Raw genomic sequence first — 56,545 nt, forward strand, 5'->3', positions numbered from 1 at the left:
AGAGGTGCGCGATCTGCGCCGCTACACCGCGGCCAAGAACGGTATCTCGGTCGTTTTGCAGGGACGCGGTATCATCGGCAACCTGACGGTCGAGGAAAACCTCCTGCTCGGCACCGCGACGCGCCGGCGCGGCCCCTGGACGCTGGAGAGCGTCAAGGCACTCTTCCCCATCCTGGAGGAGCGCAAGGCCAGCCCCGGCCTCGCGCTCTCCGGCGGGCAGCAGCAGATGCTCGCCATCGGCCGAGCGCTGATGGCCAATCCGGACCTGCTCATCCTCGATGAGCCGAGCGAGGGGCTGGCGCCCGTCATTGTCGATGAACTCGCCGACTTGCTCGTCAGGCTCGGCGACCAGGGCATGGGCATCCTGTTGATCGAGCAAAGCGTTGGGCTGATCCGACGTGTCGCCGAACGCTTCTACGTCCTGTCGAAGGGAGCCGTCGCCGCCTCCGGTTCACTCGCCGAGATCGAGGCGGAGGACTTCCACAAGCACATCGCCATCTGATCAGCCCGCCGCAGAAGCGGGCAAACCATGCCGTAAAAGGCCAATCTCAGGGAGGAACGAAGAGATGTTCAAGGCAGTAATGATGACCGGCGTCGCGTTCGGCGCCATGCTCTCGGTCTCCGGCGCGGCGCTCGCCGCCGATCCACTAAAGATCGGCGTCGCGACCGACATGTCCGGCACCTATGCCTCGCTTGGCGAGGAGGTGATGCGTGCCAGTCGCTTCGCCATCGACGAGGCGAACGCGGCTGGCGGTGTCGACGGCCACAAGGTCGAGTTCAAGTCCTACGACACGGAGGCCAAGCCCGACGTCGCCCGCCGGCAGGTCGAGAAGCTCGTCATGGAAGGCTATCCGGTCATCACCGGCATGATCGCCTCCGGCGAAGGCCTCGCGATCGCGCCGCTGATGCAGCGCTGGGGCTCGCTCTACATCTCCGTCGTCAACAAGGCCGATGAATTGACCGGCGCGAACTGCGCGCCGCGCGTCTTCCGAGTCAACACCCAGTCGGCAATGGATGCCGCGACGGTGAAGCCATGGCTCAAGGAGCGCAAGGAGAAGAAATGGGCGGTGGTCGCGATCGACATCGCCTGGGGCCGCGGCTCGGCCGATCTGTTCTCGAAGGCTGTCAAGGAAACCGGCGGCAACATGGTCGCGGAGCTCTTCCCGCCGGCCAACACCAACGACTTCGCCCCCTATATCGAGCAGATCAAGAAGGCCGGCGCCGAAGGCGTCTGGGTCGTGCTCGCCGGGCGCGATGCCGTCAACTTCGCTCAGCAGTCAAAGCAATTCGGCCTGACGGACGCGATCACCGTCGCCGGCGTCAGCTTCACTACCGACGGCACGGTCAAGACGTTGGGCGATTCCGCCAAGGGCGTCTTCGGCATCATCAATTATTCCTCGACACTCGATACGCCGGAGAACAAGGCCTTCGTGAAGGCCTGGACCGACAAGTACAAGGTGCCGCCGACCAATTTCGAGGGTGAGGCCTATCTCGGCTACCAGGTGCTCTTCCAGGCGGTGAAGGACGCCAAGAGCGTCAAGACGGACGACATCGTCAAGGCGCTGCCGGGGAAGACCTACGACACGATCATGGGCAAGCTCGTGCTGCGCGCCGAGGACCGCCAGCTGCTGAAGCCGAACTATTTCGGCGTCGTCGAAGCGGTCAATGGCGAGCTGCGTCCGGTCGTGAAGACGACGGTTGCGGCGGCCGACGTGGCTCCTGAGGTGGTCTGCAAGGCCAAATAAGTTCTCACCTGCGAAAGCGAAGGCCGGGGCTCACGCCCCGGCCTTTTTGCATGTGAGCGGTCCACGTGGCCGTTGGGCCGGTGCCTCAGAACTCGTCCAGCCGCGTCAGCCCGGCGGTAGTGTTGAGGCTCGCTACGAAGGCGAGATTCTGGCGCGCCTTCGGCAATTCGGCCTCGTAGTGGTAGCGGCAGGCCCGCAGCTTGCCGCGGGCGAAGGCGTCCGGCTCGCCGCCTTTCGCGAGCAGCGCGCAAGCCTGGTCGAGCCAGAGCCAGCCGACGACGACATGGCCGAAACCGGTCAGAAAATTCGATGCGTTGAGCAGTGCGCCGGCCGGATCCCCGAGCGCCGACAATGCCTCGACGGTCTCGCCGACCGCATGCCAGCTTTCGTCGAGTAAACCGGCGAGATCGGCCAGTTGCGGCATCCGCCGGGCGCGCGCGATCGTGGCGTCGATCTCCTCGCCCAGCAAGGCGAGTGCCTGGCCGCGATCCCGCAGGATCTTGCGGCCGAGCAGGTCGATCGCCTGGATGCCGTGCGTGCCCTCATGGATCGGGTTGAGGCGGTTGTCGCGATAGAGTTGCTCGACGTCGAAATCGCGCGTGTAGCCGTAGCCGCCATGGATCTGGATCGCGAGATCATTGGCGGCGAGGCCGAATTCAGACGGCCAGCTTTTCGCAACGGGCGTCAGCAGGCCGAGCAGGGCCTCGGCATGGGCCTTGTTTTCCGGGTTCTCGGCTGTTTCCTCGCGGTCGATCAGCCGCGCGCAATAGAGGATCAGCGCCAGCGCTCCCTCGGCATAAGCCTTCTGGGCGAGGAGCATGCGCTTCACATCGGGGTGCTCGATGATCGGCCGTTGCTTCGCAGCAGGGTCCTTGGCGCCGAGCGGCCGGCCCTGCGGCCGTTCGCGTGCGTAGCTGAGGGACTGGCGGTAACCGCGCGCTGCCAGCGCCGCCGCGCCGAGGCCGACCGAGATACGGGCCTCGTTCATCATCTGGAACATCTGGGCGAGCCCGCTGCCGCCCTCGCCGACGCGGTAGCCGATCGCGCCGGCAGCGCCGCCGGGACGGTGGCGCGTGCCCTCGCCAAAATTGAGCAGGCAGTTGCTGGTGCCGCGATAACCCATCTTGTGGTTCAGCCCGGCGACGGCAATGTCGTTGCGGATGCCGTCCGGCAGCAGCTTCGGGACGATGAAGAGTGAGATGCCGCCGACTCCGGGCAGAAGCACACCGGATGCATCCGGGATCTTGGCCAGCACGAGATGTACGATATTCTCCGAGATGTCCTGGTCACCGCCCGATATCCACATCTTGGTGCCGGCCAGACGATAGCGCGAGCCGAGCCCGTCCTCGCCATCGGGGGCGGCGCGGGCGGTGATGTCGGCAAGCGAGGAGCCCGCCTGCGGCTCGGAGAGGCACATCGTGCCGAACCAGCGGCCCTCGATCTGAGGCAGTGCGAAGGCCTCGATCTGGGCCTCCGTGCCGAAATTGCAGATCAGCCGGGCATTCGCCTGAGTCAGCATGACATAGGCCGATGTCGCGATGTTCGCCGCCATGAAATGTGCCATCGAGGCGGTTTGGACGAGCTTTGGCAGTTGCAGCCCGCCGACCTCGCTGTCGAAATCAGCAGCGAAAAGGCCCATGTCCGCGGCCGCTTTCAGCGCCTGCCCGATCTCGGGCAGGACATGCACCGTCTCGCCATCGAGAGCTGGCTCGACGCGATCGGATTTCTTGTAGTGGGTCGCGAAATGTGAGGCGGCCAGCTTCGCGCTGAGGTCGAGCACAGCGTCGAAGGTCTCGCGCGAATGCTCAGCGAAGCGCGGCCCGCCTGTCAGTTGCTCGGCATCCAGCCAATCGTAGAGCCAGAAGGACAGGTCGCGTTCGTCGAGAAAGCTCATGCCGCCTCCGCACGCCGCTCGCGATCATGATCGGCGAAGCTCCGGCCGCTCTCGGCCAGTTCCTTCAGCAGTGGCGCCGGGCGCCAGTTCGCATCGCCGCCGGCTCCAAACGAGAGGATATCCGCGTAGATCGCCGCGAGCCCCACCGTATCGGCCCAGAACATCGGGCCGCCTCGCGCAGCCGGGAAGCCCATGCCCTGCGTATAGGCAACATCGATGTCGGAGGCGCGCTGCACCGTGCCGTCGGCCAGCGCGAAGGCGCCTTCATTGACGATGGCGTAGAGCGCCCGCTTGACGATCTCCTCTTCGGAGATGGCGCGTCGGGTGACGCCGAGCCGGTCGGATTCCTGAAGGATCATCGCTTCGATGGCCGGATCGGCCTCCTTCTGTCGGCCTGAATAGCGATACCAGCCCGCTCCGGTCTTCGAGCCGAGTCGCCCTTGCTCTACCAGAAGGTCGGCCAGGCGGGAGTAGCGCCTTGCCGGGCTCCAGTCCTTGAGCTGGCGCTGGCGGACCTGCCAGGCCACATCCTGACCGGCCATGTCGAGCATGGCACAGGGGCCCATGGCCAGGCCGAACGCATTGAGAGCGCCATCGATCTGCTCCGGCAGCGCTCCCTCCTCCAGCATCAGATCGGCCTGGCGCAGATAGGGATAGAGCAGGCGGTTGGCGAGAAAGCCGTCGCAGACGCCGACCACCACGGGCGTCTTGGCGGTCTTGCGGGCGAGCCGGATCACCGTCGCCAGCACGTCCGGCGCGGTTTCCCTGGCGCACACGATCTCGAGCAGCCGCATGACATGGGCCGGGCTGAAGAAATGCAGCCCGACGACATCGGCCGGACGCGAGGTCGCGGCGGCGATGACATCGACGTCGAGCGCCGAGGTGTTGGTGGCGAGAATCGCGCCGCGCTTTGCAACCTTGTCGAGCTCTCCGAAGATCGCGAGCTTGACCTGCATCTCCTCGAAAGCGGCCTCGATGACGAGATCGGCCTTGGACAGCGCCGCGATCTCCGTCTTCCCGGTGATCTGCTGCAACCGTCCTTGCGCGGCTTCAGCCGTGAGATCACCCTTGGCGACGGCGCGGCCATAGACGTCCCGGATACGCATGAGGCCGCGCTCCAGCCCCGCCGCATCACGCTCGATCAGCGTGACCGGCAGACCCGCATTGGCGAAGACCATGGCGATGCCGGCGCCCATCGTGCCGGCCCCGATGACGCCGACAGCCTCGACCGGGCGCGTCCGCGTACCCTTGCCGATGCCGGGCGTTCCGGCGGCGGCGCGCTCCGCGAAGAAGAGGTGGCGCAATGCGCGCGAGGTTGTCGATTCTATCAAGCCCAGGAAGAGCCGGCGCTCCGCGGCGAGCGCTTCCGGGAAGGAGCGGAGCAGGGCCTGTGCCACGGCGTCGAGCGCGGTGCGCGCAGCTTCCGCATGGGGGCTTTTGGCCGAGATGCCCGCGCGCGCGACCTCGATGGCCTCGGCGAGATCGGGCGGCAGAGCCCGGCTTGAGATGGCGGTCGGAGGGGCCGAACCGAGTTCCTCGATCAGGATCATCGCCTCTGCCACCGGGTCGTCCCCGATGCGATCAACGATCCCGGCTGCTTGTGCTTCCGCCGCGCCGAGGATGCGTCCACTGGCGATCATTCCGGCCGCGACGGCCGCTTTCGCAACGCGAGGCAAGCGTTGCGTTCCCCCACCGCCCGGCAGCAGCCCGAGCTTCACCTCGGGCAGGCCGATCCGGGCCTCCGGGCTGGCGACGCGGCCATGGCAGGCGAGAGCGAGTTCGAGTCCTCCGCCGAGCGCCGTGCCGCGAATGGCCACGACCACCGGCACCGGCGAGGCCTCGATCGCTGCGTGAAGATCATTCGGATCGGGCGCCGTCGGATCGAGCCCGTTGTCGAACTCCTGGATGTCGGCGCCGGCGGAGAAGTGCCCGCCATCGCCGAGGAGGACGACGCCGCTGACGCCGTTGATGACTGCGCGCGACAGCGCGACCGTTAGGTCACGCCGGACGGCGGCGGAGAGGCTGTTAACCGGGGGATTGGCGATGGTCAGCACCCCGACGGTGCCGTCCAGTGCGGTACGGACAAGGGATGGGAACGTCATGTCGGCGCCTTCACCAGCTCCAGAGCTCGGCCGGCTTGGCCAGTTCGAGACGGGCGATCTGGTCCATATGAACCTCGTCGGGACCGTCCGCGAGACGCAACGTGCGCGCCAGCGCCCAGCCTTCCGCTAGGCCAAAATCGCTGCTGACGCCGCCGCCGCCATGGATCTGGATCGCCCGGTCGAGCACCGCCTGCGCCATGCGAGGCGCGACAACCTTGATCATCGCGATCTCGGCGCGGGCCGCCTTGTTGCCGACGGTGTCCATCATATGAGCGGCCTTCAGCGTCAGCAGCCGCGCCTGCTCGATCTCCATGCGGCTTTCGGCGATGGCCTCGCGCAGCATGCCCTGCTCGGCGATCGGCTTGCCGAAGGCGACGCGGCTGCGAGCGCGTGCGACCATCGATTCCAATGCCCGCTCGGCTAGCCCGATCGCACGCATGCAGTGATGGATGCGGCCGGGGCCGAGCCGCCCCTGCGCGATCTCGAAACCGCGTCCCTCGCCGAGCAGCATGTTGGTGGCCGGCACGCGCACATCGGTGAATCGCATCTCGAAATGGCCGTGCGGCGCATGATCGTAGCCGAAGACCGTCAGCGGTCGGACGGCCTCGACGCCGGGCGCGTCCGTTGGAACCAGGATCATCGACTGGCGCCGGAAGGGCTCGGCTTCGGGGTCGCTCAGGCCCATGAAGATCAGAATCTTGCAGCGCCGGTCGCCGGCACCGGAGGTCCACCATTTGTGGCCGTTGATGACGTAGTCGTCGCCGTCGCGAACGATGCGCGAGGCGATGTTGCGCGCGTCGGAGGAGGCGACCTGCGGCTCCGTCATCGCAAAGCCGGAACGGATCTCGCCCGCCAGCAGCGGCTCAAGCCAGCGCTTCTTCTGCTCGGATGTGCCGTAGCGCGCGAGCACTTCCATGTTGCCGGTGTCGGGCGCGGAGCAGTTGAAGACCTCGGCGGCGATGGGAGAACGGCCCATGACCTCGCAGAGCGGCGCATATTCGAGATTGCTCAGGCCCGCGCCGCCATCATGATCGGGGAGGAACAGGTTCCACAGCCCGGCTGCGCGAGCTTTCGCCTTCATCTCTTCCATGATGGGCGGCGACACCCAGCGATCGGCACTGCCTGCGACCTGCTCGGAATAGACCCGCTCGTTCGGGTAGACGTGCTCGGCCATAAAGGCACCAAGTCGGGCGAGCAGGTCCCTGACCTTCGGTGAATGTTCGAAGTCCATCATCCTCCCCTTCGCTGCTATGGCGCGGACTTATCCCTAGCCGATGTTGCTTTGTCGGACAACACGACAAAAATGAATGATGCAAGCCATCGGAAGCTGAGGAGGTAATAGCAGATATTAATCGCGATATTTCAATATATTATGGGATTACGACTCGCCTTAAGCTGCAGCATTGAGGTTCCGGAAGGATCGCGGAACAGGGTTGTCAATTGTCCGGTTGTCGGGCAAAGATGTCGTCTTGGCTCCTCACGCGGGCCGTTGACAGGCGGCGAGGCGCTGGGCGCTTCCAGGCCCTTTCAGGCGAAGGCAAGAGATGGGAACCGCTCGCAGATCCGCTTATGCGCTAAAGGACAAGTACGCGATCGTCGGCATAGGCACGACGGACTACTCGGCCAATTCCGGCCGGACGGTCCGCGCGCTCGCCATCGAGGCTTCGGCCAACGCCATTGCCGATGCCGGCCTGAAACCCGCCGATATCGACGGCATCGTCAGCTACAACTTCAACGATTCCGCACCAGCGATCGCCGTTGCGACCGGGCTCGACATCCCCAATGCCGGCTATGCGGTCGACTTCCTGGCGGGTGGCAACGCCGCCAACCTGATCGTGCTCTCCGCCGTGGCCGCGATCGAGGCCGGGCTGGCCGATACCGTCGTCTGCTACCGCGCGATGAACGGCCGCTCCGGCTTCCGGCTCGGCGGCGGTCGCGAATTCCGGGCGCTGGGTCCGACGCAATACACCGCGCCCTTCGGCTGGATCACCTATCCGCAGGCCATGGCGATGTGGTGCCGTCGCTATCAGATCGAATATGGGCTGACGCCGGAACAGCTCGGCAATGTCGCGGTCACGCTGCGAGAGAACGCGGTTCTCAATCCCCGCGCGATGCAGCGCAAGCCGATGACCATGGACGACTATCTCGCCTCGCGCCCGATCGTCGACCCCTTCCGCATGTTCGACATCTGCCTGGAGACGGACGGCGCCTGCGCCGTGGTCGTGACCTCGGCAGAGCGGGCGAAAGACATGAAGCAGAAGCCCGTCTACATCATGGGCGGCGCCTATGGCGGTGGGCCGCAGCAGGGCGACGACCTGTTCGACTGCATCCGCTGGCCGGATCATTCGAAGAATTACAGCCACTACATCGCCGACGATCTCTGGCGCAGCGCCGGCGTGACGCCGAATGATGTCGATGTCGCCGAGATCTATGACTGCTTCACCTACAGCATCCTGATGCAGCTCGAAGGGCTCGGCTTCTGCGGGCTGGGCGAGGCCGGCAGCTATATCGCCGACGGCCATATCCGCCGCGACGGCAAGCTGCCGGTCAACACCCATGGCGGTCTGCTCTCCGAGGGCTACATCCATGGGTTCAACCATGTGATCGAGGCGGTGGAGCAATTGCGCGGCCAGTCCGGTCCGCGTCAGGTTCCCGATGCGGAGATCGCGCTCACCACCGCCGGAGCGATGACCTGCGGCAGCGCGATGATCCTGAGGAGGTAGGGCGATGTCGTCGCTAGAAGCATACGCCAAACCGATCCCGGTTCCCGATCCCGATTCCGCGCCGTTCTGGGCCGGCTGCCGCGAGCAGCGCCTGATGATCCAGCATTGCGACGATTGCAGCCGGCACCAGTTCCCGCCGAGCAATATCTGCGCGCATTGCGGCTCCGGGCACCTATCATGGAAGCAGGCCTCGGGAGCCGGCAAGGTCTTCAGCTGGATCGTCGTGCGCCATCCCGTGCCGAAGCCGGTCTATATCGACGATGTCCCTTATGTCGTCGCGCTGGTCGAGCTCGCCGAGGGCGTGCGGATGCCCTCCAATATCGTCGGCTGTGCGCCCGAGGATGTGGTGGCGGACATGCCGCTCAAGGTCGCGTTCAGGCAGGTCACCGAAGAAGTGGTGCTGCCGCTGTTCGAGCCGGCCTGAAGTCTACAGAAAATAGACGGCGGGGAGGGGGAGAGACGCGGGCCAACCGCGCGCCCTGCCCCACCGCGGAACTGGAAACGCCACAGGACGACGGCGATGCACGCTTCCTCCGCCATCATCGCCCAGATGGGCGCGCTCAGCTGCGACGAGATGCAGGCGCTCCAGCTCGCCAAGCTGAGGCGCCAGATCGAGCGGCTTCATGCCACGAGCGGCTTCTACCGGGAGCGCTGGAACAGGGCTGGGGTTCGTCTCGACGATATCCGTTCGCTGGCAGATCTCAGGCGCATTCCAACAATCACCAAGGCCGATTGCCTCGCCGACCAGAACGAGCACCAGCCCTTCGGCCAGCGTCTTGGCATCCCGCGCGAGGACGTCGCGCTGGTCTGCATGACCGGCGGGACCTCGGGACAGGGGCAGGAAGTCTATGGCCGCTCGCAACGCGATCTCGTCATGCAGGGCTATTTCCACCAGCTTCCCTGGCACATCGCCGGGCTGCGGCAGGGCGATATCGGCCTGAACTGCGTGCCGTCCGGCGGGCTCACGACCGGTGGTTGGGGGCCGACGGAAGGCTTTCGTGCCGCCGGCGCCCTGCCGCTGACGGTCGGCGGAACCATGAGCACCGACGCCAAGATCGACCTGATGTGCCGCTTCGGCGAGATTCACTTCATCTATGCCTCGACGAACTACCTGCACACGCTGACGGAGGCCCTGCGCCGGCGCGGCATCGATCCGCGCGAGCGCTTTCCGACGATGAAAAGCCTGTTCATCGCAGCCGAGGGCTATCCGGTCGAATGGGCGCAGACCATCCAGGAGGTCTGGGGCGCGACGCTGCACGAAGGCTATGGCAGCACGCAGGGTGCCGGCTTCATCTGCTCGACGAGCGAGCAGGGCGTGGTTTCGGCCGATGGCGGTCGCGCGCCGATGCAGTGCTTCGACTGGCACGTTATCGTCGAGGTGCTCGACCCGGATACGGACGAGCCGGTGAAGGAAGGGGAGTTCGGCGAAATCGTCCTGACCAATCTCGACATCGAAGGCTCGGCGGTCGTCCGCTTCCGCACGCGCGACCGCGTCCGGCTCTTGCCGCAGGTATCGGCGCATAACGGGCGCGCCTGGACCTGCATCGAGAGCGGCACGATCGGCCGCTATGACGACATGATGAAGATCCGCGGCAACAATGTCTGGCCATCGGCCGTCGATCTCGCCGTGTTCGCCCATCACGAAGTCGCAGAATATGTCGGCAGCGTCTACGTCGACGAGAAGGGCCGCACCGAGGTCATGGTCAAGGTCGGGCTCAAGCCCGAACACGCCGCCCGCGACGAGGCCGAGCGCGAGGCCGTTCTGCTGCGCGTCCAGACCGCCATCAAAGAACGGACAAACGTCCAGATGAAGGTGCGCGAGGTGCCGCGCGACGAGTTGCCGTTCTTCGAGAACAAGGCCCGCCGCTGGAAGGACGAGCGCCCCGCCGGCTACCAGTTCTCGGACAAGGTCTCGTGAGCGCCATGGCCGACAGCCCGATGCTCGCGACGGAGGAGCGCGCCTCCTTCACTGCCTCACTGCCCCGGCTCGAAGAGGTATTGCGAGAAGCGGGCGTAATCCGCCCGACCGAAACCATCGGGATCGAGCGTCAGTTCGAGGCGGGGCAATCGAACCCGACCTATCTTCTGGCCGCTGGGGAGCGCCGCTTCGTGCTGCGCAAGCAGCCCTACGGCCATCTGCTGCCCCGCGCCCATGACGTGGTGCGCGAGCATAATATCATCCAGGTGCTGGACGGCGCGGGCTTCACCGTGCCGCACCCGCTCTTCGCCGGCGAAGATCGGGGGATCATCGGCACGAGCTTTTTCGTGATGGACTATATCCCCGGCGCCGTTCACTCCGACCCGGCCCTTCCCAATGATGCGCCGGCTCAGCGGCGCGCGATCTATGAGGCGATGGCAGGGACGATGGCGCGGCTGCATCGCATCAAGCCTTCCGTTCTGGAAGCAGCGGGCGTCAAGCCGCGTGGCGACTTCATCGGTCGGCAGATCGGCGTCTGGCGCGGCGCCTATCTCGCGGCTGCGACGCAGGACGATCCGCGGATCGAGGCCGTGGGGCAATGGCTGCTCGAGCACAAGCCCGCAACCGAGAACATCGGCATCGTCCACGGTGACTACCGCATCGAGAACCTGATCTTCCAGGGCAGCGAGGTCGCGGCCGTGTTGGATTGGGAGCTGTGCACGGTAGGTGAGCCCCTGGCCGATCTGGCCTATTGCTGCATCTGGTACCACCTGCCGCAATCAGTGCTGAACGGCCTCGCCGATCAGGATCTCGGGGCGCTCGGGATACCCGACGAGACCGAGTTTCTCGACATCTATTCCCGCGAATCCGGGATCGATGCCGTCGCCACCCGCAACTACTTCCTCGCCTTCGCCTTCTACAGGCTCGCGGCCATCCTGCAGGGCGTCTACAAGCGCGCGCTCGACGGAAATGCCGCCTCACCACTAGCGCTGACGCGCGGTCGGGTCGCAGAGCTTTGCCTCACACAGGCCGCAGCCTTCGCCACCCGAGCCTAGAGCCTGCCGCGTTTCCTCGCAAGGTCAGCAGCATCTGGCGGCGGGCCGGCGGCGCGGCTCAAATCGCCGTATAGCCGCCGTCGACGGCGAGAATCTGCCCGCTGATATGGGCGCTCGCATCCGAGGCGAGGAGCAGCGCCGCACCCTTCAGATCCTGCGATCCGCCGAGTTCGCCGCGCGGCGTATGCGCGACTAGTTGCGCCTCGTGTTGATCCAGCATCGCTGCCGTCAGCTTCGAGTGAAAATAGCCGGGCGCCAGCGCATTCACGGTGATGCCGTGCGGTCCCCATTCTGCCGCCAGCGCCCGCGTGAAGTTCACCAGCCCACCCTTGGCGGTATTGTAGCCGATCGTGCCAACGAGGTCCGGGTGATGCCCGCGCAAGCCTTCGATCGAAGCGATATTCAGGATACGTCCGCGCCGTGCCGGCAGCATCCAGCGCTTGGCGACCGCCCGCGTCAGCAGGAAGATGCCGGTGAGGTTGATCGCCATGACCTTGTTCCAGCCGTCGAGCGGGTGGTCCTGCGTCGCTGCCCCCCAAGAGGTACCGGCATTGTTGACGAGGATGTCGACCTGCGGATAGCGCGCGCCGACCCAGTCGCAGAGCGCTTCGATCGCTTCCGGACGCGAGAGGTCGGCGGCGAAGCCCGCGGCGTCGATGCCCTGTGCCTTCAGGTTCTGCTCCGCCGCTTCGAGCTCTGCCGCCTTGCGGGCGACGAGCACGATGCGGGCGCCAAACTCGCCCAGCGCCTCCGCGATCTGCAGGCCGAGCCCGCGTGAGCCGCCGGTGACGATAGCGACACGGCCACTGAGATCGAGCAGGGCATGAAGCGGGCGTGCGGGCATGAGAAGGCGCTTCCTCGGCTGGCAGGGCTCTGCGGGGACAGGACAGCTCGGCTGGCGACGCCGGAGGCATCCATTGACCCGCTCGTTTTTCTGTTGGACAAGTCAATAACCCGACATAACTTGAAAGCAAGCCCTGCGACGCTCGCAGGCAGCGGTGAGAGGCCATGACGACAGCGGACATGGGACGAAGCACTGCGCCAGCAACCGGGCCACAGGAATGGCAGCCCCCTTTTGCAGTCGGGCAGGTGCTCGAAGCGCCGATCGGCTTCACGCCGGAATCGGTGCGCGCCTTCGCGACGCTGACCAACGACACCAACCCCCTCCATCATGACGCCGATTTCGCCGCTGCCACCCGTTTCGGCGGGTTGATCGCCAGCGGGACGCAGACGACGGGCCTCCTCCTCGGCAGCCTCGCCATCCACATCTTCCCGGAGAACGCCTCCCTCGGGCTCGGCTGCTCCTTCCGGCTGCGAAAGGCCGTACCGGCGGACGCCGCGCTCATCGCACGCTGGACGGTCCGCAGCATCGTGCCGAAGCCGTCCCTGTACGGCGTACTCGTCGAGTTGGACGGCGGTCTTGTCGATCCAAAGGGCACGGTCTTCGTCGAGGCGAGCGCCACCATCGCCGTGATGCCACACGAAGCGCTCAAGCAGACCCGGCCAACATGAGCGCCATACGCTCGCTTCGCCGGGGAAAATGTCGTTTCAACCCGACGCTTCCCGGGGGTGTCTACCCGGCCGCGCAGGACATGCTATGGCAAGAATGCGGCAACGATGCCGGACCTCTGCCCATTGATCTCACTGAAGCCCGCCCAGTGATGGTAACGCCGTGACGAAACAGACCTTCAAGAAGCTCGAGACTGCTCCCGTCTACCGGCTTGTCTATGACGCGATCGAACAGCAGATCGTTCGCGGCGAACTCAAGCCTGGCGTGCTGCTACCGACCGAGACTCATCTCGCGGAGCAGTTCGGCGTCAACCGCTCGACGGTGCGCGAAGGTATCCGGATGCTGGAAGAGAGTGGCCTCGTCCAGCGCAAATCGGGCAAGCGTCTGCAGGTAACCCTGCCCCATCTCAACGCCACCGCCGCGCGCACCAGCCGGCTGCTGCGGCTGCACGAGGTCACTTTCCGCGAGTTGTGGGAGGCGTCGATCGCCATCGAGCCGGTGGTGGCGCGCTATGCAGCCGAGCGGATCACGGCGGCGGAACTGGCTCAGCTCCAGCAGAACATTGCCGAAATGGAAAAGGCGATAAGCGACCATGTCGAGGTCGTCAGGCTCGACATCGAGTTCCACGATCTCATCGCCCATGCGGCCCGCAACCGGGCGCTCGGGCTTGCCCGCGAGCCGATCAGCCAGCTTTTCATGCCGGCCGGCAAGGCGATCCTGCCGCGCCTCAAGACGCAGAAGCGCATCCTCGACGCGCATCACGCCCTGCTTAAGGCGCTGAAAGAGCGGGACGCCGACGAAGCGGCAGCCTGGATGCATCGCCACATCGCCGACTTCAAGCGCGGCTTTGAACAGACGGGGCTCGATCTGGACAAGCCTCTGGAGAGCTTCTGATCGCGTTTCGACATCTGGGCGACGTCAACAACGGCCGCTCTCCCGATAGCCGGGCTGGGCTACATGGAAAGCCCGCGCTCCATCAGACGCAGGCGTCCATGTCGTTCGTCTTGGGCCACCTTCGGTCGCAATGCCAATCATCAATTTGACCGCCGGGAAGCCGACGTTCCGGATGTCCGGGATGGGCCAAAACGGCACATCCCGAGAGCCAAATCCGGGGGTATCGGCTGGGCTCCGTCCGATGAAAATCGCGGCATAGTGCTGCCGCGATTGTCGGCCTGATCTAGCTAGGCCAGCATCCTGGTGTCGCCGCAGACCGAGATTTCCTGGCCCGAGATCGTTTTTGCGAAGGGCGACGCCAGGAAGACGATCTGCTTGGCGATGTCGGCCGGATCGACGAACTGCTTGATCGAGACGCCGGCGAAGAGCCGCTGCGTCATCTCCTCATGCGAGACGTTGAAACTGCGCGCCTTGTTGGCGATGACGCTCTGGATGCGCGGCCCCTCGACGAGGCCGGGGCAGATCGCATTGGCGCGTATGCCGAACTCGCCGAGCTCCGCCGACAGCGCCTTGGTGAAGCCGATGACGCCCCACTTCGCCGCAGCATAGGGCGAGCGCAGCGGAAAGCCGTGCTTGCCGGCCTGGCTGGAGAGATTGACGATCGAGGCGTTGCTCGACTGCTTCAGGTGCTGGACCGCGAGCCTTGTGCAGTTGAACTGCCCGGTCAGATCGATGGCGACGCAGGAATCCCAATCGGCGGGATCGATCTCGTCGACGCGGCCGGTCGGTCCGGCGATGCCGGCATTGTTGACGAGGCAATCGAGCCCGCCCAGAGCAGCCAGCGTCTCTTCCATGAGCCGGTTGACCGCGCCGCGATCGGAGACATCGCAGACCGACTGCGTCATCCCGGGGTCGCTCTTCGCCATCTCCGCGAGTGCCGCATGGTCGACATCGCAGATATGGACCTTCGCCCCCTCCGCCGCGAAGGCACGCGCCGTCGCGCGGCCGATGCCATTGGCGCCGGCCGTCACTAGCACGCGCAAGCCCTTGATCTGCAAATCCATCCTTGCGTCTCCCGTCCAGATTGATCTCAGGCGCTGAGCTGGCCCGTTTCCTCGATATGCGCCGCGGCGGCCGTAATGTCGTCTTCCAGCGCGGCGCGCGCGGCGGCGGCGTCCTGCCTTCGCAACGCCTCCAGCATTCGCGTATGCGCCTGCATGGCGCTTCCACCCTTGAGGCGGCGCGGCTCGTCGCGCATGTCGATGTTGAGGATCGGCCCCGCCTTGAGCCAGAGCCGCTCGATCATCTCGATCAGGCTAGGCATCCCGGCCGCCTCGTAGAGCGCGAAATGCAGGTCGCGATTGGCCGAAACGGCGCCGGCGCTGTCGGGCGGATCGGCGCTCGCGGCCTTGCGGAAGGCGGCATCGAAGGCCTCGATCCGCGCGACATCGTCGGCCGTCGCCTTGCGCGCTGCTTCTTCGGCGGCAAAACCTTCGACGACAAGGCGCAGCCGCGTCAGCTCGCGGAACTGCGCGAGCGAGAGCACGGGAACGCGCACCGCCCTGCCCGGCAGCACTTCGAGCGCACGGTCCGCCGCAAGCCGGCTGACGGCCTCGCGCACCGGCATCATCGAAACGCCGAGCGCCTCGGCGACACGGCGCAAAGAAAGCTTCTCGCCCGGGGCGAGCCGCCCCGCCACCAGCAACGCACGCAGCTCGCCGGTGACGCGCTCGCCAAGCGTCTCGCGCTGCAGCGCGCCGATCTCATCGAGCGCGGAGCCGTCCTGCTCCGTCGAGGAAACAGTCCGCTCTGCGGCGACCGGCAAGGACTGGACACGGGCCATCATGTCTGCCAACCTAACTGTGATCACAGATCACGACAAGCGGCATCAGACCGCTGATCAAAATCAGCCGGCGCCAAAATGGCGCGGCGCTCGTTCTGGGAGGAACGCCAATGTCAGACCTGTTGAAGACGACCCGTCTCTCGCGCCGGCAGGCGCTGGCCGGGCTCGGCGCCGGTGCGGCGACCGGGCTGATCGCCAGCCCGTCGATCATCCTGGCACAGACGCCGGATGCGATCCGCTTCGGCCACCTGACCCCGCGCACCGGCTTTCTCGGCCCGCTCGGCGAATATGGGGTGATGGCCGTCGACCTCGCGGTCGAGGAGATCAACGCGGCTGGCGGGGTCAACGGCCGCAAGCTCGAGGCGCTGAAGGAGGACTCGGTCAATCCGCAGACCGCCTCGACCAAGGCCGAGCGCATGATCGAGCGCGACAAGGTCGCCTGCATCATCGGCGAGATCTCTTCAGCCTCGGCGCTGACGATCGCGCAGGTGGCCGGGCGCACCAAGACGCTCTTCGTGAATACGGGCGCCAATTCGGACGCGCTGCGCGGCGAAAGCTGCAACCGCTACATGTTCCATGTCGAGCACCAGAACTCGATGTATGTGAAGAGCTGCGGCCGCTCGCTGATGGCGCAGGGGCTGGTAAAGGGCAAGAAGTGGTTCTCGCTGACCGCCGACTACGCCTTCGGCCATGACCTGCTCAGGGTCGCCAAGCGCTTCATGGAAAGCAATGGCGGCCAGTTCGCCGCCGACAAGCTGGTGCCGACCGACGCGACCGACTTCTCGGCGCTGCTGCTCGAAATCCGCGCCGCCAAGCCCGATCTCGTGATCTCGAACCTCGCCGGCAACCAGATCACCAACTTCCTGAAGCAGTATTCCGAGTTCGGCCTGACCTTCCCGGTCGCGGGCTTCGGCTTCGATACCGCGCTTGCCTGGGCCGCCGGCAAGGACAATTTCGGCGGGACCTGGCCCTCGGTCTGGCACCACCTCATCGACACGCCCTCGACAAAGGCGTTCGTCGCCGCCTTCACGAAGAAATACGGCAAGCCGCCGGAGAACCAGGCCTGGGGCGACTACATCGCCGTGAAGATCATGGCGCAGTCGATGAACGAGCTGAAGAGCACGGATACGCCCAAGATCCTCGAGCATTGGGAAAAGGGCGCGAAGTTCGACGTGATGAAGCCGCGCCAGGGCTATTTCCGCGCCTCCGACCACCAGCTCATCAGCGAGATGTACACGATCACCGCCCTGCCCGCCGCGCAGGTAAAGAACCAATGGGACCTGTTCACCTCGTCGCCGCCCGTGCCCGGCCCCGACGAGAACATGGAGGTCATCGCCACCAGCGGCGACGAGGCCGTCTGCAAGATGAGCTAAGGCCGGTTCGCCTCATCAAACCCGCGCCGTCATCCCGGACAAGCCGCGAAGCGGCACCGATCCGGGATCCATGCCTGAACGGTTCCGGCATGGATCCCGGGTCTCCCTACGGTCGCCCGGGATGACGGCGCGGCGTCAGACCAAAGAACACGCAAAGGCTCACCCTTGCTCACCCTCTTCATCCAGCAGGTGCTGAACGGGCTGCTCGACGGGGTCTATTACCTCCTGATCGCGCTCGGCCTGTCGCTGATCTTTTCGCTGGGCGGCATCGTCAACCTGGCGCACGGCGCGTTCTATGCGATCGGCGCCTATCTCACGATCGTGCTCGCGCCCCATATCGGCTTCGGCGGCGCGATGGTCGCCTCGCCAGTACTGGTCGCGCTGATCGGCATCGTCGTCGAGCGCGGGCTCTTTCAGCGCTTCTATCGATCCGATCCGATCCTCTCGCTGCTCCTGACCTTCGGCCTCGCCATGGTCGCCGAGCAGTCGCTGCGGATGATCTTCGGCGCGCCGCCGCTCTCCTTCTCGATCCCGCCGGCCCTGCGCGGCCAGATCTTCATCGGCGACTTCATCTATTCGCGCTATCGGGCGATGCTGCTGTTGATCGCGGCCGGATGCGTGCTCGGCCTCTGGTTCCTGCTCCAGCGCACCGCCTTCGGCCGGGTCGTGCGGGCGGGCGTGCAGAACCCCGACATGGTCGGCGCCCTCGGTATCTCGCTCCAGCCCTATATGGTCGCGGTTGCCGGCATCGGCATCGGGCTGGCGGGACTCGCCGGCGTGCTGCTCGCGCCGATCTATTCGATCCATCCCGCCATGGGCCAGGAGATCATCACCCCGGCCTTCGTCGTCGTCGTCATCGGCGGGCTCGGCTCGTTCTGGGGCGTGGTCGTGGCCGCCCTGATGGTCGGCGTGGTCAAGGGCATCACCATCGGGCTCGGCTACACGCAATGGTCGACCGCCGTGATCTATCTGATGATGCTCCTCGTCCTGCTGTTCAGGCCGCGCGGCCTGTTCGGCGAACGCATCCAGCGCTTCGAGTGAGGACGCGATGACACCCGCCCAGCGCGATCATGCGCCCCTCCTCATCGCCGCAGCCGGCCTCGTCGGCCTGCCCTTCCTGATGCATGGCGTCGGGCTCGGCACGACCTCTGCCACCGAGATCGTCGTCTTCGCCATCGCCTGCATGGCGCTGAACATCCTGGTCGGCACGACGGGACTTGTCTCCTTTGGCCATGGCGCCTGGTTCGGGCTTGCCGCCTATGCAGCCGGCTTGATCCAGCGCCATTGGCTGCCCGGCCAGTTCGCCCTGCCGATCCTGCTCGGCGTAGTCTTCGTCGGGCTCATCGCCTTCGCCTTCGGCGCGCTGATCCTGCGTCGCAAGGGCGTCTATTTCTCGCTGCTGACGCTGGCGCTCGCCGCCATGACCTATTCGGTCGCGTTCCGCTGGACGGCGGTGACCGGCGGCGAGGACGGGCTCGGCGGCATCAGGCGCCCGCTCTTCCTCGGCATCGATTTCGAGCAGGCGTCGAACTTCTACATCCTCGTCGCCGTCATCGGCATGGCCGTCGTCTACGGGCTGTGGCGCTTCCATCGTTCGCCGGTCGGCACGGTGCTGGTCGCGATCCGCGAGAACGAGCAGCGGGCGCGTTTCCTCGGCTACGCGACCGATCGCTACAAGCTGATCGCCTTCACGCTCTCGGCAGCGCTGACGGGGCTCGCCGGCACGCTGCTGCTCTTCAACAACCGCATGACCTCGGCCGAACCGATCTCTGTCGCGTTCTCCGGCGAATTGCTGGCGATGGTCGTGATCGGCGGCATGCGTTCCTTCCTGGGGCCGGCGCTCGGCGCGCTCTTCTTCGTGATCTTCCGCGACTATCTCTCCAGCATCACGCCGAACTGGCTGTTCTGGTTCGGCCTGCTTTTCGTCGCCTTCATCGTGTTTTCCCCAACCGGCCTCGTCGGCGTCGGAGAGCGGATGCTGCGGCCCTTCCGCAAGCAGGTTGCGGGCGATGCGGCGATGTCCGAGCGCAAGGCCGGCAGCGTGACGCTGCCCGCCTTCATGAAACCCAACGATGCCGGAGACGGGCCGATCCTGACCGCGACCGGGCTCGCCAAGAGCTTCGGCGGCATCAAGGCTGTCGAGGGCGTCGATCTCACCATGGCCGACCGGCGGCTGCATGCGCTGATCGGCCCCAATGGTGCCGGCAAGACTACCGCCTTCAACCTGATCTCGGGGATGTTCGCGCCCGACCGGGGCGAGGTCCGCCTGCGCGACCGCCAGATCGGCGGGCTTTCCCCCGAAGCCATTACCCAGGCGGGTATCGGGCGCGCCTTCCAGATCACCAACCTGTTCCCGACGCTTTCGGTGGAGGAGAATGTCCGCTTGGCTGTCCAGGCGCGCGCCAGCGAGCGCTTCGGATTCTGGCGGCCCGCCGGTTCGCTCGACGAGGTCAACACGCAGACGACGACGGTCATCGACACGATGGGCTTGCGCGGGATCGAGACAGCGGAAGCCGGCTCGCTGAGCTATGGCGGCCAGCGCCTGCTCGACATGTCTCTGGCGCTCGCGACAAAGCCGCGCGTGCTGCTGCTCGACGAGCCGCTCGCCGGTCTGGCGGCGGCCGAGCGCGAGCGCGTCGGCAATCTGATCAAGTCGATCTCGACCGACTTGCCCGTGCTGCTGGTCGAGCACGACATCGACCGCGTCTTCGCCATCGCCGACCATGTCACGGTGATGAACGAGGGCTCGGTTCTGGTCGACGGCACGGTCGAGGATGCGCGCTCGTCGCCGCGCGTGCAGGAGGTCTATATCGGCTCGGGCGCCCATGCGCTGGCGGAGAAGCCACGCCAGAGCGCCGCGCGCCACGGCGTGCTGCTCGGCCTCGACAAGGTCGATACCTTCTACGGCAAGAGCCATATCCTGCGGCAGGTCTCTCTCGACGTGCACGAGAACGAGATCGTCGCACTGCTCGGCCGCAACGGCGCGGGCAAATCGACCCTGCTCAAGACGATCACCGGAATCGCCCCGCCGGCAGCCGGCACGATCACGCTGGCAGGCCAGGACATGTTGGCAGGCAGAAATTTGGCCGGCCAGCCGCCTGCCACGATCGCCCGCGCCGGCATCGCCTATGTGCCGCAGGGGCGCGGTCTCTTCGCCGGGATGAGCGTCAAGGACAACATGGAGCTCGGCCGGCTCAAGCGGATGACCGGCAACGGCTCGCGCTGGGAGGACGAGAAGATCTTCGCCTTCTTCCCACGCATCAAGCAGCGCTGGCATTCGCCGGCCGACTACCTCTCGGGCGGCGAACAGCAGATGGTGGCGGTGGCACGGGCGCTGTCGGGCGACACCCGCGTGCTGCTGCTGGACGAGCCCTTCGAGGGGCTGGCGCCGGCCGTCGTCGAGGAGTTGTTCGAGGCCTTCGACAAGCTCAGGCAGGAGATCGGCATCGTCATCGTCGACCACCATCTCGACCTGGCGCTGGCGCTGTCGGACCGCACCGTCGTGCTGGAGCGCGGCAGCGTCGTCCATACCGGCCCCTCGCGCGCGCTGAGCCAGGATCTGGCGCTCAGGCGGCAGGTGTTGTGGCTGTGACGTCGGTTCCGTTCCACCGTCATTCCGGGGCTTCGCGCAGCGAAGAGCCCGGAACCCATAAGCGCTGCCGGCTCCGAATGAATCGCGGCCATCGGCGCGCCTTGCCAACAACCACCAGCGGTTATGGGTTCCAGGCTCACGCCTGCGGCGTGCCCCGGAATGACGCGGTGGTTTCCGTACTTCCGAATCGGGATCGCCTCGCATGACCAACATCGCCATCGTCGGCTCCGGGCTCATCGGCCGTGCCTGGGCCACCGTCTTCGCCAGCCATGGCTTCGCCGTCGCGCTGCATGACGTCGCGCCGGGAGCGGCCGAAGCGGCGCGCGCCCATATCGGGACCAATCTCGAAGAACTCGCCGGGCACGGCCTCGTCGATGACCCCAAAGGCTCACTCGCCCGCATCCGGGTCGCCTCCGACCTAGCGGACGTCCTGACGGGTGCCGACCTCGTCCAGGAGAACGGACCGGAGACCATCGAGGCCAAGCAGAAGCTGTTTGCGGAGATGGATACGCTGGCGCCGGCCTCGACCATTCTGGCGTCCTCGACCTCCTTCATCATGGCCTCCGTCTTCAGTGAGAGCCTGAAAGGCCGCGCCCGCTGCCTCGTCGCGCATCCGGTCAATCCGCCGCATCTGGTGCCGATCGTCGAGCTGGCGCCCGCGCCCTGGACCGACCCGGCCGTTGTCGAGCGGGCCAAGGCGATCTATGAGCAAGCCGGACAGGTCGCCATCATGCTGCGCAAGGAGAAGCCCGGCTTCGTGCTGAACCGCCTGCAAGCCGTGCTGCTGGCCGAGGCCTTCCGGCTCGTCGGCGAGGGCGTGGCCAGCGCCGAGGATGTCGACAAGACGATCCGCGACGGGCTCGGGCTGCGCTGGTCCTTCATGGGGCCGTTCGAGACGATCGAGCTCAATGCGCCCGGCGGCATTCCCGACTACTGCGCCCGCTACGGCGCCTCGCTGACCCGCATGGTGGCCGACAGCGCCGGCGGGGATCCCTTCGGTCCGGAGACGGTCGCCACCGTGATGAGCGAGTGGCCGGGCACGCAATCGGCCGATCGCGTCAAGCGGCTGAGCGACTGGCGCGACACGCGCCTGGCGGCATTGCAGGCGCATAAGCGCGGTTCGCCACGCAAGCCCGCCTGAAGCCGCCCGATTTCCGTTCGAGATACAGCCTGAAGGGACACCACGCCATGGCGAAGAACCGCAAAGTCATCATCACCTGCGCGGTCACCGGCGCGATCCACACGCCCTCGATGTCGCCCTATCTGCCGGTGACGGCCGACGAGATCATCGACGCGGCGGTCGGCGCGGCCGAGGCCGGCGCGGCGCTGGTCCATGTCCATGCCCGCAACCCCAAGACCGGCCAGCCCGACCAGTCGCCCGAGGCCTTCGAACCCTTCCTGAAGGTGATCAAGCAGCGCTCGAACTGCGTCATCAACATCACCACCGGCGGCGCGCCGACCATGAGCGTCGAGGAGCGGCTCGGCCCCTGCGCTCATTTCAAGCCGGAGGTCGCCTCGCTCAATATGGGCTCGATGAATTTCGGCCTCTATCCGATGCTGGCCCGGTTCAAGGACTTCACGCATGACTGGGAGCGGCCCTATCTCGAAGGCTCGAAGGACCGCATCTTCAAGAACACCTTCCAGGACATCGAGAACATCCTGACCACCTGCGCCGAGAACAACACCCGCTTCGAGATCGAATGCTACGACATCGGCCATCTCTACACGCTGGCCCATTTCGTCGATCGCGGGCTGGTGAAGCCGCCGTTCTTCGTCCAGTCGGTTTTCGGCATCCTCGGCGGCATCGGCCCGCATCCGGAAGACGTCATCCACATGAAGCGCACGGCCGACCGGCTCTTTGGCGACCAGTATCAGTGGTCGGTGCTGGGCGCCGGACGCCACCAGCTCCCGATCGCCGCCATGGCGGTCTCGATGGGCGGCAATCTGCGCGTCGGGCTGGAGGATTCGCTCTGGCTCGGACCGGGACAGTTCGCCAAGTCGAATGCCGACCAGGTCAAGGCGGCGCGGATGATCATCGAGGGTCTCGGCCTCGAGGTGGCGACGCCGGACGATGCGCGCGAGGTGCTGCAGCTCAAGGGCGCCGACAAGGTCGCGTTCTGATCATCTGACATATCAAGGCGGTCGGAATTGGCCGGAAATCGCGCCGCTATTCGTTCCATCGGATCACGGCGCGTCCGCTGGTGACGTCCCTCACCAGCTGGGAGACCAGATCGGCCTCCGCCTTTGGAACGGACACCGACAGCACTGCGCCGGTGTTCGTGAAGGCCTGATCAAGCACCTGCACCCCCGGCCGATCACCGAGCCGCGCCTGAACGCGCGCCAGATCGCCGAATGCACAGGTGATCATCGCCGAGGCAGCCTCGATCAGCACCGTCTTCTCGGCGCCGCGCAAGCACAAGGCGGCCGTGCCGCCGTAAGCCCGGACCAGTCCGCCGCTGCCCAGCAGGACGCCGCCAAACCAGCGCGTCACGACAACGGCGACGCCATCGAGCGCTTGCCCGTCGATTGCCGCTAGGATCGGCTTTCCCGCGGTGCCGCTCGGCTCGCCGTCATCGTTGAAGCGGTAGCTCGGACCGCAACGCCACGCCCAGCAATTGTGATTGGCCGTCCGATCGGACTGCGCAGCAACAAAGTCCCTGGCGGCTGCTTCATCTACGACGGGAGCGGCGGTCGCAACGAAGCAGCTCTTCTTGATGTCCTGCCGGAACGAAAAGGACCCAAGGAGCGTAAAGCGGGTTTCCATGCTTCCATGTATCGGCTCAGAAGCAATCCGGGCCAGTGCCAATGACAGTTAAGACACGCCGGGGTTCGGGCAGTTCCTCTAACCTGAAGGCCGCGATCAGTCTGCGAATGCAGCGCCGACGCCGTGCCAGATTTGATCCTTTAGCGTGATGAGCGGAGGCGCCGGAATGGTCACGGGCGGCTCGACACGCCTGATGCCATCGGCCACCAAAGTGGCGATAGAGATCTCCCCATCGGTATAATAGAGATCGCCTTCGCCATTCCGACCGAACAGGGTCGGGCCTGCTCCGGAAATCTTGAAGAAGTCCTGGACCATGCCGGCCTTGCCGAGGTCACGCATCAGCATGTCACGCTCGGCATCGATGTTAGGTGCAATGTGGTGCGTCACCTGACCGGTGTCATGGCTGAAGCCTACGCCCCGGTCGAAGGTAACCGAGCCGAGCCAGACTGGCCGCCCACCGTTCCCCTTCTCAAGGACCATCCAGAACCGCACGTGGTGTCGGCGGTCAGCGCTCGTGCCCTCGGGCTTTTCGAACGCGAGCTGTTCTTTTCTTCCATCGTAGTACAGCGAGCTGACAGGCGCGTCATGATAGGGCCGGTCGAGCATCACGCTGCCGACGATCTCGATGCTCGTCCGCAATGTAATCGGGTCGGCCGGATACCAGCCTGCCGCGTGCATGGCGCGCAGGGCGTCATCTTTGCTGCCGACGAACCCAACATTAAGCGCGTCGCCTGGGATACCGCTTGAGGTACGTGTCACCATGGGAAAGGCGGCGAGGCCGGGTTCATGTTCATGGTGCCGCCACAGGAGGGGTAGTATCAGATAGGCCAGCAGCAGGTAGCCGAGCGCACCTGTCAGAACGATCCACCACCGACGCCTGATCGCGATCTGTCCCATTTCTGACGTCACACTCGATTGCAATCACCGCAATCTGCGCGGCCCACCGGCGAAACTCGCTGCCTGTGCAGGCTACTCCCCTGCAAAACGCGCCGTCTATTGTCTCTCGGTGCCCACCTTCGCCTTCAGCGCCGCATGGCAGGCGACCTTTCAGAAGGCGCTGACCAGCGCAAGGCGATCGCAGCGCTCTGGCAACAACTCTATCTGACGTCAGATAGAGGAGAGAAATCCATGAAAAGCGTATGGCGCTGCGGTATTCGAACTCCCCTGACCTGCCGTTAGTGGTAGCGCATGCCACTTTCAGGGGGCCGGACACTGCCGCTATTCCGGAACTCATTCGATGGCGCCCCGGCCCAAAGCCGGCGTCATCGTTTCCGATCTAGAGCGACTGATGGTCACCCGCGCAGCAGTAGCTCGACAAGCGCCTGGGTGTTCTTGGCGTTGTATTTCCTGAGCAGGCGGGTCCGGTAGATGTCCACTGTGCGCGGACTGATATCCAGCGCCTTCGCCACCTCTTTTCCGGTCTTTCCATCGATGAGGAGGGTAGCGACATCTCGCTCCCGTGGAGTCAGGGTCGACCTCAACGACCCACCCGATTGCTGATTTCTGTCCAGTTCCGAAAAGACCCACAGCGTGTGCGCGTGCGCCGGTTCCGGCGTGTAGGTGAAGCCGCTGACCCGAACCCAAAACAAGTCGCCGTCGAGCCGGCGCATGACTCGATCATCCGTGTAGCTGCGCTCGTTGGCCAAGCGCTCGCCGACGCGAGCGCCCGTCTCTTCGTAATCAGACTGCGTGGGATAAAGCCGCTCAAACGTCTCACCGACCATCTCGGCGATTGCGCCGCGGAATATTCGGGCGAACTCGTGGTTGCAGGCCACGATGACCCGCCTCTTGCCGACGGCCAAGCCCACCGGCGCATTCTCGAAGGCCTCCCGATAATCCACGTCCATCGCAGCCAATTCCATGCGCTATTCCGGCTGAAATGCCGCCCGAACACTTAAGTGTTCAACACCTATAGCATTAAGTGTTTAGGTATCATAGCGTCCAGCGATAAGAGCCGAGGTCGCCATGCGGCGTCGAGCAGATGAAGGGTCGGCGAGTTTCGTCGAAGCCCTCGGGGAACCGCGACATTGGACAGCCATGACACACGCCCAGTTGGAGATCGCTGATCTCTCCATCCATTTCGGAGGCATCCGTGCGCTTGATGGCGCCTCCTTCGCGATCCGGCCGGGCATCACGACCGGCCTGATCGGCCCCAACGGCGCCGGCAAGACAACCCTGTTCAATTGCATCTCGGGCCTGACGCCTGGAGCGACCGGAACCATCAGATTCTGCGGGCGCGACATCTCCCGGGCAGCGCCTCAGGCGATTTCGCGAGCAGGATTGGTCCGCTCGTTTCAGCTGGCGCGCGGGTGCGAGAACATGACCGTGTTCGAGCATCTCATGCTCTACGGCCCGCGCCAGCAGGGGGAAGGCCTCCTGAACGCTTTCCTGGGCAGCCTCGAAACGCGCAGGCAGGAGGAGGCGCTCCGCGAGGAGGCGCTCGACATGGCGCGACGTCTCAAGCTCGCACATGTCGTCGACAATCTCGTGACGCGCCTGTCAGGCGGCCAGAAGAAGCTGCTGGAGATCGGCCGCGTTCTTCTCGCGAAGCCGAAGATGATCCTGCTCGACGAACCCATGGCGGGAGTGAATCCGACGCTCGTCCAGGACATCGCCGACCGTCTCGTCGAGATCCGAAAAAGCGGCATCTCGATCGTGTTGATCGAGCACGAAATGGAGCTGATCGAGCGGCTTTGCGACGAAGTCATCGTCATGGCGGGAGGACGCTTCCTGACGCGAGGCAGCTTCTCCGAAATCTCTGGGAACCGTGACGTTCAGGAGAGCTATCTGGGGATCCGGCGCCAATGACCGATCTTACTGTCCGAAGCATCCGCGGCGGCTACCCAAACGCCGAGGAAATCGTAAAGGGCATCGACCTGGATGTCCGGGCTGGCGACCTGACCGTCATCATCGGCCCCAACGGAGCCGGCAAGTCGACCTTCCTGAAACTTGTCGCCGGTCTGCTGAAGCCGACGTCGGGCGAGATCAGCCTGCAAGGAAAAGCCCTCCAACCCGGGAACGCTCAAGCAGCTTGCAGGAGCGGCATGAGCTTCGTTCCCCAGGAGAGAAATGTCTTCGCAAGCCTGACGATCCGCGAAAACCTGGAGATGGGCGGGTATCTTCTTCGCAAGGGGTTGAAGGACCGCATCGACGAGCAGCTATCGCGCTTCCCGCTCCTGAAGACCAAGCTCCGCGACAAGGCCGGGAACCTTTCGGGCGGCCAACGTCAGGTGCTCGCCATGGGCGTCGCGCTCATGACCAGCCCGAGCGTCCTGCTCCTCGACGAGCCTACCGCCGGGCTTTCGCCAGCGGCCGCCGACGAAGTCTTCGAACTTGTCCGCAGCCTGGCGAAGTCGGGCATCGCGGTTCTGATGGTCGAGCAGAACGCTCTCCTCGCACTCGAATACGGAACCAAGGGCCTTGCCCTGGTCGCTGGGCGCAAGGCCCGCGAGGAAACCGCTTCGTCGCTGCTCGCCGACGACGAGGTGCGTCACCTGTTCCTTGGCCGCCGCGAACACGGCCAGGGCGCAAAGCAAAAAACGGAACGAGGGGATCGTCATGAGCAAGTTTGACCGTCGTGATTTCCTGGCCGGCGCCGTGGGCGCCGGCTCTCTCGCGGCCCTTTGGCCGAGGGCGTTGCTGGCCCAGGGCACGCAGCCGATCAGGATCGGTATCGTCATTCCCCTGACCGGGGCGACCAGTCAGTTCGGCGCGACGATGAGCGCCGCGGCGAAGATCGCTGTGAGCGATGTCAATGCAGCCGGAGGCGTAGCGGGCCGTCCCATCGAGGTTCTGATCGAGGATGACCAGAGCAACCCGGAGGCCGCCGTTCGCGCGGCGCGCAAGCTGATCGACGTCGACAAGGTCGTCTCGATCGGCGGCTCATACGCTTCGGCCGTAACCTCGGCGATCGCGCCTCTGTGCTACGACAGCAAGACGGTGCTCTTCACGTCCTCGGGTGCCGACAGCATCACCAAGACGCCGCACAACGGCTACATCTTCCGCACCTCTCCCACCGTGACGCTGCAAGGCACCCGGGTGGGTCAGTACGCGCTGGAACTCGGCGCGAAAAAGATGTTCTTCCTCGGACCGCAGACGCCCTTTGCGCAGTCCTACATCGACATCATCTCGAAGCTGTTCAAGGACGCTGGCGGCTCCGGACAGGGCCTGATCTACGAGGACAAGCGAGCCAGCTATCGCACCGAAGTCGATCAGGCGCTGCGGACGAACCCCGATATCATCGTGCTGGGCGGCTACGTGCCCGATACCTCCGTCGTCCTCAAGGACCTCTATCGCGCCGGCTTCGGCGGCAAGAAGATCGGGTACTCCTTCGGGGTAAACCAGGTTCTGGCCGATGGCGTTCCTCACGAGGTGTCGGAAGGCACAGCCTCCCTCGTACCGTCGGCGTCCGAAGATTCAACTGCCTACAGGATGCTCATCGGCAAGATGGGACGGTCGGCCATCGATAGCTATTCGTGCCAGGTCTACGACCATGTCGTGCTGACGGCCCTGGCGCTTGCTCAGGCTGCCGTCACGTCGCCGAGCGGCACGGCTGTACGCGACGCCGTCAGGGCGATCTCGCAGGACGCGAAGGGCCAAAAGGTCAGCGACGTCGCGCAGGGGCTCAAGTTCATCGCCGACAAGAAGCCGATCAACTACGACGGCCCGAGCGGCCCCCTCGAGTTCGCGGCGAACGGCGACGTCGAAGGCGTCTTCTTCCGGTATGAGCAGGTTCAGAAGGGGAAGATGACCCTTCTGAAGGTTGCCTGAGCGAATTCGGGCAGCGAGCCATGTTCACCGAATTCGCACAGTATATGCTGAACGGCCTGGTGCTGGGAGCGCTCATCGCGCTGCCGGCGCTCGGCCTGACGTTGATCTTCTCAGTGCAGGGGTTCGTCAACTTCAGCGTCGCCGCGCAGATGACCGTTGGCGCGTACGCCGCCTGGTTCGCGGGAGCCCATCTGGGTTGGTCACCTGTCGTGATGCTGCTTTTCGCATTCGTCGTCCCGGGCATGCTGGGTATCGCAACCGATCGTCTCGCGCTCGCTCCCATCCGGCGCCAATCCGGGGCCCACACCGCGCTGATGCTGGCGGTCGTCTCGATCGCGCTCAACCTTGCGATCGAGAATGCGCTTCGCTTCCTCTTCGGGAGCGATCTGAACAGCTTCGATCTCCCGATCGAGCGCAACCTCCAGGTCTGGGGGTTGAGCGTCGGCCCTCAGCAGCTTCGCAATCTGGTGACCGCACTCGTCATCGCCGTCGCGCTCGCTGCATTCTTCTCGCTCACCCGATGGGGCAAGGCGATGCGGGCCGTCGCCGACAATACCGACCTCGCCAGGTTGAAGGGCATCGAGCCGCGCAATCTGTCGAACCTCGCGACGTTCATCGGCATGGGGCTCGCCGGCATCGGCGGCTCCCTGCTGGCGATCGATACGAGCGTCGACCCATCGACCGGCTCGCGGCTGATCCTGATCATCTTCGCGGCGAGCGTCCTCGGCGGATTGACCAGCCTCTACGGGGCCGTTCTGGGCGCCCTGATCATCGGTGTGGCGGGTGAAGTCGCGATGATCGCCATGCCGCCGGTCTATCAGTCCCTCACGGCCTTTCTTGCCATCCTCTTCATCCTTCTGGTGAAGCCGACCGGCCTCTTCGCCGGAGCGGCAGGGGTTCGAAAATGACCTCCTATCTTCTGTTCATCGGGACCATCGCGGCGATCTATGCCCTGCTCTCACTCGGACTCGTCGTGAGCTGGGGCCAAGCAGGCATGGTCAACCTCGGGCTGGTCGGCTTCTTTGGCCTTGGCGCCTATTGCTCGACGCTGCTGACGAAGTTCGGGGCCCCGATCGGCCTTGGGTGGGTTGCGGGAGCTGCACTGGCGGCTGCGATCGGCGTGGGGTTCTGCCTGCTGACTCGAACGCTTCGGGGCGACTATCTCGCCATCGTGACGCTCGGCTTCGGTGAAGGCCTCCGTCTTGTCGAGCTCAACGAGCGTTGGCTCACGGGCGGCAGCGACGGCATCTCGGGTATCCGGGCGCCGTTCAAGGATGCCCTTGGCGAACTGTATCCCTGGTTCTATTTTGCCCTGGCTTGGATCCTTGTCGCGCTGGTCGTCTGGGTCCTATCCCGCGCCCTCAGCAGCCCCTTCGGCCGAGCCCTTCGCGCCGTTCGCGACGATGAGAAGGTCGCCGCCGTTGCAGGCAAGAACGTGCTGCGCCTGAAATGCCAGGCCTTCGGCATCGGCGCGGCTCTTTTCGGTCTGGCCGGGGGCCTCTATGCCCACTTCACAAGCTACATCTCGCCCGACAATTTCGTCGTCCAGCTCACCATCTATATCTTCCTCGCGGTGACGGCAGGCGGCTACAGCAGGTTGGTTGGCGCCGTTTTCGGCTCCCTCGCGGTCATGACGATCCTGGAGTCCTCGCGTTTTGCGGCCGAGTTCATCCCGGGGCTGAGTGCGGTGCAAATCGCGTCGCTCAGGGAGTTCGCCATCGCGGTCGCGTTGATCGTGATCATGCAGCTACGGCCACAGGGCGTTTTCGGCCTCCGAAACGAGCGTGCCGGATCATTCGACGCCGATACTGCGGCTTCCGTGGCGATTGTGCCTGTCCCGTCGAAGTGAGAGCGCCATCATGACAAGCACCTCCAACGCCGGTGCTCCCGGAGACGAATTTGCCGCCATGTTCGCCGCTGCAGGGCTGCCTGGGTTGGCGGCGGCGACCGAAAGGACACGGGGCCGTGAACCCCGTCGTTATCTCAAGCTGACGGGCGCCCGCATCATCGATGGAACCGGTGCTCCGCCCTGGGGGCCGGCGGATCTGATCGTAGAGGACGGCCGGATCCTGGCCCTGGCCAAGACGGGCAAGGCGAAGCTGCCCGAGGCTGTTCGCCCCGAGGATGTCCTGGAGATCGACTGCTCCGGAAAGTTCCTCACGCCGGGTTTCGTCGACTGCCACGCCCATATCGGCGCTCCGTTCCATGCCAGGAACGGACCGCAGCCGTCGGCCGACTACATCTATAAGCTCTGGCTCGGCCACGGGATCACCACCGTGCGCGAGACCGGCTGCTTCAACGGGCTGTCCTGGACGCTGCAGCAGAAGGCTGCCGCGGAGGAGCGTCGTATCGATGCCCCCCGGATCATGGCCTATGCGCCGTTCCCGGCGACGACCGACTACGTCAAGAGCCTGCATACACCGGAACAGGCGGCCGCCTGGGTCGGTGACGTGAAGACGGCCGGTGCCGATGGCGTGAAGTTCTTCGGTGCGCCGCCGGCACTGATGAAGGCGGCGCTCGAAGAGTGCACCCGGCGCGACCTGCGAAGCTGCTGTCACCACTCCCAGCTCGCGGTCGGCCGGATGAACCCGCTACAAACGGCAGGCTGGGGTCTCAGCAGTACCGAGCATTCCTACGGTATCCCTGAGACGCTGCTCGAGAACCAGACGCTGCAGGCCTTTCCGCCGGACTATGATTACGGCGACGAGTATCTGCGTTTCTCGGCGGCAGGCCAGACTTTCATGCAGGCGGCTCGCCCGGGCTCGCCGAAGTGGGAAACGGTCCTTGGCCGTTTTCTAGAGGCGCGCCACAGCTTCGTGCCGACTTTCAACGTCTACGACGCCAACCGCGACCTGATGCGCACGCGGCGGGCCGATTGGCACGAGCGTTTCACCGATCCGACTCTATGGGCCTATTTCCAGCCCCAGCGCGGCGGGCACGGCGCCTATTGGTATCGCTGGTCGACGACGAACGAGATCGAATGGCGGGAAACGTTCCGCCTCTGGATGCGCTTCGTCAACGACTACAAGAACCTCGGCGGCCGCATCGCCGTCGGCAGCGATTCCGGCTTCATGTTCCAGACCTACGGCTTCGGCTATGTCCGGGAGCTGGAGCTTCTGCAGGAGGCCGGGTTCACCCCGCTCGAGGTTCTGCGTTCCGCCACCACCTGTGGCGCCGAGTTGCTGGGCATCGAGCAGGATACCGGCACGCTCGAAATCGGAAAGCGGGCCGATATCCTCATCCACCGAGCCAATCCGCTGAATGATTTCAAGCTGCTCTACGGCACCGGCACGATGCGCCTGAACGACGCGACGAAGTCGGTCGATTGGGACCGGAGCCTTGAGACCGTGATCAAGGGGGGGCTGCTGTATGATCCAGCCGAGCTCCTTGCGGATGTCGAGGCGATGGTTTCGGCAGCCAGGCTGGGGGCGTGATGGATCGCCCTGTCCCAATGACGGACCGACCGGAGTTCATCGTGCTGACGGGCCCTTTGGGATCCGGCAAGACGACGCTGCTCTCGGATTATCTCTCCTTCGCCGACACCTCCGACACAGGCGTTCTCGTCAACGATGCGGGCGTGGTCAACATCGATGGGGCGGTCATCGGTGCCGACCATCGAAACCTTGCGCTCGCCACGCTCGACGGTGGCTGCGTCTGCTGTTCCCTCGGCAATGATTTGCAGGAAGGGATCGATGCCTTGCTGCTGGCGCGGGCGGAACGGCGCCTGGGACCTCCGCGGCGCATCATTCTGGAAACGAGCGGCCTCGCCGAACCCGCCCCGATCGTTCGCTCGCTGCGCGCGATCCGGCAGGTCGGGTTCGATGTCCGCATCGTCGCAACCTTCGACGCGTCGGCACCATTCGTCGGCGACAGCTTCCTTCCGCACTACGCATCACAGCTTGCGGCCGCGCAGACGATCGTGATGACCAAGCTCGATCGACTTTTCCCGCAGGAGTGGGCTTGCTGCGCTGCCGAAGCTCAAAGCTTCAATCCGTTGGCGGCGCAGGTCCTGACGGATCAGCCTCGCGAGCGGGCCCTTTCGGCATTCTCGACGCACGGCGACCCATCCGTTCCCGGGGGAGCTCGCTTCTCGGCGATTGCAGCCTCGGCCTCGCGCATCACGGTAGCCTTCGCGGAATGGAATCCGAATGCATCCTGGAGCTCGATCTCCGAATGGATCGAAAACCTGAGCGGTTTCTTCGGAAGCCGTCTCCTCCGCTTGAAGGGCCTCGTCAGGCCCGAAGGCCATCCGGATCCTGTCCTGATCAACGGCGTCGGCGATGCGTTCTCCCCTCCCCGCCGGATGCGGGTGAAGGACGATGTCGGCCTCGGGCTGATGCTGATCCTGCGCGACGTCACAGCCGACGAGATCTCCCAGCCGTTCTGTGGCGAGAACCTGCCGATGGTGAGGTTTCGATGATCGCGCACGACGACATCCAGGCCTTTCTTGACGTGTCGACGGGAGCGGCAGATGCCGCTGTTTCACCGGCCGCATTCGGCAAGAGCTGCGGATTGTTGCTGTGGGTTTTCCCGCAATTGCGGCGCGAGGCGCGGCACAATGAGGCGCGCGGGAGATGCCGACCGGGCCCGCTGGCACCTCATCGATCGCCATGTCGTTGCCCATAGGCGCCGACCATCGTTTCGCTCCCTCGAAGACAGGACAAGACCGATGAAACTGACGGACTTCAAAGCTCTTACTTTCGACTGCTACGGAACACTGATCGATTGGGAAACGGGCATGTTCGAGGGGCTTAAGCCGCTCACCAGCCGGCTCGCGACTCCGCTCACACGCGATCAGGTGCTGGAAGCGCACGCTCGCCACGAGTCGTCGCAGCAGTTGCAGACGCCGGCGAAGAATTATCGCGACCTCCTGCCGATCGTTTACAAGCGACTGGCCGAGGAGTGGGGCCTCGCCGTGACATGGGGCGAGTGCGTTGCGTATGGGCAGTCGGTCAAGAATTGGCCCGCATTCACCGACTCCGCGGGAGCCCTCCAGTACCTCAAGCGCCATTACAAGCTCGTGATCCTGTCGAACGTGGACGATGAGAGCTTCGCCGCGAGCAACGATAAGCTCCAGGTCGAATTCGATGCGATCTACACGGCTGAGGATATCGGCTCCTACAAGCCGTCCGATCGCAACTTCGAGTACATGCTCAATAAGCTGGAGACACTCGGTATCCAGAAGCACGAGATCCTGCACACCGCCGAGAGCATGTTCCACGACCACGGACCGGCAAACAGACATGGTCTGGCGTCCTGTTGGATCTACCGCCGCTACGCCCAGGACGGGTTCGGCGCGACGATGCATCCCGGCGACATGCCGAAATACGATTTCCGCTTCAACAGCATGGCCGATCTCGCGAAGGCGCATCAGGAAGCGCTTCGCGGCTGAACATGAGGGAATAGCGCGGCAATGGCGGGCGCACCGAGACTTGATCGCATCGACATCAATATTCTCGCGCAGCTCCAGCAGAACGCCAGGTTGACGAATGTCGACCTGGCGGACGCGGTGGGGCTGTCCCCAAGCCCCTGCCTTGCCCGGCTGCGACGGCTGGAGGAAGCCGGCTACGTCGTGAGTTACAATGCCCGCCTCCAACTGGCGAAGCTTATCGACCACATTACCGTCTTCACCGAAGTGACGCTCAACGATCACCGCCGCGAGGACTTCATCAAATTCGAGGTCGAGATCAAGCGGTACGAGGCACTCCAAGAGTGTCACCTGGTGAGCGGTGGGTACGACTATCTACTGAAGTTCGTGACCAAGAACGTCGCGAGATACCAGGAGCTCATGGAGGGCATATTGGAGCGCAATATCGGCATGGAGAAGTACTTCAGCTACATCGTGATCAAGACGATCGTCGATAAGGGTCACGTGCCGGTGAAGTACATTCTCGGCTGACAGGCACGCTGGTCCGCCATCGATCAATTCCGTCATGCGGTCTCGAAGATCACGGACGGCCCGGGACGCACGCCTCCCGACAACCGGTGTTGCCTGGCAGGTCCTAGCCCGGTTCCAAATGCAACCTCAGGAAGATTTCTGACACCATGGATGCCATCGCTCGGGTGCTCTCCAAGCTGCCGCAGGACATCGTTACTTGCGACCAGGACATCGTTGCCACCTACACGACCGACTTCCGGCGGCTTTATACGGGCAGTGCCCGAGCATTGCTGAGGCCCCGGGACACCGCGGAAGTCCAGGCGATCGTCCGCGCCTGTGCTGAAGCGCATGTTCCACTCGTCCCCCAAGGCGGCAACACGAGCTACTGCACCGCGGCCACTCCAAGTCGCAGCGGGGACGAACTCATCGTCAGCCTCGAACGCATGAACCGCGTGCGCGAGCTCGACCCGGGCAACCTTTCGGTGACGGCGGATGCAGGGATCGTCCTCAGCGAGCTTCAGCGGGCGGCCGACGATGCGGATTTATTGCTGCCTCTCTCGCTCGGCTCGCAGCAGTCCTGCCGGATCGGCGGCAACTTGTCGACGAACGCGGGCGGCGTTTCGGTCCTTCGCTACGGCATGGCCCGGGACTTGGTTCTCGGGCTTGAAGTCGTGCTCCCCGATGGCGCGCTCTACAGCGAGCTCAGCCCGCTGCGAAAGAACAACTCGGGTTACGACGTGAAGCAGCTCTTCATCGGCGCGGAGGGCACGCTCGGCATCATCACGGGCGCTTCGCTTAAACTGACCAGGAAGCCTCAGCAGACGATAACCGCGTTCCTTGCGATCAGGCATATCGAGGATCTGAGCGGGATTCTCGATGCCGCCCAGCGCGAAACAGGCGAAGCGATCACCTCCTTCGAATATATCTCGGAGACGTCGCTGCAGCTTCTGCTGGCGTCCCGGCCGGACTTTCGTCGACCCCTCGCTGAACCGGCCGATCACTACGTCCTCATGGAGGCTTCGACCTCGTCGTCGGTGCTCAACCTCGAGGAGGCGAGCACCCAACTGCTCGCGGCATTGATGGAAAGCGGCCTCGTCACCGACGGAACCATCGCCACGAGCGGACAGCAGGCCGCGGACTTCTGGCAATTGCGGGAGAATATCCCGGAAGCCGAAGTCCATCACGGAGGCTCGGTCAAACACGATGTCGCCGTTCGTACGTCCCGTCTCGCGGCATTCGTTCAAGCGGCTTCAAAAATCGCGAACGAGGACCGCCCCGGGGCGATCCTATCCGTCTACGGCCATGTTGGTGACGGTAACGTCCATTTCAACGTCGTCGCACCGAAGGGAGTTTCCGCGCCCGAATTCAAGGCTCGGTTCGAGGAGGAGGTTTCGCCGAAGATCTACGAGCTCGCCTTCGACATGGGCGGGACCTTCAGCGCCGAATATGGAATCGGACGAGTGAAGCTCGATCTGCTAGCCCGGTTCGGAGCCGCGTCGAAGGTCGACATTATGCGCCTCGTCAAGCAAGCTTTGGATCCGAAGGGTCTGATGAATCCAGGAAAAGTGATACCGAACTTCGACTGAGGCCCACCGCACTTGATCACCAGAAGGCCGCGCTCGCGGGCACGCTCCATGACTTGGTGAAACGAGGCGAGTTCTCGTCAGGCGAAATCTTCCAGCTTGCCGACGACCGGGGCTGCGGCGTCGGGATCGACCACGCAGGCACGCCCCGGCGAGACGTTCTCGGCGGTAATCCCGAGGCCGACGAGGTCGGCCGGGATGGCGGCGTCCAGCGCGAAGCTCGCGGCGAGGCGCGCGGCAGCCGCGCCTGCCATCACGCCATTGCCGCCTTGCCCGGCCAGCCAAATGAAACTGGGCTGCTCCGGGTCTCGTCCGATGACGGGTTCATGATCCGGTGCGAATGTGCGCAGCCCGCCCCATTTGTGGCTGACCGTCCTGACCTCCATCGTCGTGCAGCGGTGGATTCGGTCGATCGCAACAGCGACTTCCAATTCGTCGGCCTGTGCGTCGCAGGGAGCAGAAGGAGCCATATCGACGGGCGACACCATGATCCGGCCCGCTTCAGGCTTGAAATAGAACGTCTCGGCGACGTCGAAGGTCATCGGCCAGCCTTGGATCACGCTTCCAGCCGGCGGGTCGAACACGACGGCGGTTCTGCGGAATGGTACGACATTCCGGAACGAGAGACCAGCGAGTTCGGCGATCTCCTGAACCCACCCGCCGGCGGCATTGACCACCACCGGAGCCTCGAAATTGCCCCGAGGGCTGGAGGCCCGCCATGTCCCTTGCGAGTGCTGGAGGGACTGAACCCGGGCGTCGGGGATGAATGTCCCGCCGTTCTTTCGGAGCGCTCTCAGGTAGCCCGTGAGGAGAGCGTTCGTATCGATGTCCTTGCAGTCCGGCTCGTAAAGCGCCGATGCGAATTCGCTGTCTCGGACGACAGGGCAGAACCTGAGGGCCTCCTGGGCCGTGGTCATTTCGATCGTCGCGCCACGGCGGAGCATTTCCTCCGCCTGGGCCTGAAGCTGCGCCTGCTCTCCGTCCCGCGCGAGGAAGAGCGCGCCACGGGGCGTGACGAGCGGTACGTCGGCGAAGCCATCAGGAGGCGTCTCCAGAAAGGCCCGCGACGCCGTCACGAGCCTGCTCCATAGGGCCGGGCCGTAGTTCTCGGACATCACGGCCGCCGACCGGCCCGTCGAGTGGTAGCCGGCGGAAGCCTCCATCTCCAGCACGACAACTTTACCGTGGAGGCTCAGCTCGTAGCCGACCGAAGCACCGGCGATGCCTCCGCCAATGACGATGAAATCCGCAGTTTCCATAGTTTCGCTCCGAATGCTCTCAGACCCACCCTCGCCCGGACAAGCGGATCAGAAGACCTGCTCGCCAAGCCCGACCTCATGGGTCGGCGACAGCAGTTTCACGTCGCCGGCAGCGTCCCGCGCGCCAAGGATCAGGATTTCCGACTGGAAGCCTGCGATGTTCCGGGGCGGCATATTGACGACGCAGGACACCAGACAGCCCATGAGCTCCTCGGCGGCATAACTGGTGATCTGGGCGCTCGACCACTTTCTGCCGATATCCGCGAAATCGACCTCGACCTTGTAGGAAGGGCTTCGGGCGCGTTCGAACGGTAGAACCTGCACGATGCGGCCGATCCGAATGTCGATCTTCGAAAAATCTTCGTAGACGATCTGATCCTTGGTCATTTTCCAGCCTCGCGTATTCGCCTTACAGAGTGCATGGCTTGCGCGGCGGGATCGGCAAGAAGCGAAGGCCTATTCGCGTTTTGCGATCATTGTCGGCGCCCCTTTCAGCAGATCGTGCCGCGGGTCAGCGAAGCGATTGCGGGCGTCGGCCGTCTTCTCGTCGATCAAACAGATTCCCGCGATCCGGAAGCGCCTCGGCGAGGAACCGCAAAAATAGCCACCCTTGAATATGTCGAGGAGCTCAGCACTAACGCGCCCTCCATTCGAACGACGCGCTGGCCCCGACCTTGCGCTCTTGTTGCCTACTGTGCCTGTGCCGAACCGTTTTTGGACATTTGTGTACTGTGCGGGGCCACCATGCCGGTCAAACAAGATCAAGATCGTTCCAAATCGAACTACGATGAGTGCGGCGTCCATCTTCTGAGTGCCTTTTTCTGCTTAACCGGGCGCACAATTGAAGACGAACGTCTGCGCAGGGTCATTGAATTCGCTTTAGTCAATTTGACACAACTGCAAGTCCCGGCTGCTCCCTCAAACGTCGTAGAATTCTGTCGCCGAGATATCCGCGCAGATCATTGAGCACCGTGGTTGCCTGCGCGCGGGGTGTCGCTGAGGACGATCTGACGCTGCGGGCGATCGAGCGATATCGACGATCCCCTGTTGCGTGAGCGTTTGCGCCGGCGGAACTCGCCTGCGGCTTACCCCGTTGTGGCAGCGCTACCGCTGCTTGTTACCAGGCGACGGCAGCGATGGTTCTCTGCCAAGATGATCATCGAAGGCAGCCGGCATCCACCGACACGTGTCGGCTCCCTTCTTCTACCGCCGATCAGGAGGCGAGCCGCGGATGTACCGGCAGCGCCCGATCGGCCGGTAGACCAGGACATTTTGTAACGGCCGTTCGCCGAGCGCGATGACGGTCACAGGCCCGGCATTCCGAATGGAGGCCGGGCCTTATGCTTATGATCGGAGTGCCTGACTTGGGTGGCGAGTAGAGCTACCAGTTGCCCAGCGGGCGCTATGGCGCACCAACGTCACCCGTTGCGCAGCGTTGGGCGTCAAGTTCCAGATGGGCGACCAGTTCCCGATAATCCGCGACCACGGCGATGCTCATCGGCCGATCGGATTTCGCCCAATATTCGAGCGCCATCCATGCCAGTTCATAGGCCTCGCAAACGTCCAGGAATGACTGGCTAGCGGCGACTTCAAAGCGAACCCGCCAGCCAGGCAGACGCAGTTTCAGTCGCGCGCGGCCGCGCTCTTGGATCCGAGTCATCGAGCGGATCTCGGGCAGTGAGGATGAAAGCTTGTAGTTCGTGCGCGCCTGTCGCTCTATTGGCCATGGGGACATCTGCGGCGCCCCCTGCCCCGGACCGCCATAGCCGGCCTAACCGTCTTCACCGGGCGCGGGGTGCAAATGGTCGGCAACGATATCGGAGCAAGTTGCCCGCGGCGGAGTTCATGGAGCGGATGATCAGGTTTTCCAACGGAGCTCGTTAGAGCTGAGGGGTTCTGCGCATGAAGACGCTTTTTGTAACCGCGTTCTGTGCTTTGCTTGCCGGGTGCGCAAGTTATGGCGCGCCTAACGAAGCAAGTACGGTAGTTGTCACGCCCGAGAGCATGCGCACCTATCGCCCTCTACCTCTCGAAGAGCGCCGCGTTTCCATGTGCACGATGAGAGGGCGAGGAGTTTATTGCCGGTGACGACGGAGCCTCAACCGTAGGCTTCTCGGGCATGGCTCGCATAAGCGCTCGTTCGCATCGTCGTTCAGTCCTGGCAACGGGTTAGTCTTGCCAGGTGGCAGCGTGAAATCGCACGCGTCCCGTGGACCGGGGGGCCATCTCAATCGGCAAGTTGCGCGCGCCTCTCGCGCCAGGTCGCGGAGGTCTGCGGCTTGATGAACACGGATGCGATATCCGAGCGCCGTTGCTTGAGCCTCGCCTCGATACGCTCGACACAATCCTCGATATCGGCAGTCGACCTGTCGTCCTTGAATTCCAGGCTGAGCGCCACGACGATCTGAGCCGGGCCGAGGTGAACGGTGGTCATGCCGTTGACGCGCTCGACATCCGGATCGCCGCTGACTGCGGCCATGATCTCCTTCTGGACATGCGGCAGTGCCGCTTCGCCCATCAGCAGCGCCTTGCTTTCGCGAGCCAGGAAGATTGCGGTCATGGCGAGGACGAACCCGATCAGGATCGAGGCGACGCCATCGAGTTCCGGCCGGTCGAAATAGGCCGCAGCCGAAATTCCAAGGAACGCGATGAACAATCCGAGCAGTGCCGCTGTATCCTCGAACAGCACAGTGAAGACGCTGGGGTCCTTGCTCTGCCTGACCGCCGCGAAATAGCTCAGCGATCCCTTGGCCGTGCGGAACTCCTTCAGGGCGACGCGCCAGGAATAGCCCTCGAACAGTGCGGACAGTCCCAGAACGACATAGTTCACCGTCAGATTCGTCGCGTGCTGAGGCGCGATAATATGAGCGACGCCCTCGTAGAAGGAGACGCCCGCGCCGACCGCGAAGACCAGCAGCGCGACGATGAAGCTCCAGAAATAGAGCTCACGCCCATGACCGAAAGGATGGGTCAGATCCGGCGGCCTGGCGGCGCGTTTGAGACCGTGCAGGAGCAGCAGGCCATTGCCGGTATCGACGAGCGAGTGGACGCCCTCCGACAACATGGCCGAGCTGCCGGTCCACGCTGCAGCGACGAACTTCGTCGTGGCGATCAGGAGGTTGCCGACAAGCGCCGCATAGATGACCGTCTTCGAGCCTGAATGCGCCGCCATCTGATCCCCCAGTCCTGCTGGCAACGAACCGAAGGCAGGAGCGGTTCCTATGAAGCGGTTCCGATGGCCTCAGCCCTCGACGAGGTTCATCCAAACCGGCGCGTGGTCGCTCGCCTTCTCCCAGCCCCGCACATGACGATCGACATCCGCCGCCTCGAGGCGCTCAGCCAGTTCGGGGCTAAGCAGCAGATGGTCGAGCCGCAGGCCGGCGTTCCGGCCCCACGCGTTTCGGAAATAGTCCCAGAACGTATAGATGCGCTCGCCGGGGTGCATCTTGCGCAGGGCGTCGGTCCAACCCTGTGCGACGAGATCGTGGAATGCCTGCCGTACCTCTGGCCGGAATAGCGCATCGTCGAGCCAGCGCTCCGGCTTGTAGACGTCGAGCTCTGTCGGCATCACGTTAAAGTCGCCGACCAATGCGACGGGGATCTTATGCGCCAGCAACTCGGCCGCGTAGACCGTCAGACGTTCGAACCAGAGCAACTTGTAGTCGAACTTCGGCCCCGGCGCCGGATTGCCGTTCGGCAGATACAGGCAGCCGATCAAGACCCCCTTCACAGCAGCTTCAATATATCGGCTCTGCGTATCCTCCTCGTCGCCAGGCAGGCCCCGGCGCGTTTCGATAGGATCTGCCCCACGGGCAAGGATCGCGACGCCGTTCCAGCTCTTCTGGCCATGCCAGATTGCGCCATATCCGGCATCGCGGATCGCAGCTTCGGGAAACTTGCCTTGCGGGGCCTTGAGTTCCTGAAGGCAGACAACATCGGGTTCTGCGTCGGCCAGCCAGCGCAGCAGCACGGAGAGCCGGCCATTGATCCCGTTGACGTTAAAGGTGGCGATTTTCATCGGCGCGCCGGTTCCGACTCTGGCCGTTCGACTGCATGAGGCGCGGGCCTTTCGGTTGATCGTGCCTACCGCCGTGCTGGGTGCGATCTATCCGGGTTGACCGACTTGTCGGACATCCGTTCCCCGCTCTTTCAGGCGCCGTTCCGGTCGGCTTGCACCTCAAGCTGCCCTCCCCTCGGGATTGGCAATTCGTATCAGGCTCTCAAGCTGGGGGCCGTTGATCGCAATATCGCCGGTTGCAGCGTGGATATGCACATCCGGCAAAGGCTCATCGCGGTTTTCATCCGCAAGGGACCGCAGACACTCTCGCAGTGAGGAGAAGTGCCGGGCAGGTGTCTCCGACACCCAGAACTGCGCCGTACACTCCGTATTGCCGTGCTCGCGAAGAACGTCGAACGCTGTATCCGTCGTCATTCTCGGTCTCCGTCAGATTGCGCTGTGAAGCAGTGCGCTTCAATGCAAACCAAAGCGCCGATCGGCTGTTCCCTCTATGGCCGGCTCATCTATCTCCGCGTGATCGCGGACCGCTTTGGATTCTATCAAGGGACACTGGTCTGGTGCCCTTCTAGTCGACTGGCGATGCTCTTATGCTAGCGACTCGCGAGACTTGCCGCGTGCGGGCCCCGCCCGCCTGCCGCTGGAGCAACGGGAAACACTTGGACTATGCAATCGCGAGCGAGTCATGCGCTGATCGGATTGTTCACGCTCGCGTTCGTGGCTGCGCTGTTGGGCGGCGCCTATTGGTTCAGCAGCGGTGGCAACGAGACCGTCAACGTTCGTCTGATCTTCAACGGCAAGGTTTCCGGTTTGGGGCGGGGATCGAGCGTGCTCTTCAATGGGCTGCGAGTTGGCGAGGTGACGCAGATCGAAATTCAGCCGGATAATCCGCGCCAGATCTCTGCCGTGATCAAAGTCAATCGATCGGCGCCGTTGCGGGTCGATACAAGCGCCCGTCTCGAAGGGCAGGGCTTGGCCGGGGTCGTCGCCGTTCAGCTCCGCGGCGGCGATCCGCACTCCGCTGCATTGACCGTACAGGCAGGCCAAGCCCTGCCCATCATCATAGCCGAACCTTCCGACGACATCTTTGAGAAGGTGAACTCGATTGCGAAGAGCGTCGACGGGGCGATTGGCGGCATCGAGAGCGCTATCGAGGCAAATGCCGGACCGGTCGGCGACACGATCAAAAACGTGGAACAGTTCTCGGCTGCACTGGGCGACAATTCGGAGAGCGTCGACAAGTTGATGAAAAACATCGGCGCTGTCGCGGAGTTCATCGCTCCGCTTCCAGATAAGCTCGGGGCGTTTAGCGAAGGCGTAACAGAGACTATGCGCTCGGTTGACCGAGATAATATCGTCTCGGTTATCGAAAGGTCCGAGAAATTTACCGCAACCCTGGAGGGTGCCGCTACCGATGTGAGCAAGACGCTCAAGAACGTCGCATCCGTGAGCGAGAAGCTCAACAGGGCAGCCGACCAAGTGGACGGCGTATTGAAAGGCGCGCAGTCCTTTCTCAACACCGCCGCTGGCCAGAACGGGCGGAGCGCCTTCGACGACGTCGCCGATGCCGCGAAATCCATCCGTGCGCTCGCGGATAGCCTCGATAAGCGCAGCGCAGAGATTACCGCCGAAATTGCCCGCTTCGCCGGCGGCGCGCTGCAGAGTATCGAAAATTTGACGACAGACGGCGGGCGCAGACTTAAGGGCTTTAGCCGCACCTTGCGCGAAGTCGATCGGAATCCGCAGGGCCTCATTTTTGGCAGTAAGCCCCAGATTCCTCAATATAACGGCCCGCGCTGATGCAGGGTCTCTCCGCCATAACTCAAAGGAAGCTGACGCCCCGCCCGAAAGCAGACTTCCAGAGCTCCCGTGTCCGCATGACCGAAAACCGATTCAACTCAACGGGGGGATCAATGCCCCGTCCCGGCCTGGCATCTTTCATTTGAAGAATCGAGCGCTTCCGCTTGGCGTTCCGTCGAGACGCTGGAGATCCGTCGTGCAAGCGGGGAAGGAGGACTGATCGCTCGGTTCAGATCGGCGCGAGCCCCCGGTAGCGCCGGAAAACGCTCTGTGTGCCGGCCGAGAAGATGACGACCTCGTAGGTATCGGGCGCCTGTCCGCGCACTTCCATACCGGGCGAGCCGATGGGCATGCCCGCGACGGCGAGGCCGGTCGCCCTGGGGCGCTCGACCAGCAGGCGCTTGATCGCCTCGGCAGGCACATGACCCTCCACGACATAGCCGCCGATCTCCGCGGTATGGCATGAGGCGAGAGCGTCGGGCACGCCGAGCTTCGTCTTGAGCGGTGCGACGTCCGCGATCTCGATCACCTCGACCGGGAAGCCGGCGGCCTTTACATGCGCAACCCAATTGCCGCAGCAGCCGCAATTGGGATCGCGTGTGACGATCATCTTCGGCAAGGCCTCGGCACCGATGGCGGGACGCCACAGCAAGAAGCCGGCGGCCGCCTGTGCCAGGCCAAGGGTCAACGCGCGACGGGAGAGCGAAAATTCCTGCATCACCATGATCTTCCCTGTTCTGCCGCCATTTCTGCCTTGTTGACGAGCCGGCCGCTTGGGCCGGCTCGCTTGAGGTCAACCGACCCGTTCAGGGCCGGGCGTATAGCCCGCCGCGGAGACGGCGGCCTTGATCGCGGCGTAGTCGCTCGAGCCCAGCACGCTCACGCGCTTGGAGCCGGGGTCGGCGGTCACGCTCGTTCCCGGCAGCCTGGTCTCGATGGCGCCCTTGATCGTGCCGGCGCAGTGGCCGCAGGTCATGTCCTCGACCTGGAAGGTCACGGCGTCGCCGGACGGCGCGATCATCTCGGCTGCGGGTTTGGCATGCTGTTGGCAGCAGGACATCTCTGCATCATCCTTTCGGTGTGGCTACTGCAGGAGCCTGCTCCTTCCCATCGTGGGAAGGTCAAGCGGCTTCTGCTAGCGATCGCGGTCGTTGATCGGGGGGCTCGGACTGCACCGACCTCCCCTGCAGACGATGACGATGGTCTTGTGCGAGGTGCCGAGGCAGTTGGCCCGATAGGCCACGAGATCGCGCTGCTGCATGGCGATTTCGATCCGCGGCTCGATGCAGCCGTTTTCGAGCAGGAGCCTTTGCAGATCACCATCGGAGGCCAGAGCCGCAGAGCCGATTGCAAGCGCACCCAGGATGATCGGAACGACGCGAGAAGGGCGGGCGTATCGAGACCGCCCGCCTGGCTCGTGCCCCGTCACTTCGCTTTCTGGAGCTTGGTCACGGTGATCTGGCCGTTGACGCGGTCGGCGTCGAACTTGATCCTGGTTCCGGCCTTCAGCCCTTTCAGCATGCCCAGATCGCCGGCGCGGAACACCATGGTCATGGCGTCCATGTCGAGATTCTTGATCGGGCCGTGATTGATGGTGAGCTTGCCCTGGGCCTCGTCGATTTTGGTGACGGTGCCGCTGACCGACTGTGCGGCGGCCGGCAGCGCGGTAACCAGGAAGGTCAGGATGGCGGCGGTCTTCAGCATGGGGACTTTCCTTTGTCTGAGCTCGTTCACTTGACGATGATCTTGCCGGTCATGCCGGCTTCGCGATGGCCGGGAATCAGGCAGGAGAAGTCGAACTCGCCCGCTTTGGTGAAGGCCCAGACGATCTCCCCGGTCTTTTTCGGCGCGAGCCGCTTGGCGTTCGGGTCGTCATGCTCCATGTCGGGATTCTTCTGCATCTCGACGGCGTGCTTGAGGTTCTCCTCCAGCGTCGCCAGGACCAGTTCGTGATCGAGTTCGCCATTGTTGCGGAGTTGGAAGCGGACCTGCTCGCCACGCCGGACCTCGACCCGGTCGGGAATGAAGGCCATCTTGCCGTCCCTCTCGCTCATCACGACCTGCACGGTGCGGGCGGGCTTCTTGGGGTCGCCGGGCTTGCCATAGGCCGTCTCGTCGCCATGGCTGTGGCCGCCCGCGCCGGGGCCGGCCAAGGCTGCGCCGGCCGACATCAAGACGGCGATCACAGCCAGTTTGAACGTTGCTGTCTTCATGGAGCGCTCCAGGAGTGAGTGTGCTTCGCTGCTGCTTCAGTGGATGGAATGCGGGTTCTTGGCGGCACGCGGCTTGCCGTTGGGTCCGAGGCTCGGCTTGCGGGGGTCCTTGGCCCGCCATTCGGCAGGCTGGACGCCGCTGTCGGGCGGGCTCGCGCGCTGCGCTTCGCCGAGCTTCGCACCCTTGAGCTCGTAGGCGACGGTTCCCTCCGGGTGCCTGAACCAGCCGGGGTCCTTGTAGTCGTTCTTCGCCAGCCCCTCGCGGACCTTCACCACCGAGAACATGCCGCCCATCTCGACCGGGCCGAATTGCGCGAAGCCACTCATCATCGGCAGCGTGTTTTCGGGAAGGGGCATCTCCATCGCGCCCATTTCGCCCATGCCGTTCGAGCCCATCGGCATGTAGCCGGGCGCGATCTTGGCGATGCGCTTCGCCAGATCCTTCTTGTTCACGCCGATATAATTCTTCACCGAATGCCCCATGGCATTCATCGTGTGGTGCGATTTGTGGCAGTGGATCGCCCAGTCGCCCGGCTCGTCGGCGACGAAGTCGAAGGCGCGCATCTGGCCGACTGCGACGTCGATCGAGACCTCGTCCCAGGCCGCGGCCGGGTCGACCCAGCCGCCATCGGTGCAGGAGACCTTGAACTCGTAGCCATGCATATGGATCGGATGGTTCGTCATGGTCAGGTTGCCGAAGCGGATGCGGACCTTGTCGTTCTTGCCGACGACGAACGGATCGAGGCCCGGGAACACGCGGCTGTTCCAGCACCACATGTTGAACTCGGTCATCTCCGCGACGCGCGGCACATAGGAACCGGGCTCGATATCGAAGGCGTTGAGCAGGAAGACGAAGTCGCGATCGACTCGGCGGAAGGCCGGGTCCTTGGGATGGACGACGAAGAAGCCCATCATGCCCATCGCCATCTGCACCATCTCGTCCGAGTGCGGGTGGTACATGAAGGTGCCCGAGCGCCTGAGCAGGAACTCGTAGACGAAGGTCTTGCCGGGCGGGATATGCGGCTGGGTCAGCCCACCGACGCCGTCCATGCCATTGGGCAGGCGCTGTCCGTGCCAGTGGACGGCCGTGTTCTCCGGCAGCTTGTTGGTGACGTAGATGCGGACCTTGTCGCCCTCGACCGCCTCGATGGTCGGCCCAGGCGACTGGCCGTTATAGCCCCAGAGATAGGCTTTCATGCCGGGAGCGAGCTCTCGCACCACAGGTTCGGCGACGAGATGGAATTCCTTCCAGTCGCCATTCATCCGCCAGGGCAGCGACCAGCCGTTCAGGGTCGCGACCGGCTGATAGTCCGGCCCTGTGGTCGGCACCAGCGGCGCCTGCGTCGCCGCCTCCGCCATGGTCGGCGCCTCCGGCACGGCGGCGAAGGCGGTGCGCCCGGATACGGCGGCCGCGCCGGCCAGCACGAGCCCGGATGAACCGATGAAGCCTCTGCGGGATAGGGATGTCATGTCGGGAAGCTCCTTCAGTGCCCGCCGCCGGCGTCGACGCCGCCAGCCGCCGCGACAGTGGCCGAGCCACCGCCTCCGCTACCCCCGCCGATCAGGGCATGCTTGAAGTCGGTATGGGCGATCCAGAAGTCGCGGCGGGCATTGATCGCGGCGACATTCGAGAGGATTCGGTTGCGGGCATCCGCGATGAGATCCGTCACGTCGCTCAACATGCCGCTGTAATGCAGCAGCGACTGGTCCTGGATGATCTTACGCAACGGCAGGACGTTGTCCTGGTACTGACGCGTGATGTCGTAGTTGGCGCGGTAGGAGGTGTAGGCCTCGCGCGCTTCCGAGCGGATGTTGACCGCCTTCTCCGCCAGCTTGTTGGCAGCCTGCATGTAGGTCTGCTCCGCCAGAGCGACCTTCGACTGGCCGAAATCGTAGATCGGGATGTCGATCTCGAGTTCCAGCGTCCGGCTGCGGCTCGTCTCGCGCTCGACATGACCGTCCTCGGAGATGCTCCGGCCACGGTCGTAGGTGCGGCGCCCCAGCAGATCGACATCGTTGACGAAGCGTGTTGCCTGGGTGAGCCCCAGCGATTTTGCCAGCGTGTCGAGCTCGGCGCGCGCGACCCGCAGGTCGACACGTTTGCGCAGGGCTTCGGCCTCGACCGCCTTGACCGATTGCAGCCGCGGCAGCGGCGGCAGCGTGTCAGGCAATCTGAACTTCAGATCGTCACCCCAGAGGCCGAGCTGGCGGACGAGCCGCTCCCGCTCCTGGCGCTGCTGCTGGCGCGCCTGGGCGAGTTGCACGGTGAGCTCCGCCTCGAAGGCGAATTCGCGTGCCTGGTCGATCTTGTTGACACCACCGGATTCGCCGAGCCGCTTGAACAGCTCGGACGCTGCGTCGGTGGATGCCTTGGCCTCCTGGTAGAAGCCGACCTGGGCATTGGCCGCGACGGCACGATAATACTGGCGGCGCGTATCGGCAGCGAGCCTGAGAACCGCTTCGGCCGTCCGGAGCTGTGCCGCCTGGAACCGATCGCGCGCGATTTCAGCCCGGGCCGGCAGGGTCGCGAGCGCCAGCAGGCTGGCCGCGATCTGCCGTTCGATCTCGATCTCGAAACGGCCCGATTGCTTGGAGATGCCCAGTCGCGGATTGGGCGGCAAGCTGGCTGCGACCATCTGGGCTTCGGCGATGCCGAGCTCGTTGAACGCAGCCTGCAGGCCGCGATTGTTGAGCAGCGCGACCTGCACGGCAATGTCCGCCGTCAGCGGGCGGCGCAGGATCTGCTCGACACGCGCCTTCGCCGTGAGCGCCGTCTGGTCGTCGCCGATCTTGACCACATCCTTGCCGATATCGGCGTATGTCGCGGTCTGGATCGGCCCCATCCCGCCATCGGCCGAAAAGCCTGCGCAGCCGCCAAGTATCGCAGCAACGCCGGCAAGCAGGCCCCAGCGCAGCAGGCGGCGGGCATTATGGCCGGTGCAAGCAGTCAAGCCCGGCCTTTCGGGGAAGGCGTGCAACGGCGAAGCGAATGAGTGGTTGGGCAGTGTCATGACTTCGGCCCGACCTGACGGTTGAGCTCGCGCCAGTCCTTGGGGTCGGCCGGGCGCAGCGTTGCGGCACCGGCAGTCACGCTGCGATACGCGATGGCAGGAACAGGGACGCTCGGATCGGCCGGCCTGGCCAGGTGATCTGGAACTTCTGACATCGTGCACGCGCCGAGCGCCATTCCGATCGCCGCGAGGAACGGCCCCTTCACCAACGTCACGACTCGGCTCCCCTGTTTCGATGGAGCAGGAGTAGCAACGCGGTTCCGCGGACGTCCGTTACAAATTGTTGCAGATCTGTGCCGGCAACCAGGCCATGGGCGCGTTATGGTGGGCTCAAATCGACGAGGAGAGCCCCTGCTCGGAAGGCATGGATAGTTCAGGCAACGCCCAGCACGCGATCGACCAGGCAGTTGTCGCGCCGATCGCCGACGATCACGGCCATATCCTGGTGGTGGACGACGACCCGCAGATCAGGCTGCTCGTCGCGCGCTTCCTGCAGCGCTATGGCTATCAGGTCACCGGCGCGCCGGACGGCCGCGCGATGATGGAGGCGTTGGCGCACAGCGCCATCGACCTGATCGTCCTCGATCTGATGCTGCCCGTACGCTCCGGTGTCGAACTGTGCCGCGACGTGCGTGCGGTCTCGCAGATTCCGATCGTGATGCTGACAGCCCGAAACGAAGAGAGCGACCGCGTCACCGGTCTCGAGGGTGGCGCGGACGACTACGTCACCAAGCCGTTCAGCCCGCGCGAATTGCTGGCTCGCATCCGGGCGCTGCTGCGCCGTGCGCGGGCGGCGCGGGGCTCCGTTCTGACGCAGCCGAGCGGGGTGGTGACCTTCGACGGCTGGACGATGGATCTGCGCCGCCGCGAGCTGCAATCGCCTGCGGGAACGCTCGTCGATCTCTCGACCGGGGAATTCGACCTGCTCGTCGCTTTCGTCGAGCATGCCAACCGCGTGCTATCGCGCGAGGCGCTGATGCAGTTCGCCAAGGCGCGGACGAGCGATGATCCGTTCGACCGGACCATCGACGTCCAGATCAGCCGCCTTCGCCGCAAGCTCGAGGCCGACGCCAATGGCAACCAATTGATCAAGACCGTTCGCGGCGCGGGCTATATGTTCGCTTCCACGGTCGGGCATCGCGGAGGGGCGCCCGCTTGACCACACTGCTCAAGCGGTTCTGGCCCGACACGGTGGCGAGCCGCGCGATCCTGATCCTGTTCGCGGCACTGCTCGCCTTTCATCTGCTCGGCTACTGGGCCTTCCGCGTCGGAGTGGAAAGCCTCGCCTCGGCCGGGCGCGACAGCGGGCTCGCCGAGCGCATCGTCTCGATCAAGCGTGCGATCGCGAGTCTGCCCGACGGTGCGGAGCGCGACCGTGTCGCGCATGACCTGTCCAGCGCGAGCCTCGAGGTGCATTGGAGCAAAGTCAGCCTCGTCCTCGGCAGGGCAACGGCTACGGAGCGCACGCGCACGATGGAAGCACGGTTGAGGCAGCTCGCGCCCGATCTTGCGGCGGCCTCTTTTCGGGTCGGACTGGCGGATGACGGAGGGCCCGCCGCCGGCGCCGCCGATGCCGATCGGCACATGATGCTGGTTTCTGTCCGGCTCGAGGATGGAAGCTGGGTCAACTTCTCCTCTTCCGCGCTCGGTGCTTCGCAGCATCCCGACTGGAGCGTGACGGCGATCATGATCTGCTTCGCCGTCGCGATCGTCGTCGTGGCGCTGCTCCTGCTGCGCTGGGCGACGCGGCCGCTGCGCGACCTCGCCCTTGCGGCGGAGCGTTTCAGCCTCGATCAGGCGCCGCAGTCGCTGCCGGAAGATGGGCCTGCCGAGGTGCGCCGTGCCGCACGCGCCTTCAACACCATGCGCGAACGCATTCAGCGCCTCGTCGCCGAGCGCATGCAGGCGATGGCCGCAGTGTCGCACGATCTGCGCACCCCGATCACCCGCCTGAGGCTGCGCTCCGAACTGCTCGACGACGATGCGACACGCCGCCTCATCGACGCCGACCTCGGCGAGATGGAGGCGATGATCGACTCGACACTGGAATATCTGCGCGGCGGCGTCTCCAGCGAGGCGGCCCGACCGATCGATCTCGCCTCGGTCATCGAAACCATCGTCGACGAGCATCTCGACCAGGGACACAGCGTCACGCTGACGGGCTTGAATGCCGCCCCGATCCTTGGGCGCGTCCTGCCGCTGAAGCGCGCCTTCTCGAACGTCATCGGCAATGCGGTCAAATATGGCGTTTCGGCCAAGATCAGCATCATCGAAGCCGATGGCCGTTTCATCGTCCTGGTCGAGGACAGAGGGCCAGGGATCCCGCCGGCCGATATGGAGCGCGTCTTCCATCCCTTCGTGCGGCTGGAGGAATCACGTGGCCGCGAGACCGGCGGCTCGGGGCTTGGCCTCACCATCGCCCAGGCCGTCGCTCGATCACATGAAGGGTCCATCGCATTGGAAAACCGGGCCGAAGGAGGTCTTTGCGTTACGGTATCCTTGCCAAGTCTCGACCGCCCGCGTCAGAGCGGCGCCTGCCCCGTCGATCCAGCCATCGGGAACGGGCAAGCCGTTCAGGGGTGATGCCGTTGCTCTGGAACGAAGCATCGACCACGCCCCGATCGCGGTAACGGCAGGGGACGACCCCGAAACCGGACGCCCCGACCATCCGTAATGGGCCAACTTCGCAAGCTGATCCGCCCGGAAGCGCCAGAACCTTCCGGCAACCAATCTGCAAGCACGGCTAGGTGCTGGCGAAGAAGTTCTCCGACCGTTCGCTCTCGTCGAATGTCATCCGATGGCCAGCGGCTGGATGCGCGCGCTGTGCGCAGCCGACGCGAGGGCAGATGCGGCAACCGACACCGATGGAAACAGCCAGGTCCATGTTGGAGACGTCGACGCCGTCCGAGTATACGAGCTCGTTCGCGTAGGCGACGTGGCAGCCCAAGCCGATCGAGAGGTGTCGCTTCGGCTCGTTATGCCGGTAGCCTCCCTTGGTCACCGCCTTTGCGATGCAGAAAAAACGCTGCCCGTCGGGCATCTGGCTGATCTGGACGTTTATCCGATCAGGGTGAAGGAAGGCGCCATACACATTCCATCGCGGACAGGCCCCGGAGTGGCGCGGGATGTGAATGCCCGACAGGGAGAAGCGCTTGGAAATGTTGCCGGCGATATCCGTGCGGACGAGGTGAAGCGGCACGCCTGTGCGCCCGGCCCGCTGCAGCGTGGTCATTCGATGACAGACTTGTTCGAAGCTCGCGCGAAAGCGGCGGCCGATACGCTCGATGTCGTAACGCGTCTCTTTGCAGGCGAGCAGGAAGGACTCGTAAGGCATGATCAGCGCGGCGGCGAAGTAAGCCGTCAGCGCGTTTCGCGCCACCGCCTCCGCTTCCTCCGGAAGAGAGGCCTCTGCTATCAATTGCTCGATCGCGCTGCCCGCGCCGAGCCTTCCGAGATGTTGGGCCACGGTGAAGGCTGCCGTCTCGGCGGGCAGCAGATCAGCCGTCAATATCTCTCCGTGTGCGTTGTCGACCTTCCGGGCCATCCCGAGCGGGAGAGCCGCCGAGCGCCACTGCAATCCGAATACGTTGTGCAAGTAAGTCCGCAGCCCGTGTTCGAACGAATCCGACGCACTGTCGATGTCTCTGCGAATGCGCTCGGCGGCGACCTCGAGGATCGGAAAATGGTTGGCATTTGCCTGCAGGAAATCCGAGACCGCATCGGTCGTCACGGAATCGCCTGCCTCGATCTGGGCCTTTGCGGGGCTGCCGCCGGCACCGAATGCCCGATATCGATCGTAGAGGCGCATGATCGCCCGGCCGACCGCGGGGTTTGAGGTCGCGAGGTCGCTGATGTCCTGGTTCGTCAGGTCGCAATCGACGAAAAGATCGTCGCCGAACAGCTCCATCAGGTCGCCTGTCAGCCTGGGCTCCTCGCTTTCGGCGAGATCTCCCGGCTGCACGCCGAAATAGCTCGCAGCCTTGAAAAGGAGCGGGACCGTTACACGACGCCGATTGTGCTCGATCAGATTGAGATAGCTCGGCGAGATCCCAAGCGCCTCCGCCAAGGCCGCCTGGCTCACCTTTCGCTGTCGCCGGAGCCGCTTGATCCGACCGCCGATCTGGACATTCACTTGCTGCACTTCGAACCTTTACACCATTGACTCATATAGCAAAAAACTTGACACCAATTTTCATATTAACACGTTGATTTACAAGTAATTCTTGCTTCGGATCGCCGCGCTGTCAACATGGCCTGAGAGTGGGAATGAGTAAATCGAGCGCCAGATGGCAACGCCATCGCATCGCGCTGCGGAAGCCCTCCTTCCCCACCCAGATACTTGGGCCAAGCGTTGCAGGAGACATCGGATGACCAGACATCAGAAGCCGCGGGAGATCATCGAGCATTGCCTCAAGCCACTTGGTTTGAATGAGCAGTCGCCAGCGGCACAAGAGGCGGTGCGGCGCCTGGTCGATGCCATCAAGTCGCTTCAGCTGGACGCCGGGTTGATCGGCATTCCACACGCCGATTTTTTCAAGATGCGGGCGATCGTGATCAACGAGACCGCCCATGGGTATGAGGCCTGAGCACCGAGGACCGCTGCCCTCAGGCGACTGTCATGATCTGCCGGCGCCGCGTCGGGTTCGCAGCCGATTGATCCCGTTCCGAAGATTGTGGTTCGACCCGCATCGATCGCATTCGGATACTCGGGAGTGAGCCGCACAAATCAGCGGAAAGCGACCGATATACCTTTGACAACTCAGCTTAATCGAAACGTTCTACGGACAAGGAAGAGACTGCCATGAACTCGATCGTTAAACAGCTTACGAATGGAAGAGCGATCAAGGGCTCTATTCTTTCCAACGACAGGAAGACCACCTACGCGGAACTTAGAACTGACCTGTTGGAACGTTTCCCGTCGGGCTTTGCGCCCGGGGGCGTGGCTATCGACGACATCGCTCAGCTGCGTCTGCAGAACACCTTCGACACGCATCTGGATATCGCACGGGCGATGGCGACCGTCATGCGCCGCGATATGGCGGAGTACGACGCCGACTCCTCCAAGTTCACGCAGTCGCTCGGCTGCTGGTCCGGATTTCACGCGCAGCAGATGATCAAGTCCGTGAAGCGCCAGCGCGGCGGCTCGTCAAAGGGCGCTTACGTCTATCTGTCGGGCTGGATGGTCGCTGGGCTGCGCAACCGGTTCGGGCATCTCCCGGATCAGTCGATGCACGAGAAGACGGCTGTGGTCGATCTCGTCGAGGAAATCTACGTCTCCCTGCGGCAGGCGGACGAGGTTGCGCTCAACGATCTCTTCAAGGCGCTCAAGGATGCCCGCGCCGCCGGCGACGCCAAGGCGGAGGCGGCGGCGATCGCCGCGATCGACGGCTTCGAAACCCATGTCGTGCCGATCATCGCCGATATCGATGCCGGCTTCGGCAATGAGCATGCGACCTATCTGCTCGCGAAGGAACTCATCCGGGCTGGCGCGTGCTGCCTGCAGATCGAGAACCAGGTCTCCGACGCGAAACAATGCGGTCACCAGGATGGCAAGGTCACCGTTCCGCGTGAGGATTTCATCGAGAAGCTGCGTGCGTGCCGGCTTGCCTTCGAAGAGCTCGGCGTCTCCGACGGCCTTGTGGTCGCACGGACGGATAGCCTTGGCGCAGGTCTCACCCAAAAGATCCCGGTCAGCCAGAAGCCGGGCGATCTGGCCGCCGAATACACGAAGTGGCTCAAGACGGAGCCGGTGACGAACGCCTCTCCCCTCGGCGAAGGCGAAGTCGCGATCTGGCTGGACGGCAAGCTCGTGCGGCCGAGCCGGCTCGCCAACGGTCTTTTCAAGTTCCGCGAAGAGACGGGGCGGGCCCGCGTCATTGAAGATTGCATCGCCTCGATCAACGAAGGCGGCGCAGATCTGCTCTGGATCGAAACGGACACGCCGAACGTGAACGAAATCGCTTCGATCGTAGCCGAAATCCGCAAGGCGGCCCCGTCAGCCAAGCTCGCCTACAACAACTCGCCTTCGTTCAACTGGACGCTGAGCATCCGCAAGCAGATTCGCGCGGAATGGCTTGCCGAAGGGCGCATCGGCGCCGACGCCTATCCAGATGGCAACGCACTCATGGCAGCGGCTCTGGATGACAGCGAGCTGGGGCGTGAAGCGGATGCGCGCCTTGCTCGTTTCCAGGTCGACATCGCGGCGAAGGCTGGCGTGTTCCACAACCTGATCACGCTGCCGACCTTCCATCTCACGGCGAAGAGCGTCGACGAGCTGGCGACGGGTTACTTCGGATCGGATCGCATGAAGGCCTATGTGAACACCGTGCAGCGCGAAGAAATCCGGCGTGGCGTCTCGGCTGTCAAACACCAGCACGAGGTCGGTTCGGATCTGGGCGACACCTTCAAGGAAATGGTCGGAGGCGACCGCGCCCTGAAAGCGGGCGGCCATGCCAACACCATGAACCAGTTCGCAGCGGCCTAAGGCTGATGACGGGCCGGCACCCTTGGCGCCGGCCCGTTCAGCAAACCGGAAATGCGGCGCGAGCCCGCGGCGAAGCCTTAACAACAACGGCGGCTGAGCCGCCCCGCACCCATCAGTTCCGACATCGATGGGGCGGGCGGGCTCCTTCCCGCTCGCTGTCGCGCCGATGTACCTGAGCGAGGAGAGATCAAATGACCCAGCATGAACGCCCCAGGCAGATCATCGAGTATTGCCTCAAGCCACTCGACCTGAACGAGAACTCTCCGGCGGCGCAGGAGACGGTGCGACGCCTCCTTCACGTGATCAAAACCCTTCAGCTCGCCATTGGACCAACCGGCCCTCGGGCGGTCGATTTCTCCAAGATGCCGTCGATGGTCATCAACGAGACGGCGCATGGGGACGACGCCGGCTGACGTTTGGCCTCACTGACCGAGAGGTTCTGTCAGGCCGCGTTCGCGGTTTCGTGGCGGGAGAGATGAGTCACGGCGGTACGGAGGTCGTCCAGCGTCGCGTCGGCTCCGACGCAGCGCTCGGCGAGGTGGCGGCGGAAGGGCCGCGCGCCGGGCCGGCCCGGAAACAGGCCGACGAGATGGCGGGTGAAGGCATGCAGCCGCCCGCCCCGCTCAAGATGGGCGGCGATATACGGTTCCAGAGCCTCGAGCATGGCGAACGCATCCGGCACCGGCGCCTCCGCACCGAAGAGCAGCGGATCGACCTGCAGGAGGACTTCCGGGTTCTGATAGGCCTCGCGGCCGATCATGACACCGTCGAGCTTTTCCAGATGCGGCAGCCACTCGGCCGGAGCCTTGATGCCGCCGTTGAGGCTGATCGGCAGGTCGGGATTGGCCGTCTTCAGGCGATAGGCACGCTCATAGTCGAGCGGCGGAATCTCGCGGTTTTCCTTCGGCGAGAGCCCCTGCAACCAGGCCTTGCGGGCATGGACGATCAGCGCATCGACGCCCGCCGCGCGCACCGAGGCGGAGAGCGCATCGAGCGCGACTTCCGGGTCCTGGTCGTCGACGCCGATGCGGCACTTGACCGTGACGGGGATGGAGACGGCCGCCTTCATCGCCGCGACGCAATCGCCGACCAGCGCGGGCTCGCGCATCAGGCAGGCGCCGAACGCCCCGCCCTGGACGCGGTCAGACGGGCAGCCGCAATTCAGATTGATCTCGTCATAGCCGAAATCGGCGCCGATCCTGGCCGCCTCGGCCAGCAGCTTGGGATCGTTGCCGCCGAGCTGGAGCGCGACCGGATGCTCAACGGCGTCGAAGCCGATCAGGCGCTGGCGATCGCCGCGGATCACCGCCTGCGCCGTCACCATTTCGGTATAGAGCAGCGCATGGCGCGACATCAGGCGATGGATGACCCGGCAATGGCGGTCGGTCCAGTCCATCATAGGCGCGACGGAGAATCTATGTTCTTGATATCTCATAGTTTTTTCTGCAACATCAGATCGTTAGGTCGTACCAAGTGCACACGAAAGTACACCGTGATGCGACGTGTTTCGCTACGTTTCGACGGCTGAGTGCACGCGGAGCGCACGAAAAATGGCCACCTTCACGAAGCTCTCCGTCCAGATCCGACGCAAGGGACGCTACGTGAGCGAGACCTTTCTGCGCCGGGATGATGCGCGACGCTGGGCCATCGAGGCCGAGCGCCAGGTTGATCGTGGCGAGGCTCCGAACGAGTCGCGCATCGCGCGGCTGAAAACACTCGGGGAACTCATCGATCTTCATATCGACGACATGTGCGACGTCGGCAAGGCTCCTTTGCGCTCCAAGGCCGCCACTCTGGAGTTGCTGAAGCGGCAGCTCGGAAAGTGCAACATGGCATCGCTCGATCGCGAGCGGCTCATTCGCTTCGGTCGCGACCGCGCGGCGCAAGGTGCAGGTCCAGTAACTCTCGGCATCGATATCGGGACGATCAAGCTCATTCTGTCTCATGCGGCGGCCGTGCACGGTCTGCCGGTAAAGGTCGAGCCGATGATCTCGCCCGCATCGCTCTGAAGCGGCTTGGGCTCGTTGGCAAAGGCGAGGAGCGAGACCGCCGCCTAACACAGGAACTCGCCGACTGATCGCGCACTTCGATGGAAATCCCCGTCAAATCGCTCCGATCG

At 64.3% G+C, this 56,545-nt stretch carries 54 protein-coding genes (1 of these 54 cut by a window edge); 30 read left to right on the top strand and 24 right to left on the bottom strand.

Annotation, left to right across the window (positions count from 1 at the left end):
* Both AC2FAN_RS04950 and AC2FAN_RS04955 read left to right on the top strand, forming a co-directional pair.
* A protein-coding gene (locus AC2FAN_RS04950; RefSeq protein ID WP_485172917.1) for an ABC transporter ATP-binding protein crosses the window boundary here: on the top strand, nt 1-502 show its 3' portion. It extends 194 nt beyond the left edge of the window; only the last 502 of its 696 coding nucleotides appear in the window; the start codon falls outside the window, past its left edge; its stop codon occupies nt 500-502.
* Nucleotides 503-566: 64 nt separating this feature from the next.
* On the top strand, nt 567-1,745 hold the full coding sequence (locus AC2FAN_RS04955) for an ABC transporter substrate-binding protein (RefSeq protein ID WP_485172918.1): 1,179 nt from the start codon (nt 567-569) through the stop codon (nt 1,743-1,745).
* An 85-nt stretch (nt 1,746-1,830) separates the two neighbouring features.
* Here the strand turns inward: AC2FAN_RS04955 and AC2FAN_RS04960 are convergent, their stop codons facing one another.
* The 3 genes from AC2FAN_RS04960 to AC2FAN_RS04970 are packed head-to-tail and all read right to left on the bottom strand — an operon-like array spanning nt 1,831 to nt 6,972.
* On the bottom strand, nt 1,831-3,639 hold the full coding sequence (locus tag AC2FAN_RS04960; RefSeq protein WP_485172919.1) for an acyl-CoA dehydrogenase: 1,809 nt from the start codon (nt 3,637-3,639) through the stop codon (nt 1,831-1,833).
* Nucleotides 3,636-5,741, bottom strand: coding sequence for a 3-hydroxyacyl-CoA dehydrogenase NAD-binding domain-containing protein (locus AC2FAN_RS04965; protein ID WP_485172920.1), 2,106 nt, complete (start codon nt 5,739-5,741; stop codon nt 3,636-3,638). The genes AC2FAN_RS04960 and AC2FAN_RS04965 overlap by 4 nt, the downstream gene beginning before the upstream one ends.
* 10 nt (nt 5,742-5,751) lie before the next feature.
* Nucleotides 5,752-6,972: an acyl-CoA dehydrogenase family protein gene (locus AC2FAN_RS04970; RefSeq protein ID WP_485172921.1), complete on the bottom strand. Its 1,221-nt coding sequence runs from the start codon at nt 6,970-6,972 to the stop codon at nt 5,752-5,754.
* A gap of 313 nt (nt 6,973-7,285) precedes the next feature.
* Here AC2FAN_RS04970 and AC2FAN_RS04975 point away from each other — a divergent pair, with 313 nt between their 5' ends.
* The 4 genes from AC2FAN_RS04975 to AC2FAN_RS04990 all read left to right on the top strand — a co-directional run bounded on the left by AC2FAN_RS04975 (nt 7,286) and on the right by AC2FAN_RS04990 (nt 11,437).
* The gene (locus AC2FAN_RS04975; protein WP_485172922.1) at nt 7,286-8,464 is read left to right on the top strand and encodes a thiolase C-terminal domain-containing protein; all 1,179 of its coding nucleotides are present in this window, start codon (nt 7,286-7,288) and stop codon (nt 8,462-8,464) included.
* A 4-nt stretch (nt 8,465-8,468) separates the two neighbouring features.
* Entirely contained in the window at nt 8,469-8,888 is a 420-nt protein-coding gene (locus tag AC2FAN_RS04980) for a Zn-ribbon domain-containing OB-fold protein (RefSeq protein ID WP_485172923.1), read from the top strand.
* Between the two features lie 96 nt (nt 8,889-8,984).
* Nucleotides 8,985-10,382 (top strand): phenylacetate--CoA ligase family protein, encoded by a 1,398-nt coding sequence (locus tag AC2FAN_RS04985; protein ID WP_485172924.1) that lies wholly within the window; start codon nt 8,985-8,987, stop codon nt 10,380-10,382.
* Nucleotides 10,383-10,387: 5 nt separating this feature from the next.
* Nucleotides 10,388-11,437: a phosphotransferase family protein gene (locus AC2FAN_RS04990; protein ID WP_485173056.1), complete on the top strand. Its 1,050-nt coding sequence runs from the start codon at nt 10,388-10,390 to the stop codon at nt 11,435-11,437.
* A gap of 58 nt (nt 11,438-11,495) precedes the next feature.
* Here AC2FAN_RS04990 and AC2FAN_RS04995 read toward each other — a convergent pair whose 3' ends face one another.
* Nucleotides 11,496-12,281 carry an SDR family oxidoreductase gene (locus AC2FAN_RS04995; RefSeq protein ID WP_485172925.1) on the bottom strand — a complete coding sequence of 262 codons (786 nt, stop codon included), beginning with the start codon at nt 12,279-12,281 and terminating at the stop codon, nt 11,496-11,498.
* A 164-nt stretch (nt 12,282-12,445) separates the two neighbouring features.
* Here AC2FAN_RS04995 and AC2FAN_RS05000 point away from each other — a divergent pair, with 164 nt between their 5' ends.
* Nucleotides 12,446-12,949 carry a MaoC family dehydratase gene (locus AC2FAN_RS05000; RefSeq protein WP_485172926.1) on the top strand — a complete coding sequence of 168 codons (504 nt, stop codon included), beginning with the start codon at nt 12,446-12,448 and terminating at the stop codon, nt 12,947-12,949.
* Nucleotides 12,950-13,109: 160 nt separating this feature from the next.
* Nucleotides 13,110-13,841, top strand: coding sequence for a FadR/GntR family transcriptional regulator (locus AC2FAN_RS05005; protein WP_485172927.1), 732 nt, complete (start codon nt 13,110-13,112; stop codon nt 13,839-13,841).
* A 287-nt stretch (nt 13,842-14,128) separates the two neighbouring features.
* Here AC2FAN_RS05005 and AC2FAN_RS05010 read toward each other — a convergent pair whose 3' ends face one another.
* Both AC2FAN_RS05010 and AC2FAN_RS05015 read right to left on the bottom strand, forming a co-directional pair.
* Complete coding sequence (locus AC2FAN_RS05010) at nt 14,129-14,905, bottom strand: SDR family oxidoreductase (protein ID WP_485172928.1); 777 nt, start codon at nt 14,903-14,905, stop codon at nt 14,129-14,131.
* A 26-nt stretch (nt 14,906-14,931) separates the two neighbouring features.
* Nucleotides 14,932-15,687, bottom strand: coding sequence for a GntR family transcriptional regulator (locus AC2FAN_RS05015; protein ID WP_485172929.1), 756 nt, complete (start codon nt 15,685-15,687; stop codon nt 14,932-14,934).
* 107 nt (nt 15,688-15,794) lie between these two features.
* On the opposite strand from AC2FAN_RS05015, the gene AC2FAN_RS05020 reads away from it, so the two are divergent.
* The 5 genes from AC2FAN_RS05020 (at nt 15,795) to kce (ending at nt 22,770) form a co-directional block, all read left to right on the top strand.
* Nucleotides 15,795-17,057 carry an ABC transporter substrate-binding protein gene (locus AC2FAN_RS05020; RefSeq protein ID WP_485172930.1) on the top strand — a complete coding sequence of 421 codons (1,263 nt, stop codon included), beginning with the start codon at nt 15,795-15,797 and terminating at the stop codon, nt 17,055-17,057.
* Nucleotides 17,058-17,222: 165 nt separating this feature from the next.
* Nucleotides 17,223-18,098 carry a branched-chain amino acid ABC transporter permease gene (locus AC2FAN_RS05025; protein WP_476807086.1) on the top strand — a complete coding sequence of 292 codons (876 nt, stop codon included), beginning with the start codon at nt 17,223-17,225 and terminating at the stop codon, nt 18,096-18,098.
* 7 nt (nt 18,099-18,105) lie between these two features.
* The gene (locus AC2FAN_RS05030; RefSeq protein ID WP_485172931.1) at nt 18,106-20,649 is read left to right on the top strand and encodes a branched-chain amino acid ABC transporter ATP-binding protein/permease; all 2,544 of its coding nucleotides are present in this window, start codon (nt 18,106-18,108) and stop codon (nt 20,647-20,649) included.
* Between the two features lie 202 nt (nt 20,650-20,851).
* Nucleotides 20,852-21,790 carry a 3-hydroxyacyl-CoA dehydrogenase gene (locus AC2FAN_RS05035; protein ID WP_476807088.1) on the top strand — a complete coding sequence of 313 codons (939 nt, stop codon included), beginning with the start codon at nt 20,852-20,854 and terminating at the stop codon, nt 21,788-21,790.
* A gap of 47 nt (nt 21,791-21,837) precedes the next feature.
* Nucleotides 21,838-22,770 carry a 3,5-dioxohexanoate:acetyl-CoA acetone transferase gene (gene kce / locus AC2FAN_RS05040; RefSeq protein WP_485172932.1) on the top strand — a complete coding sequence of 311 codons (933 nt, stop codon included), beginning with the start codon at nt 21,838-21,840 and terminating at the stop codon, nt 22,768-22,770.
* A gap of 46 nt (nt 22,771-22,816) precedes the next feature.
* Here the strand turns inward: kce and AC2FAN_RS05045 are convergent, their stop codons facing one another.
* From AC2FAN_RS05045 to AC2FAN_RS05055, 3 genes are all read right to left on the bottom strand, one after another.
* On the bottom strand, nt 22,817-23,413 hold the full coding sequence (locus AC2FAN_RS05045) for an IMPACT family protein (RefSeq protein ID WP_265052567.1): 597 nt from the start codon (nt 23,411-23,413) through the stop codon (nt 22,817-22,819).
* Nucleotides 23,414-23,509: 96 nt separating this feature from the next.
* A complete protein-coding gene (locus AC2FAN_RS05050; RefSeq protein WP_485172933.1) occupies nt 23,510-24,310 on the bottom strand; it encodes an LssY C-terminal domain-containing protein in 801 nt (266 codons plus the stop codon).
* 395 nt (nt 24,311-24,705) lie between these two features.
* Nucleotides 24,706-25,275 carry a helix-turn-helix transcriptional regulator gene (locus tag AC2FAN_RS05055; protein ID WP_485172934.1) on the bottom strand — a complete coding sequence of 190 codons (570 nt, stop codon included), beginning with the start codon at nt 25,273-25,275 and terminating at the stop codon, nt 24,706-24,708.
* A 175-nt stretch (nt 25,276-25,450) separates the two neighbouring features.
* Between AC2FAN_RS05055 and AC2FAN_RS05060 the strand changes: the two genes are divergently transcribed.
* The 10 genes from AC2FAN_RS05060 (at nt 25,451) to AC2FAN_RS05105 (ending at nt 35,647) form a co-directional block, all read left to right on the top strand.
* The gene (locus tag AC2FAN_RS05060; protein WP_485172935.1) at nt 25,451-26,221 is read left to right on the top strand and encodes an ABC transporter ATP-binding protein; all 771 of its coding nucleotides are present in this window, start codon (nt 25,451-25,453) and stop codon (nt 26,219-26,221) included.
* Nucleotides 26,218-26,985, top strand: a complete 768-nt coding sequence (locus AC2FAN_RS05065) for an ABC transporter ATP-binding protein (protein ID WP_485172936.1) — start codon at nt 26,218-26,220, stop codon at nt 26,983-26,985. Before AC2FAN_RS05060 ends, AC2FAN_RS05065 begins: the two co-directional genes overlap by 4 nt.
* Nucleotides 26,915-28,183 (top strand): ABC transporter substrate-binding protein, encoded by a 1,269-nt coding sequence (locus tag AC2FAN_RS05070; protein WP_485172937.1) that lies wholly within the window; start codon nt 26,915-26,917, stop codon nt 28,181-28,183. Before AC2FAN_RS05065 ends, AC2FAN_RS05070 begins: the two co-directional genes overlap by 71 nt.
* 20 nt (nt 28,184-28,203) lie before the next feature.
* Nucleotides 28,204-29,091, top strand: coding sequence for a branched-chain amino acid ABC transporter permease (locus AC2FAN_RS05075; protein WP_485172938.1), 888 nt, complete (start codon nt 28,204-28,206; stop codon nt 29,089-29,091).
* Nucleotides 29,088-30,032 (top strand): branched-chain amino acid ABC transporter permease, encoded by a 945-nt coding sequence (locus AC2FAN_RS05080; RefSeq protein WP_485172939.1) that lies wholly within the window; start codon nt 29,088-29,090, stop codon nt 30,030-30,032. The genes AC2FAN_RS05075 and AC2FAN_RS05080 overlap by 4 nt, the downstream gene beginning before the upstream one ends.
* A gap of 10 nt (nt 30,033-30,042) precedes the next feature.
* On the top strand, nt 30,043-31,617 hold the full coding sequence (locus AC2FAN_RS05085) for an amidohydrolase family protein (protein WP_485172940.1): 1,575 nt from the start codon (nt 30,043-30,045) through the stop codon (nt 31,615-31,617).
* Nucleotides 31,618-31,634: 17 nt separating this feature from the next.
* A complete protein-coding gene (locus tag AC2FAN_RS05090) occupies nt 31,635-32,603 on the top strand; it encodes a CobW family GTP-binding protein (RefSeq protein ID WP_485172941.1) in 969 nt (322 codons plus the stop codon).
* A gap of 249 nt (nt 32,604-32,852) precedes the next feature.
* Entirely contained in the window at nt 32,853-33,575 is a 723-nt protein-coding gene (locus tag AC2FAN_RS05095) for a haloacid dehalogenase type II (RefSeq protein ID WP_485172942.1), read from the top strand.
* A 21-nt stretch (nt 33,576-33,596) separates the two neighbouring features.
* A complete protein-coding gene (locus AC2FAN_RS05100; protein WP_476807827.1) occupies nt 33,597-34,082 on the top strand; it encodes an Lrp/AsnC family transcriptional regulator in 486 nt (161 codons plus the stop codon).
* A 146-nt stretch (nt 34,083-34,228) separates the two neighbouring features.
* Nucleotides 34,229-35,647 carry an FAD-binding oxidoreductase gene (locus AC2FAN_RS05105; protein WP_485172943.1) on the top strand — a complete coding sequence of 473 codons (1,419 nt, stop codon included), beginning with the start codon at nt 34,229-34,231 and terminating at the stop codon, nt 35,645-35,647.
* 77 nt (nt 35,648-35,724) lie between these two features.
* Here AC2FAN_RS05105 and AC2FAN_RS05110 read toward each other — a convergent pair whose 3' ends face one another.
* The 6 genes from AC2FAN_RS05110 to AC2FAN_RS05135 form a co-directional block, all read right to left on the bottom strand.
* Entirely contained in the window at nt 35,725-36,903 is a 1,179-nt protein-coding gene (locus tag AC2FAN_RS05110) for an NAD(P)/FAD-dependent oxidoreductase (RefSeq protein ID WP_485172944.1), read from the bottom strand.
* Between the two features lie 48 nt (nt 36,904-36,951).
* Nucleotides 36,952-37,290: a tRNA-binding protein gene (locus AC2FAN_RS05115; protein ID WP_485172945.1), complete on the bottom strand. Its 339-nt coding sequence runs from the start codon at nt 37,288-37,290 to the stop codon at nt 36,952-36,954.
* A 1,015-nt stretch (nt 37,291-38,305) separates the two neighbouring features.
* Complete coding sequence (locus AC2FAN_RS05120) at nt 38,306-38,563, bottom strand: hypothetical protein (protein WP_485172946.1); 258 nt, start codon at nt 38,561-38,563, stop codon at nt 38,306-38,308.
* Between the two features lie 567 nt (nt 38,564-39,130).
* The gene (locus AC2FAN_RS05125; protein ID WP_485172947.1) at nt 39,131-40,075 is read right to left on the bottom strand and encodes a cation diffusion facilitator family transporter; all 945 of its coding nucleotides are present in this window, start codon (nt 40,073-40,075) and stop codon (nt 39,131-39,133) included.
* A gap of 69 nt (nt 40,076-40,144) precedes the next feature.
* The gene (gene xth / locus AC2FAN_RS05130) at nt 40,145-40,921 is read right to left on the bottom strand and encodes an exodeoxyribonuclease III (protein ID WP_485172948.1); all 777 of its coding nucleotides are present in this window, start codon (nt 40,919-40,921) and stop codon (nt 40,145-40,147) included.
* A 159-nt stretch (nt 40,922-41,080) separates the two neighbouring features.
* Nucleotides 41,081-41,335: a hypothetical protein gene (locus tag AC2FAN_RS05135; RefSeq protein WP_485172949.1), complete on the bottom strand. Its 255-nt coding sequence runs from the start codon at nt 41,333-41,335 to the stop codon at nt 41,081-41,083.
* A 249-nt stretch (nt 41,336-41,584) separates the two neighbouring features.
* On the opposite strand from AC2FAN_RS05135, the gene AC2FAN_RS05140 reads away from it, so the two are divergent.
* Complete coding sequence (locus tag AC2FAN_RS05140) at nt 41,585-42,718, top strand: MlaD family protein (RefSeq protein WP_265052550.1); 1,134 nt, start codon at nt 41,585-41,587, stop codon at nt 42,716-42,718.
* A gap of 229 nt (nt 42,719-42,947) precedes the next feature.
* On the opposite strand, the gene AC2FAN_RS05145 is transcribed toward AC2FAN_RS05140, so the two are convergent.
* From AC2FAN_RS05145 to AC2FAN_RS05175, 7 genes are all read right to left on the bottom strand, one after another.
* Nucleotides 42,948-43,436, bottom strand: coding sequence for a DUF411 domain-containing protein (locus tag AC2FAN_RS05145; protein ID WP_485172950.1), 489 nt, complete (start codon nt 43,434-43,436; stop codon nt 42,948-42,950).
* Nucleotides 43,437-43,511: 75 nt separating this feature from the next.
* Complete coding sequence (locus AC2FAN_RS05150; protein ID WP_485172951.1) at nt 43,512-43,778, bottom strand: heavy-metal-associated domain-containing protein; 267 nt, start codon at nt 43,776-43,778, stop codon at nt 43,512-43,514.
* Between the two features lie 365 nt (nt 43,779-44,143).
* Entirely contained in the window at nt 44,144-44,422 is a 279-nt protein-coding gene (locus tag AC2FAN_RS05155) for a copper-binding protein (RefSeq protein ID WP_485172952.1), read from the bottom strand.
* Nucleotides 44,423-44,448: 26 nt separating this feature from the next.
* Complete coding sequence (locus AC2FAN_RS05160; protein WP_485172953.1) at nt 44,449-44,931, bottom strand: cupredoxin domain-containing protein; 483 nt, start codon at nt 44,929-44,931, stop codon at nt 44,449-44,451.
* A gap of 36 nt (nt 44,932-44,967) precedes the next feature.
* Nucleotides 44,968-46,401: a multicopper oxidase family protein gene (locus tag AC2FAN_RS05165; protein WP_485172954.1), complete on the bottom strand. Its 1,434-nt coding sequence runs from the start codon at nt 46,399-46,401 to the stop codon at nt 44,968-44,970.
* A 14-nt stretch (nt 46,402-46,415) separates the two neighbouring features.
* Complete coding sequence (locus tag AC2FAN_RS05170) at nt 46,416-47,882, bottom strand: TolC family protein (protein ID WP_485172955.1); 1,467 nt, start codon at nt 47,880-47,882, stop codon at nt 46,416-46,418.
* 56 nt (nt 47,883-47,938) lie between these two features.
* A complete protein-coding gene (locus AC2FAN_RS05175) occupies nt 47,939-48,157 on the bottom strand; it encodes a hypothetical protein (protein WP_485172956.1) in 219 nt (72 codons plus the stop codon).
* A 149-nt stretch (nt 48,158-48,306) separates the two neighbouring features.
* Between AC2FAN_RS05175 and AC2FAN_RS05180 the strand changes: the two genes are divergently transcribed.
* The gene (locus tag AC2FAN_RS05180; RefSeq protein ID WP_485172957.1) at nt 48,307-49,101 is read left to right on the top strand and encodes a response regulator; all 795 of its coding nucleotides are present in this window, start codon (nt 48,307-48,309) and stop codon (nt 49,099-49,101) included.
* Nucleotides 49,098-50,525, top strand: coding sequence for an ATP-binding protein (locus AC2FAN_RS05185; RefSeq protein ID WP_485172958.1), 1,428 nt, complete (start codon nt 49,098-49,100; stop codon nt 50,523-50,525). Before AC2FAN_RS05180 ends, AC2FAN_RS05185 begins: the two co-directional genes overlap by 4 nt.
* 160 nt (nt 50,526-50,685) lie before the next feature.
* Here AC2FAN_RS05185 and AC2FAN_RS05190 read toward each other — a convergent pair whose 3' ends face one another.
* Entirely contained in the window at nt 50,686-52,074 is a 1,389-nt protein-coding gene (locus AC2FAN_RS05190; RefSeq protein ID WP_485172959.1) for a helix-turn-helix domain-containing protein, read from the bottom strand.
* Between the two features lie 235 nt (nt 52,075-52,309).
* Here AC2FAN_RS05190 and AC2FAN_RS05195 point away from each other — a divergent pair, with 235 nt between their 5' ends.
* From AC2FAN_RS05195 to AC2FAN_RS05205, 3 genes are all read left to right on the top strand, one after another.
* A complete protein-coding gene (locus AC2FAN_RS05195) occupies nt 52,310-52,528 on the top strand; it encodes a hypothetical protein (protein WP_265052539.1) in 219 nt (72 codons plus the stop codon).
* A 215-nt stretch (nt 52,529-52,743) separates the two neighbouring features.
* Entirely contained in the window at nt 52,744-54,426 is a 1,683-nt protein-coding gene (locus AC2FAN_RS05200; RefSeq protein ID WP_485172960.1) for an isocitrate lyase, read from the top strand.
* 191 nt (nt 54,427-54,617) lie between these two features.
* Nucleotides 54,618-54,839, top strand: a complete 222-nt coding sequence (locus AC2FAN_RS05205; RefSeq protein ID WP_265052537.1) for a hypothetical protein — start codon at nt 54,618-54,620, stop codon at nt 54,837-54,839.
* Between the two features lie 29 nt (nt 54,840-54,868).
* Here AC2FAN_RS05205 and dusA read toward each other — a convergent pair whose 3' ends face one another.
* Nucleotides 54,869-55,861 carry a tRNA dihydrouridine(20/20a) synthase DusA gene (gene dusA / locus AC2FAN_RS05210; protein ID WP_485172961.1) on the bottom strand — a complete coding sequence of 331 codons (993 nt, stop codon included), beginning with the start codon at nt 55,859-55,861 and terminating at the stop codon, nt 54,869-54,871.
* 67 nt (nt 55,862-55,928) lie between these two features.
* Between dusA and AC2FAN_RS05215 the strand changes: the two genes are divergently transcribed.
* Nucleotides 55,929-56,435: a hypothetical protein gene (locus AC2FAN_RS05215; RefSeq protein WP_485172962.1), complete on the top strand. Its 507-nt coding sequence runs from the start codon at nt 55,929-55,931 to the stop codon at nt 56,433-56,435.
* Nucleotides 56,436-56,545: the final 110 nt, after the last annotated feature.

Source organism: Allobosea sp. RIT-PG3_2, assembly GCF_057321085.1.

Coding starts and splice junctions, on each gene's coding strand:
- AC2FAN_RS04955 (WP_485172918.1), top strand. CDS start 567: ATGTTCAAGGCAGTAATGATGACCGGCGTCGCGTTCGGCGCCATGCTC.
- AC2FAN_RS04960 (WP_485172919.1), bottom strand. CDS start 3,639: ATGAGCTTTCTCGACGAACGCGACCTGTCCTTCTGGCTCTACGATTGG.
- AC2FAN_RS04965 (WP_485172920.1), bottom strand. CDS start 5,741: ATGACGTTCCCATCCCTTGTCCGTACCGCACTGGACGGCACCGTCGGG.
- AC2FAN_RS04970 (WP_485172921.1), bottom strand. CDS start 6,972: ATGGACTTCGAACATTCACCGAAGGTCAGGGACCTGCTCGCCCGACTT.
- AC2FAN_RS04975 (WP_485172922.1), top strand. CDS start 7,286: ATGGGAACCGCTCGCAGATCCGCTTATGCGCTAAAGGACAAGTACGCG.
- AC2FAN_RS04980 (WP_485172923.1), top strand. CDS start 8,469: ATGTCGTCGCTAGAAGCATACGCCAAACCGATCCCGGTTCCCGATCCC.
- AC2FAN_RS04985 (WP_485172924.1), top strand. CDS start 8,985: ATGCACGCTTCCTCCGCCATCATCGCCCAGATGGGCGCGCTCAGCTGC.
- AC2FAN_RS04990 (WP_485173056.1), top strand. CDS start 10,388: ATGGCCGACAGCCCGATGCTCGCGACGGAGGAGCGCGCCTCCTTCACT.
- AC2FAN_RS04995 (WP_485172925.1), bottom strand. CDS start 12,281: ATGCCCGCACGCCCGCTTCATGCCCTGCTCGATCTCAGTGGCCGTGTC.
- AC2FAN_RS05000 (WP_485172926.1), top strand. CDS start 12,446: ATGACGACAGCGGACATGGGACGAAGCACTGCGCCAGCAACCGGGCCA.
- AC2FAN_RS05010 (WP_485172928.1), bottom strand. CDS start 14,905: ATGGATTTGCAGATCAAGGGCTTGCGCGTGCTAGTGACGGCCGGCGCC.
- AC2FAN_RS05015 (WP_485172929.1), bottom strand. CDS start 15,687: ATGATGGCCCGTGTCCAGTCCTTGCCGGTCGCCGCAGAGCGGACTGTT.
- AC2FAN_RS05020 (WP_485172930.1), top strand. CDS start 15,795: ATGTCAGACCTGTTGAAGACGACCCGTCTCTCGCGCCGGCAGGCGCTG.
- AC2FAN_RS05030 (WP_485172931.1), top strand. CDS start 18,106: ATGACACCCGCCCAGCGCGATCATGCGCCCCTCCTCATCGCCGCAGCC.
- AC2FAN_RS05035 (WP_476807088.1), top strand. CDS start 20,852: ATGACCAACATCGCCATCGTCGGCTCCGGGCTCATCGGCCGTGCCTGG.
- kce (WP_485172932.1), top strand. CDS start 21,838: ATGGCGAAGAACCGCAAAGTCATCATCACCTGCGCGGTCACCGGCGCG.
- AC2FAN_RS05045 (WP_265052567.1), bottom strand. CDS start 23,413: ATGGAAACCCGCTTTACGCTCCTTGGGTCCTTTTCGTTCCGGCAGGAC.
- AC2FAN_RS05050 (WP_485172933.1), bottom strand. CDS start 24,310: ATGGGACAGATCGCGATCAGGCGTCGGTGGTGGATCGTTCTGACAGGT.
- AC2FAN_RS05055 (WP_485172934.1), bottom strand. CDS start 25,275: ATGGAATTGGCTGCGATGGACGTGGATTATCGGGAGGCCTTCGAGAAT.
- AC2FAN_RS05060 (WP_485172935.1), top strand. CDS start 25,451: ATGACACACGCCCAGTTGGAGATCGCTGATCTCTCCATCCATTTCGGA.
- AC2FAN_RS05065 (WP_485172936.1), top strand. CDS start 26,218: ATGACCGATCTTACTGTCCGAAGCATCCGCGGCGGCTACCCAAACGCC.
- AC2FAN_RS05075 (WP_485172938.1), top strand. CDS start 28,204: ATGTTCACCGAATTCGCACAGTATATGCTGAACGGCCTGGTGCTGGGA.
- AC2FAN_RS05080 (WP_485172939.1), top strand. CDS start 29,088: ATGACCTCCTATCTTCTGTTCATCGGGACCATCGCGGCGATCTATGCC.
- AC2FAN_RS05085 (WP_485172940.1), top strand. CDS start 30,043: ATGACAAGCACCTCCAACGCCGGTGCTCCCGGAGACGAATTTGCCGCC.
- AC2FAN_RS05090 (WP_485172941.1), top strand. CDS start 31,635: ATGACGGACCGACCGGAGTTCATCGTGCTGACGGGCCCTTTGGGATCC.
- AC2FAN_RS05095 (WP_485172942.1), top strand. CDS start 32,853: ATGAAACTGACGGACTTCAAAGCTCTTACTTTCGACTGCTACGGAACA.
- AC2FAN_RS05100 (WP_476807827.1), top strand. CDS start 33,597: ATGGCGGGCGCACCGAGACTTGATCGCATCGACATCAATATTCTCGCG.
- AC2FAN_RS05105 (WP_485172943.1), top strand. CDS start 34,229: ATGGATGCCATCGCTCGGGTGCTCTCCAAGCTGCCGCAGGACATCGTT.
- AC2FAN_RS05110 (WP_485172944.1), bottom strand. CDS start 36,903: ATGGAAACTGCGGATTTCATCGTCATTGGCGGAGGCATCGCCGGTGCT.
- AC2FAN_RS05115 (WP_485172945.1), bottom strand. CDS start 37,290: ATGACCAAGGATCAGATCGTCTACGAAGATTTTTCGAAGATCGACATT.
- AC2FAN_RS05120 (WP_485172946.1), bottom strand. CDS start 38,563: ATGACTCGGATCCAAGAGCGCGGCCGCGCGCGACTGAAACTGCGTCTG.
- AC2FAN_RS05125 (WP_485172947.1), bottom strand. CDS start 40,075: ATGGCGGCGCATTCAGGCTCGAAGACGGTCATCTATGCGGCGCTTGTC.
- xth (WP_485172948.1), bottom strand. CDS start 40,921: ATGAAAATCGCCACCTTTAACGTCAACGGGATCAATGGCCGGCTCTCC.
- AC2FAN_RS05135 (WP_485172949.1), bottom strand. CDS start 41,335: ATGACGACGGATACAGCGTTCGACGTTCTTCGCGAGCACGGCAATACG.
- AC2FAN_RS05140 (WP_265052550.1), top strand. CDS start 41,585: ATGCAATCGCGAGCGAGTCATGCGCTGATCGGATTGTTCACGCTCGCG.
- AC2FAN_RS05145 (WP_485172950.1), bottom strand. CDS start 43,436: ATGCAGGAATTTTCGCTCTCCCGTCGCGCGTTGACCCTTGGCCTGGCA.
- AC2FAN_RS05150 (WP_485172951.1), bottom strand. CDS start 43,778: ATGTCCTGCTGCCAACAGCATGCCAAACCCGCAGCCGAGATGATCGCG.
- AC2FAN_RS05155 (WP_485172952.1), bottom strand. CDS start 44,422: ATGCTGAAGACCGCCGCCATCCTGACCTTCCTGGTTACCGCGCTGCCG.
- AC2FAN_RS05160 (WP_485172953.1), bottom strand. CDS start 44,931: ATGAAGACAGCAACGTTCAAACTGGCTGTGATCGCCGTCTTGATGTCG.
- AC2FAN_RS05165 (WP_485172954.1), bottom strand. CDS start 46,401: ATGACATCCCTATCCCGCAGAGGCTTCATCGGTTCATCCGGGCTCGTG.
- AC2FAN_RS05180 (WP_485172957.1), top strand. CDS start 48,307: ATGGATAGTTCAGGCAACGCCCAGCACGCGATCGACCAGGCAGTTGTC.
- AC2FAN_RS05195 (WP_265052539.1), top strand. CDS start 52,310: ATGACCAGACATCAGAAGCCGCGGGAGATCATCGAGCATTGCCTCAAG.
- AC2FAN_RS05200 (WP_485172960.1), top strand. CDS start 52,744: ATGAACTCGATCGTTAAACAGCTTACGAATGGAAGAGCGATCAAGGGC.
- AC2FAN_RS05205 (WP_265052537.1), top strand. CDS start 54,618: ATGACCCAGCATGAACGCCCCAGGCAGATCATCGAGTATTGCCTCAAG.
- dusA (WP_485172961.1), bottom strand. CDS start 55,861: ATGAGATATCAAGAACATAGATTCTCCGTCGCGCCTATGATGGACTGG.